The sequence below is a fragment of the Zoogloea sp. genome (assembly GCF_023150065.1).
Lineage (GTDB): Bacteria > Pseudomonadota > Gammaproteobacteria > Burkholderiales > Rhodocyclaceae > Zoogloea.
The window spans coordinates 55686-113356 of sequence record NZ_JAKLLN010000012.1 but is presented as its reverse complement, the minus strand read 5'-3'; the positions used below and the strand labels follow the sequence as shown (position 1 = coordinate 113356).

Sequence of the window (57671 nt, the reverse complement as noted above, 5' to 3'; positions counted from 1 at the left end):
CTTTCGGCGGACAGTTGCGCCGCATCGTGGGCAGTCTGTGTTGCGGAGCCCGATGCCCTCTCCGTCAAGACGCAGGCATCGCATATTTCGCTCAAAATTCTGCACGTAAAGTCTTCATCCGGCAATATTTATGGCTCTTCTACCGATTCTCCGCTACCCCGACCCGCGCCTTCACACCCGTGCCACCCCCGTGCATGAAGTGAACGACGAAATCCGTCAGCTGGTCGCCGACATGGCAGAAACCATGTACGAGGCCCCCGGCATCGGCCTGGCCGCCACCCAGGTCAACGTGCACCAGCGCGTGGTGGTCATCGATGTGTCCGAGGACAAATCGGCCCTGCTGGCCCTGATCAACCCCGAGATCATCGCCCGATTCGGCGAACAGGTCTGTGAGGAAGGGTGTCTGTCGGTGCCCGGCATCTATGACAAGGTCAGCCGCGCCGAAACCGTGCGGGTGCGCGCCCTCGACCAGCAGGGCAAACCCTTCGAGCTCGACGCCGAGGGCCTGCTGGCCGTGTGCATCCAGCACGAACTCGACCACCTGGAAGGCAAGGTCTTCGTCGAATACCTGTCCCAGCTCAAACAGACCCGTATCAAGGGAAAACTGGCCAAGAAGGCCCGGATCACCGCCTGATGAAAGTCGCCTTCGCCGGAACCCCCGAGTTCGCCGCGGTGGCCCTCGAAGCCATCCTTGCCGCCGGCTTTGACGTCCCTCTGGTGCTGACCCAGCCCGACCGCCCGGCCGGCCGCGGCATGCAGCTGCAGCCCAGCCCGGTCAAGCAGGTGGCCCTGGCCGCCAACATCCCGGTGCACCAGCCCGAAAAGCTGCGCAGCGCGGAACAGCAGGCGCCCCTGGCCGAGGCCGGCGTCGACGTGCTGGTGGTGGCCGCCTACGGCATCATCCTGCCCCAGGCCGTGCTCGACCTGCCCCGCCACGGCTGTCTCAACATCCACGGCTCGCTGCTGCCCCGCTGGCGCGGCGCCGCGCCCATCCACCGGGCGATTCAGGCCGGTGACGCCGAAACCGGCATCACCATCATGCAGATGGACGCCGGCCTCGACACCGGGCCGATGCTGCTCAAGCGTGCCGAACCCATCAATACCGACGACACCACCGGCAGCCTCCACGACCGCCTGGCCTGGCTGGGCGCCGAGATGATCGTCGAGGCCCTAAAGGCCCTGCCCGGTGGCCTCAGCGCCACACCCCAGCCGGCCGAGGGCGTCACCTACGCCGCCAAGATCGGCAAGGCCGAGGCCGCCATCGACTGGGCCCGCCCGGCCGTCGAGCTCGAACGCATGATCCGCGCCTTCAACCCCTTTCCCGGCGCCATCGCCACCCACGGCGAGACCCCGATCAAGCTGTGGCGGGCCCGGGCCATCGACGCCAGCGGCACGCCAGGCGAGGTGCTGCTGGCCGAAGGCGCCGGCGTGATCGTGGCCTGCGGCGAGGGCGCCCTGTGCATCACCGAGCTGCAGAAACCCGGTGCCAAACGCCTCTCCGCCGCCGACTTCCTGCGTGGCCTGCCGATTGCCGTGGGCAGCCGCTTCGCCTGAAGCCGCCTCCAGCCCATTGAATCTTTTGCGATTCGCCCCATCTAAGCCTTCGCTTTCCGCTTAACTTCGAAAGGACGGATAAACGCAATGCTCGGCAACTGGCTCAAGACTTCCATCCTCATGGCCGGGATCATCGCCCTCTTCGGGGCGATCGGCGCCATGATCGGCGGGCAGTCCGGGATGCTTCTCGCCCTGGTTTTTGGCGGCGCGATGAACGTCTTCTCCTACTGGTTCTCGGACAAGATGGTCCTGCGCATGTACAACGCGCAGGAGGTCGACGAGACCAGCTCGCCCTACCTCTACAACATGGTGCGTGAGCTCGCCGGCCGGGCCCAGCTGCCCATGCCCAAGGTCTACATCATCCACGAAGACCAGCCCAACGCCTTCGCCACCGGCCGCAACCCCGACAACGCCGCCGTGGCCGCCACCAGCGGCATCCTGCAGATGCTCAGCGAGCGCGAGCTGCGCGGCGTGATGGCCCACGAGCTGGCCCACGTGAAGCACCGGGACATCCTGATCTCCACCATCTCGGCCACCATGGCCGGCGCCATCTCGGCCCTGGCCAACTTCGCCATGTTCTTTGGCGGGCGTGACGAGAACGGCCGGCCGGGCAACCCCATCGCCTCCATCGCCGTGGCCTTGCTGGCCCCTCTGGCGGCCAGCCTGATCCAGATGGCCATCTCCCGCGCCCGGGAGTTCGAGGCCGACCGTGGCGGCGCAGAGATCGCCGGCGACCCGAACGCCCTGGCCGATGCCCTGCTGAAGATCGATGCCTTTGCCCGGGGCATCCCGATGCATACGGCCGAGGCCCACCCGGAAACCGGCCAGATGATGATCATGAACCCCTTGTCCGGTGGCGGCCTGCGCGGCCTGTTCAGCACCCACCCGGCCACCGAGGAGCGCGTGGCGCGCCTGCGTGCCCTGGTGCAGCGGCGCTGATCCGGCCGCTTCCCACGCTGACGAACCCGGCTACGGCCGGGTTCTTTCTTTCAGGGCGACGGTGAAAGGGGCAGCACCACCCGGAAGCAGCTCCCCTTGCCCGGTGTACTGCTCACGTCGAGGCGCCCACCGTGCCGGTGCACGATGCGGTAGGCCGACGACAGCCCCAGGCCGCGCCCCTGCCCCACCGGGCGGGTGGTGAAGAAGGGCTCGAAGATGCGCCCCCGGGTGGCTTCGTCCATGCCGCATCCGTCGTCCTCCACCTCCACCACCAGGCTCTCGTCCTGACGCCAGGCGCGCACCACGATCGTGCCCTGATCGCTCCCCAGGGCCTTTGCGGCGTTGTCGAGCAGGGCCTTCAAGGCCTCCCCCAGCAGGGTCGGATTCACCGCCATCTCGGGCAGGGTCGCGTAGCTCCGCACTACCTCCTGGCCGGGCTGGCGTGTACCGGCTGTCGCCTGGATCGCCTCATTGAGCATCTGTGCCGGGGCGATCTGGCGGGTCTCGGTGGGGCCGGCGCTGGCAAAGTCCTGCAGGGCATGGACGATATCGGACACCTGCCCCAGCCCCCGGTTGGATTCGGCCACCAGGGTCGGCAGATCCTCGCGGATGAAGTCCAGATCGGTGCCATCCCGTGCCGCGGTCCAGGCGTCGGCATTCCGCCCGCCCGCCGCCAGGCGGTCGGCCGTATCCACCAGGGCCAGCAGGCGCTCCGCATACTCGCGCAAGGTCCCCAGATTGGAGGCCACGTAGCCCAGGGGCGTGTTGATTTCGTGGGCGACGCCGGCCGCCAGCTGGCCCACGGCGGCCAGCTTGTCGGCCTCCAGCAGGCGGTCCCGGGTCTCCTGCAGGGAGTCCAGGGTGTGGCGCAGGGTCTGGTTGGCGGTGGTCAGTTCGGCGGTCCGCTCCGCCACCCGCTGCTCCAGGCTGACATTGATCCGGGCCAGCTCGCTGTTGCGCTCGGCCACCAGACCGAGCAGGTTGCGCACCGCCGCGATCAGCGCCGTGTTGCCCGGATCGCTGCTGTAGCCGGCGGCCGCCTCGAAGGCCTCGGCCGGCGTGCTCCCGGCCGCCACTGCGCGCAGCTGGCGGGCCATGTTCTGGTCGGTATCGAGGATGTGAAAGGTCAGCCAGCTGGAGACGAAGCGATACAGGACGGGCACCGCCCGGGTCGGGTCTGCGGTGTGGCGCATTTCCTCCACCTGGGCCACAAAGTCGGCGTGGCTCTGGCGGTGGCTGCGGAGATGGCGCTCATCGAGACCGACACGGACCATCAACGCTTCTTCAGCGGTGAAGTGATGGAGCGCATAGCTGCCAAGGCCGTCGAGCACATGGGACAGCTCGGCCGGCTGGATCTCGCTGCCGGTAGCCGCCCGCTGGGCCAGGGCATTCACCAGGTCCACCAGCTTGTGGTGCTGGGCATCGACCTCGCCAAAGCCGGTTTCGAAATAGTCGGCCCACTGGAAGGGGGCGATCCGCGCGCCGCCGCTCATGGGTTCTCGTCCCCACCGCGGGCAAGCTGCTTGCCGATGGCCTTGAACAGATCGTGGAGGGCCTGCCCCAGCCCGGCCAGCAGATCGGCCAGTTTTTCCGGGGCGCGCTCCGTCCGGGCGGCCTGACACACTGCGTCGGCCAGACTGCTCACCCGGATCGCCCCCACGTTGCCGGCCGATCCCTTGAGTGCATGGGCCAAGCGGGCGATCTCTGCAATGTCACCGGCAGCCAGGCAGGCCATCAAGCGCTCGGCCACGTCCCCGTGGGTATCGACAAAGATCCCCAGCAGGCGCAGGTAGGTGGGCCACTTGCCCCGGACGATGCGCAGGCCGCGCTCCACGTCGAGATCGTCGGACGTGCCGCCGTCAGCGCCCTCGGCGGCCACCGCCGGCCCGGACTGAGGCCTCGCCGGCCCGGGCCTTGCCCCGGGCCGCCACTTCAGGAGCATCTGACACAGGGCCTCGGGCTCCACCGGCTTGGCGAGGAAGTCATTCATGCCGGCCGCCATGCAGGCGTCCTGGTTCTCGTCAAAGGCATTGGCGGTCATGGCAACGATGGGGATGTGCGCATAGCCGTCGAGGTGGCGGATGCGGCGGGTGGCCTCAAGGCCATCCATGACCGGCATCTGCATGTCCATCAGGATCACCGCATAGACATTGAGGCGGGCCAGTTCGACGGCCTCCGCGCCATTGGCGGCGCGGTCGATGATCAGGCCGAGGTCGCCGAGCATTTCCACCGCGACTTCCTGGTTGAGGAGGTTGTCCTCGACCAGCAGGACCCGCGCGCCCTGCAGGCTGAGGGTCGCATCCATCAGGGTCTCCGCCGGCACCTCCGAGGCGCTCAGGGGCAGGGTCATCCCCGGGCGCTTGGTCAGGCGGGCGGTGAACCAGAAGGTGCTGCCCCGGCCGGGTGCGCTGTCCACGCCCGCCTCGCCGCCCATCAGGCCGGCCAGATGGCGGGTCAGCGCCAGCCCCAGGCCGGTACCGCCGTAGCGGCGGGTGGTGGAGGCATCGGCCTGCTCGAAGGACTGGAACAGGCGGGGCTGATGCTCGGGGGCAATGCCGATGCCGGTATCGATCACCTCGAAACGCGCCAGCAGATCAAGCTCGCCCTCCTCCAGCACCCGGGCCTGCAGGCTCACGCAGCCCTGCTCGGTGAACTTCACCGCGTTGCTCAGGTAGTTCAGCAGGGCCTGGCGCAGGCGGGTCACATCGCCCCGCAGCACCGGCGGCAGGCCATCGGTGTCGGAGTGGAACTCCAGGTGCTTGGCGGCCAGCCGCTCGTGGATCAGGGAGTGGGCCTGGTTGAAGAGCACGCCCGGGGCGAAATCGATGGACTCCAGGGTCAGCTTGCCCGCCTCGATCTTGGAGATGTCGAGGATGTCGTTGATGATCGACAGCAGGTGGCTGCCGGCATTGCGGATCTTGTTGAGACGGTCCTGCTGGGCGGGCTGCAAGGGGCTGCGCTCAAGCAGGCGGGCCAGCCCGAGGATGGCATTCATCGGCGTCCGGATCTCGTGGCTCATGTTGGCCAGGAAGGCGGTCTTGGCCTGGCTGGCCGACTCGGCCTTCTTCCGCGCCTCGGCCAGCTGGGCCGTACGCTCGGCCACCAGATCCTCCAGATGCTGGTGGTAGAGATCAAGCTGGGCATCGAGCTTGCGGGTCTCGGTGACATCGAAGAAGGTTGCCAGCAGGCTGTCATCCACCAGGGCGCCTGACACCATCAGGGTGCGCACCTCGTCCGTGCGGCAGGTGATGCGGTACTCGAAGGGCTCCACCGAACGCTGGTTGGCACTGGCCTCGCGCAGGGCCGCCCCCCAGGTGGCCTGGGCCCAGCGCCGGTAATCCGGGTCGGGGTAGGCCAAGCGCCACCAGGTTTCCATGTCGGGCACATCGGCCAGGGTGTAGCCGAGGGTCTCGGTGAAACTGCGGTTGATGTCCAGCACCACGCCATTCGCCCCAACCAGCGCCAGGGGCATCGGCGCCACCTCGAAAAGCTGGCGGAAGCGGGCTTCGCTCTGGCGCAGGGCCGACTCTTCCCGATGGCGGGTGATGGCGATGGCCGCCACGTCGGTGGCCAGGGCAATCTGCTCCAGGTGGTCCTCCCCCGGCCGCGAGATCACCGCCGGATACAGGGCAAAGGTGCCCAGCACGCTTCCGTCGCGGCTGAAGATGGGGGTGGACCAGCAGGCCTTCAGCCCGAAATCCGCGGCGACCCCGGCATACGCTGCCCACAGGGGGTCGCGGGAGATGTCCTCGACGATCACCGGCGCACGCCGCCAGGCAGCCGTTCCGCAGGAGCCTGCCGCCTCGCCGATGCTCACCCCGTCCACCCACTGGTTGTAGGCTTCGGGCAGGCTGGGCGCCGACCCGTGGCGCAGGTGCTCGCCATCCGGGTCGAGGAGCAGGACGGAGGCCCGCACCCCGCTGAGCTGGGCTTCCACCCCGCACACCAGGGTATCCAGGGTATCCGCCAGGCTGGCCCCGGAAGCCACCATTTCCAGCACCTGGCGCTGGGTGGTGAGGGCCACCTCGACACGCCGACGTGCCGTGACATCGGTCCAGGCCCCGACGATTTCCAGGTCGCCCGTACTGCCGGGCACGCCATCCCGTTCGAGCCGCAGCTCGTCGCGCACCCACACGTAGTCGCCATCCTTGCGGGCAAAGCGGTACTCGTGGGAGATCTGCCGGAGCCGGGGCAGACGCCGCGACATGGCCACAACCCGGTCCCGGTCGTCCGGATGGATGTGGGCCTCCCACCAGCCCGGGGCCAGAACCTCGGCGGTGGTGTAGCCGAAAATGCGCAGGATGTTGTCCCCGACCATCACCGACACCGTCTGGCCGTCGACGATCCGCAGGGAATACAGGATGGTCGGGCTGGCCTCGACCAGATGGCGCAGCTTCAGCTCCGCGGAGCGCTGCATGCGCTGGGCCTCGTCCCGGGCAATGCGGTCACGCAGGGCACGGATGCCGAAGGACAGATCACCGCTGAGATCGGTGAGCAGGCGGATCTCCTCCTCATCGAAGGCCTCGACCTCCTCTGCGTACACCGACAGGGCTCCCAGGCAACCGCCCCCGGCGGTCAGCAACGGCAGGGCGCAGGACGAACGATAGCCACGCTGCACGGCCTGCTCCCGCCAGGGATGGAAGCCGGGATCGGCGAGCAGGTTGCGGCACATCACCGGGCGTCGCTCGCGAATCGCCGTGCCGGTCGGGCCCCGCCCCGCCTCGTTGTCGCCCCAGGACAGCGTCAGGGTCTCGAAGTAGCCGGCATTGATCCCCGCGTCGGCCATCGGCGTCACCGTCTTGTCCGCGTCGTCCCGGGCGTAGCCGATCCAGGCCATGCGGTAGCCCCCGTACTCCACCATCAGGCGGCAGATGTCCTGCAGCAGCGCCTGCTCGTCCGTGGCCCGGGCCAGGGCCTGGTTGCATTCGGAGACCGTGCGCAGGGCCCGGTTGGCCCGCCGCAGGCTGAGCTCGGCGCGCTTGCTGTCGGTGATGTCGCTCCAGATCGCGGCCAGGTACTGGCGCCCCTCCCGCAGGGTGATGCCCCGGGCGCGCACCCGCACGTCGCGCACTACGCCGCTGGCATGGCGATGACGGGTCTCGATGGTCAGCCCTTCCGGGCTCAACATCTGCCCCACATACCGGGCCATCAGCTCCGGGCTCAGCTCACAGTCGATGGCTGCGACCGTCAGCTCGGCAAACTCAGCCCGGCTGTAACCCAGGTTGCGGTGGGCCGCATCATTGAACTCGACAAAGCGGCCGCTCTGGGCGTCCACCAGGGCAATCGAGTCCGGCGCCTGCCCCACGATGCTCGCAAAGATCTCCTCCCGCTCGCGCAGCGCCTCCTGGGCACGCCGGGTGTCGGTGATGTCCCGGGCCACCCCGAGCACCCCCACCAGCTTCCCGTCGGCGTCGTACATCGGCGTCTTGAGGGTCTCCACCCACTCCCGGTGGCCATCCTCGGCAAACACCAGCTCCTCCTCGTTTCGCACCGGGTGCCCGGCGTGAATGGCAGCCAGATCGTTGCGACGGAAGAAATCCGCCAGGTCCCAGGGCACGAAGTCGTAATCGCTGCGACCGACGATATCCGCCTCCCGGGCACCGAAGAAGCGCTCGAACCGGGGGTTGCAGGCCAGGTAGATGCCGTCCGGGTCCTTCAGCCACACCAGGTCGGGCAGCGCCCGCACCAGCGCCTTCAGGAAAGCGCGCTCCTGCTCCAGGCTGCGGACAGCCCCCTCGCCCTCGCCGACGGGTGGGCTGACAGCCGGAGCCGGCGCGGCGTGCAAGGTCGGATCCTCAGCAGGGGAAGCGGGCGGGAGGGTCATTCAAGAAGCCTTTCAGGTCCCATGGGAGGGTTGCATACCATGTACCGGAAGCACAAGGCGGAAGGTGCTGCCCTCCCCAACCCGGCTCTCCAGCTCGATACGCCCGCCATGTTTGCGCATGATGCCGTAGCTGATCGACAGACCCAGCCCCGTGCCCTTGCCCACCGGCTTGGTGGTGAAGAAGGCATCAAAGATACGCTGGTGGTTTTCCGGTGGAATGCCGCAGCCGGTATCGCTGAGCTCGACCACCACCGTGTCGCCGTCCAGGCGCGTGCGCACGGTGATGCGCCCTCCCCCGGTGATCGCGTGGGCGGCGTTGGCCAGCAGGTTGAGGAAGACCTGGTTGAGCTGGGAGGGCTGGCACCACACCTCGGGCAGCTCACCATACTCCCGCAGCACCTCGGCCCGGTGCTTGATCTCGTTGCGCAGGATGTTGATGGTGGAATCGAGCCCACGATGCAGGTCGGCGTAGGCCCACTGCTCGCTGCCCAGGTGGGAGAAGTCCTTCAGATCGGCGACGATGCGCTGGACCCGCAGGATGCCGTCCTGGGTTTCGGCAAGCAGCGCCGGAATGTCCTCGCGCAGGTAGTCGAACTCCACCTCGGCCAGCCTTTCGCGCACAGCCGCCAGGGCCGGCCCCCCGTCCATCCCGGTGGTCGCCGTGCGAAAGGCATCCACCAGCTCCACCAGCGTGGCGGCGTAGCCCTGCAGGCTGCCCACATTGGATTTGACGAAGCCCAGCGGAGTGTTGATCTCGTGGGCCACGCCCGCGGCAAGCTGGCCGATGGAGGCCATCTTCTCGCTCTGTACGAGCTGCACCTGGGTCTCCTCGAGTTCGGCATTGAGGCGCTGGGTCTCGGCCAGTTGTGCCTGCAGCGCCGCCTCGGCCTCATGCCGGGCATGCACGTTGCGGTGGGTGCCCACCATGCGCAGCGGCTTGCCGTCCGGCGTCCATTCGATCACCTTCCCCCGGGAGGCGATCCAGTGGTATTCGTCATCGGCGGCACGCATGCGGAACTCACAGCGGTACAGGGGGATTTCACCGCTGAACACCGGCTCGAGGGCGCGGATCAGGCGCGGCCAGTCGTCGGGATGCACCAGCCCGCGAAAACTCTCGAAGCGGCGCGGGAAGGCGTCTTCCTCGTATCCGAGCATGCTGTAGAAACGGGGCCCCTGGAACACCTCGTTGCTGACCACATCCCAATCCCATACGGCATCGCCGCCGCCCTCAAGGGCAAACTGCCAGCGTGCCTCCGCCAGCTTCAGGCGGGCTTCGGCCCGGGCCCGCTCGGTCACGTCGCGGACGATGCCCAGCGCCTCCCAACGGCCAGCCATGCGATAGGCGGTCACCGACACCTCGACCTCGATCACCCCGCCATCCTTGCGCACCGCCGGCAAGCGGATGATCGAACCGAAGGTACGCCCCTGTCCGGTCTGCGGCCAGCTGCCCGGCGCCGCCGCAAAACGCGCCTGCTCCGATGGCCCCGCCAGGAGGGTGTGCAGATTGCGCCCCAGCACTTCACTGGCGGTCCAGCCGAAGATGCGCTCGGCGGTGGGGTTCCATTGCTGGATGCGCCCCCGGTGGTCCATCGTGATGATGGCCTCCATGGCCGCGCCGGTAATGGCCCGCAGCCGGTTCTCGTTTTCCTTCAGGGCATGGTGCAGGCGGACCCGCTCGGTGTCGTCATGCAGCAGCAGGATCAGGCCGCCCTCCTCGTCCCGGTGCAGGTCGGCGGCGTAGGTGCGCTCACCATCGGGTGCCTCGAGGGTCAGACAGAAGGGCCCGTCGGCCTCCCGGAGCAGCTCGGCCAGGCCTTGCAGGCGCGGGCTGGTGCCCAGCGCAGCAGCACTCGCCGGAAGGCGCTCGTCCATGTCGAGGGCCCGTGCCGCCGCCCGGTTCCAGTCCAGGATGCGGCGGTCCGACCCGAGCAGGAAGAGCGGATCACGGATCAATGAGGCCGCCTCCCGGGCCTGGAGGCGGCCACGAATCCGCGTGGGAGAGCTGGACTTGGTCATGGGGTGGGCGGGACGGACCGGTGAACGGGCAGACGTTGCCGCGAGGCTCGATATCGGAAGGGACTACGGCCCTCCATCGACGAACTTTAGCTGCGGGCCACACTGCCGTTATGCCTGAAGTACTGCCGAGGAGTCCGCCGTGCCCCCCTTCACCCGTCGCCACGAAGTGGTGACAGCAATCGACCCTTCCCAGCTGCAGCCCGGGCTGTTCATCCGCCTGCCGTCGGGCTGGATGGCCCATCCCTTCCTGTTCAACCAGTTCCGCATCCACGACCAGGCCCAGGTGGACATCCTGCGCGGGCTCGGCCTGAAGAGCATCCTGTATCTGCCGGAGCGCAGTTCGGCCCAACCCCTCCCACGCAGCGCATCTCCCACGGCCTCCTCACCGGCCACACCTGCCCGGCCGAGTACCGAACAGCTGGCCGCGCTGGCGGAAAAGCGCCTGCAGGCCGAGCGGGTGGCACACCAGCGCAAGCTCATCGCCCGGTGTGAAAAGCACTACCAGAGCGCCGCTCAGCAGATCCGCGACGTGATGCGCAACCTCTTCGCCGCTTCGGAACGTTCGGTGGTGGGTGCCCGCGAACTGGTGGACGAGGTGGTCGGCGCCTTTGCCGACGATGCCGGCATGATCCTCCACCTGATGGGTGAAAAGGTCGCGGACGACAACGCCTACTTCCACGCCCTCAACGTGATGATCCTGTCGCTGATGCTGGGGCGCTCGGCGGGGCTGTCACCGGATGAACTGCGCCTGCTGGGCGAGGGCGCCCTGTTCCACGACATCGGCAAGGCCCGGGTGCCCGACGCGGTGCTGCGCAACCCCCAGCGCAACCGCCACGAAGAGGAGTTCTTCCGCCTGCATACCGTATACGGCGCCGAGATGGCCCGGGACCTGGGAGTTCTGCCCCCGGCGGTGATCGACATCATCCTGAGCCACCACGAGACCGTGGACGGCAAGGGCTATCCGAACCACCTGGGCGAGGCCCGCCTGTCCAGGGCGGCACGCATCGTCGCCATCACCAACCGCTACGACAACCTGTGCAACCCGCTGCAGCACGACAAGGCGGTGACTCCGGCGGAAGCCATGACCCTGATGTTCAAGAGCGAACACATGCACTGGGACGCCGACCTGCTGCAACGCTTCGTGCGCCTGCTCGGCATCTATCCGCCGGGGTCCATGGTGCAGCTGTCCAACGGCAACCTGGGGCTGGTGGTGGCGGTGGATCACACGCGCCTGCTGCGCCCCACGGTGATGATCTTCGACCCGGCCGTGCCACGCAGCGAGGCGCTGATCGTCGATCTCGCCAGCGAGCCCGACGTGAAGGTGGACGCCGTGGTGCGCCCCGCCGAGGCCGACCCCGCGGCCCTCGAATACCTGGCACCGCGACGGCGCCTGAGCTACTTCCACGGTCAGCCGGAATAGGCACCGGCGCGCCGCTCACTCGCTGCGCGGGGCCCCGCGGCTCCATGCCACCAACCCGGCGGCAATGTCGTGGAGCGGCAGCACGCTGTCCACCGCCCCCCGCTGGATGGCCTCCTTGGGCATGCCGAAGACCACGCAGGTCTCCTCGGCCTCGGCAATGGTGGTGGCGCCGGCATCGTGCATCTCCCTGAGGCCCAGGGCTCCGTCGTCGCCCATGCCGGTCATGATGATGCCCAGGGCGCGTGCCCCGGCCGTTCGGGCCACCGAGCGGAACAGCACATCCACCGAGGGCTTGTGGCGATTGATGAGGGGCCCGTCCACCACCCCCACATGGTAGCCGCCCCCATCCCGGGCCAGCTGCAGGTGGCGCCCCCCGGGGGCGATCAGCGCCAGGCCAGGCTCGACCCGATCCCCCGGGCGCGCCTCGCGCACCCGGATGCGCGCCAGGCCGTCGAGGCGCCGGGCAAACATGTCGGTGAAGCCCGCCGGCATGTGCTGCACCACGACGATGCCCGGCACCGCCTCGGGCAGGCTGGTCAGCACCGCCTCCAGGGCCTGGGTGCCGCCGGTGGAGGTGCCGATGGCCACCACCCGGGTCCGGTCGCTCGTGGCGGCCAGCCGCGGCCCGGCGGGCAGATCATCGAGGGTCAGCTTGGGACGCGGCGGCGGGGGCACCCCCTGGCGCAGGCGTGCCCCCGCGGCAGCACGCACGGCGGCCACCAGGCTCTCGCTCTCGTCCTGCAAAAACTGCCGGACCCCCACCTTGGGCTTGGCCACCAGACTCACCGCACCGGCCGCCAGGGCATCGAAGCTGGCCTTGGCGCCCCGGTCCACCAGGGACGAGCAGATCACTACCGGGGTCGGACGCTTGGCCATCAGCTTGCGCAGGAAGGTCAGCCCATCCATGCGCGGCATCTCGATGTCGAGGACGATCACGTCCGGCCATTCCTTGCGCATCTTGTCGATGGCAAAGAGCGGGTCCGAGGCAGTGGCCAGCACCTGCATGTCGGTCTGCGCGGCGATGGCCTCGCTGGCCACCTGGCGCACGATGGCCGAGTCGTCCACGATCATCACGCGGATGGGCTTGCGGGCGATCAAAGTCTGCCCTCCAGGGGGCGGTGGGCCATCCAGACATGGCCGGTCCACAGATCGAAGATCAGCTTGCGGTGGCCCTGGCCGCCGCAGTGGGTCACCGTGGGGTGATAGCCGTGGCGGGCCAGCAGTTCATGGGCGCGGTCCACGTTGCGGCTGGCGATGTCCATCACCCGGGGCGCCGCGCCATCGCGGGCGAGCATGTTGCCGCCCCCGAAGACCTTCACCTGGTACTCCGCCGGCCGGCTCGCCGCACGGGCCACGGCCTGGTCGAACAGGGTCAGGGCCTCGTCGGCGTAGCGCCCGTCCAGGGGGGCATCCATGACGCGGCCGCGCCCCGGCAGCATGTAGTGGCACATGCCGCCGATCAGGCGCCTCGGGTGCCACAGGGTGATGGAGATGCACGACCCGAGCAGAGTGGACAGGCGCGTGCGTCCCCCCCCGAAATGAAAGTCGCCCGGTTGCAGGAACACCTCGTGGATGTCGTCGGCCAGCTCGATCATGGCTTGCGGTAGATGGTCGCCCGCACCGGTTCCAGGCCCTGCTGGATGCCGTTGAGGGTCTCCGAGTGACCGATGATCAGGTGCCCGCCCGACTTGAGGCGGGGCAGCAGGTTGGCCACGACCTTGCGCTTGGTGTCCATGTCGAAATAGATCATCACGTTACGCAGGAAGATTACCTCGAAGTCGCCGATCCCGGCATCCACCGGCAGGGTCAGGTTCACCTGCTGGAAATGTGTGCGACGCTTGAGCTCCGGCGTGATGAGGAAACTGCCGCTTTGGGCGCGCACCCCCTTCAAACAATACTTGACCAGGTAGGCCGGGGGAATGCCCTCGTTGCGGTCGAGGGGGTAATGCCCTGCCTCGGCCTTGGCCAGCACCTGGGTGCTGATGTCCGAACCGACCACCTCCCAGGGGGCGTTGGGCAGGGTCTCGGCGAGCAGCATGGCCAGGGTATACACCTCCTCGCCGGTGGAACAGGCGGCGCTCCACACCCGGAAGGGCGCCGGACTGCGCCGCGGGCGGATGATCTCGTCGCGGAGAAACTCGAAGTGGCGCGGCTCGCGGAAGAAGTAGGTCTCGTTGGTGGTGAGCAGATCCACCATCACCTGCAGCTCCTCCGGGTGCTGGCCGGTGGCGAGCATGCGGTAATACTGGGAAAAGGTGGGAAGCCCGTAGTGCTTGAGGCGCTTGGCGAGGCGGCCGACCAGCAGCACCTTCTTGGCATCCGACAGGCTGATGCCGGCGATCTTGTAGATCAGGCGCTGGAACAGGGCGAATTCCTGGTCGGTGATGGCGGCACCCGACGGGTGCCCGGCGGCGGGGCCGTTCATGGGCAGGCTCAAAACAGTTCTACGTTGTCGTCCGCCGCCTGGGGCTTGACGAGGGTCGCCGCATAGGCGCGCTCCTCGCGGGCAATGACCTCTGCGGTGGCGTGGGAGGTGACGATGCGCTTGCACCAGGCATCGCCATTGGAGGGCAGGAACAGCAGCTTGCGCGACCACGGGCCGAGAAAGTCGGAGGCCACCACGGGGATGCCCTCCCGCTGCAGCCAGTCGCGGGCGAAGCGAGCGTTGCGCTGGCCGATGGCCAGGGATTGCCCGGCGGTCTCGATGATGGTGCCACCGCCGAAGGCCTTGGCCTGGATGCGCGGCTTCTTCGCCCCCTGGGCGAGCAGGGCGTTGAGCAGGGCCTCCATGGCGTAATCGCCGGCCAGCAAGGCATCCACCTCGCTGTGGGCGCTGCGCTGCAGATTGGGCAGCATGAAATGGTTGAGGCCGCCCACCCGGGCCTGGGCATCGTACAGGCACACCGCGACGCAGGAGCCGAGCAGGGTGGACAGGGGCCGCTCCCGCTCCACGGCCCAGGCGCCCGGGGCCACGTTGCGGGACAAGCGCTCGATCTCCCGGGCCGGCAGGCTGGCGTAGTCCATGATGGCCTGCGGCTGCCCGCGCTCAGTCCTGAGCCACGGCGCCGGCCTGGCTGTCGGCGACGGACTCGGTCGCCAGCTGCGACAGGGAGGCGATCTCATCCACCGACAGCACCTTGGCCACCTCGAGGATGATCACGAACCTGCCATTCACCTTGCCCATGCCGCGGATGAAGTCGGCCCGGATGCGGGCCCCGAAAGACGGCGGCGGCTCGATCTCGGAGGCCGGGATCTCCAGCACCTCCGACACGGCATCGACCACCACGCCCACGTCCTGGCGCTCGTCGTTCTCGGACAGCTCGATGATGACGATGCAGGTGCGCCGGGAGATCTCCGAGCGTTTGCCGCCGAAGCGGCTGGCCAGGTCGATCACCGGCACTACCGCCCCGCGCAGGTTGATCACCCCGCGGATGAAGGGCGGCACCATGGGGATCTCGGTGACGGTGCCGTACTCGATGATCTCCTTGATGTTGAGGATGCCGACGGCAAACATCTCGCCGCCGAGCTGGAAGGTGAGGTACTGGGCGGGGCTGGCCTCCACCACCTGCGCCTTGGCGCCAGGGGTGGCTGGAGTGCCCGCCGCGGTGGGCAGCGTGGACATGGTCGGGCTCCTTCTCGCCGCTCAGAACTTCTCGAAGTCGTTCTCGTTGAACGCAAAGCCGGCCACCCGGGCCCCGCCGCGGGGCTTGGCGGGAGCATTGCGCGGCGCACTGGCGGCCGCCGGTCGGGCAGCACCACGGCCCATGTTGCGCTCGTCGATGGTGAAGAACAGCATCAGCTGCTGCAACTGCTCGGCCTGGCCGCCCAGCTCTTCAGCCGTGGCCGCCAGCTCCTCGGAAGCCGAGGCGTTCTGCTGGGTGGCCTGGTTGAGCTGGTTCATGGCGTTGTTGATCTGGGCCACGCCGGACGACTGCTCCTGGGACGCAGAGGCGATCTCCTGCACCAGGTCGGAGGTCTTGCGGATGGACGGCACGATCTCGTCCAGCAGATGCCCGGCACGCTCGGCCAGGCCGACGGAATCACCGGCCAGCCCACCGATCTCCTGGGCTGCCACCTGGCTGCGCTCGGCCAGCTTGCGCACTTCCGCCGCCACCACCGCAAAGCCCTTGCCGTGCTCGCCGGCCCGGGCGGCCTCGATGGCCGCGTTGAGGGCCAGCAGGTTGGTCTGATAGGCGATGTCGTCGATGATGCCGATCTTCTGGGCGATCTTCTTCATGGCGTCGACGGTGTTCTTCACCGCGTCGCCGCCCTCGGTGGCTTCCACTGCGGCCTTGGAGGCCATGCTGTCGGTAACCTTGGCGTTCTCGGCGTTCTGGTTGATGGAGGCCGACATCTGCTCCACCGAGGCGGACGACTCTTCCACGCTGGCAGCCTGCTCCGACGAGGACTGGGACAGGCTCTGGGCGGTGGCCGAGACCTGGCCGGAAGCGTTGGTCAGGGCATCGGCGGCGGTGCGCACCTGGGTGATGGTGTCGGAGAGCTTGGCCACGGTGTTGTTCACCGCTTCCTTCAGGGCCTTGAAGTCGCCCTGGTAGTCGTTGGCGATGTTCTGGGTCAGGTCACCCTGCTCGATGGCGCTCATGATGCGGCGCACCTCGTTGATCGGCCCGACGATGGCATCCAGGGTGCCATTCACCCCATCCACGATCTTCCGGAAATCACCCTGGTGCTGGCTGGCGTCGGCGCGGGTTTCAAGGCGCCCGGCGATGGCCGCTGCGGACAACAGGTTGGCATCGGCCACCAGCTTGCCCACTGCGTCGATGCAGGTGTTGAGGTTGTTCTTGATGGTGTTGAAGTCGCCGTTGTAGCTGTCGCTGATCTTCGCCGGGATGTCGCCCTTGGAGATGCGGTCCACATAGTTGGCCGCCACGTTGAGGGGGCCGATGACCGAGTCGAGGGTCTGGTTGACGCCTTCGACGATCTTGCGGAAGTCACCCTGATGCTGGGTGGCATCGGCCCGGGTGGCGAGACGGCCTTCCACCGCGGCCCTGGACAGCACGCCCGCATCGGCCACCAGCTTGTCCACTGCGTCGATGCAGGTGTTGAGGTTGTTCTTGATGGTGTTGAAATCGCCGTTGTAGCTGTCGCTGATCTTCGCCGGGATGTCGCCCTTGGAGATGCGGTCCACGTAGTTGGCCGCCACGTTGAGGGGATTGATCACGGCATCGAGGGTGTTGTTGACGCCTTCGACGATCTTGCGGAAATCACCCTGGTGCTTGCTCGCATCAGCGCGGGTGGCGAGGCGGCCTTCCACCGCCGCCGCGACCAGCACGGAAGCATCGGCAGACATGGACTGGACGGCGTGCTGGACGGCCTCGACCGCCTGGACCACCTGCCCGACCTCGTCCTTCGCATCGCTCTTGAGGGTGAAGTTGAAATCGCCAACCGCCATCTTCTTGGCCGCATCCACCACCTGTCCAACCGGCTGGGTGATGCTGCGGGTGAGCAGGAAGGCCATGAGGACGGCCAGCAGGATGGAGGTCACCGCAAGGACAATCAGGGTGGTCTGCGCTGACGCCGCCAGCGCCACCGCCTCCTCACCGGTCCGCTTGCCGCTGTCGATCTGGAACTTGGAAAAGGCTTCCAGCGCGCCGTTATACGCACCAGCCACCTCGGCGTACTCCCCAAACAGCAGCTGAACGGCCTTGTCCTGGTTGTACTGGGGCGAGGAGGTATCGGCGAGAGGCAGCAGCCGCTCGATCACGGTATTGAAGCGGCCCCGGGCCTCGGTGGCCGCGGTCAGCAACGCCTTGCCCTTTTCGGTTCGGGTCAGCGGCGCCAGCTGCTGCAGGATCTCACCGTTGCGGCTGCGGTACTTCGCAATGTCCTCGAGCTGCTTCTTCTCCAGGGCCTTGTCGGTGGTCATGATCATGTTGCGCACGGCGCGGCCGACAAGCTGCACGTTCATCCGGATCTCCTCCGTCTGCACGATCTTCGGCAATCGTTCTTCGGCCAGCTGGCCGATCTGGCCGTTGAGCGTATTGATGCGCGAGATCGACAGGGTCGAGATCACCACCAGCAACAGCAGCAGGAAGGCAAACCCCATCCCCAGCCGTACTCCGATCTTCAGGTTTTTGAACATGATGACTCTCCAGTTGCTGAATATTCAGGCGTTACGTTGTTCAGGGCGGGCCAGGAGGCGCTGCTCAGCCTGGCCGGAAATCTTGATGAGGGCGGAAATGTCGAGGATCAGGGCCACCTCGCCACTGCCCAGGATGGTCGATCCGCCGATGCCCTGGAGGTGGCGGAAGATCGCCCCCAGGGGCTTGATCACCGCCTGCAGCTCGCCGGCCAGGCGGTCCACCACGATGCCGGCGCGCTGGCCGGCGTACTGCACCACCACCACGCTCTCCCGGGCCGGGCGCTCGCCGGGCAGCTTGAAGCTTTCCCGCAGACACACCGCCGGCAGCACCTGGCCGCGCAGGTTGAAGTAGTTGCGGTCGTGCTCGGTGACGGGGCGCTCGATGCACTCCACCACGGCGTCGAGGGGAATCACATAGGAGCGGTTGGCCGACACCACCAGGAAGCCGTCGATGATGGCCAGCGTGAGGGGCAGGCGCAGGGTCAGGCGCGTGCCCTGCCCCGGGTGGCTGTCCACGTTGATGGTGCCCCGCAGGGCCTGCAGGTTGCGCCGCACCACGTCCATGCCCACCCCGCGGCCGGACAGGTTGGTCACCTGCTCGGCGGTGGACAGGCCGGGGGCGAAGATGAGGTCATAGACCTCCCGGTCGGACAGGTGCACGTCCGGCTCCACCAGGCCACGCTCGACGGCCTTGGCGAGGATGCGCTCGCGGTTGAGGCCGGCGCCGTCGTCGGCCACCTCGATGACGATGTTGCCGGCATCGTGATAGGCGTTGAGGGACAGGGTGCCCCGCGGGCTCTTGCCGGCAGCCTCGCGTACGGCGGGGGCTTCGATGCCGTGATCGAGGCTGTTGCGCACCAGGTGCATCAGGGGGTCGCCGATCTTCTCGACGATGGACTTGTCGAGTTCGGTCTCGCCGCCGGAGATCACCAGCTCCACGTCCTTGCCCAGGTCCTTGCAGGCATCGCGTACCAGGCGCTGGAAGCGGTTGAAGGTCTCGCCGATCTGCACCGTGCGCAGCTGCAGGGAGGCGTCGCGGATCTCCTCCACCAGGCGGGTCAGCAGGGACGAGGATTCGATCAGCTCGCCGTCGCGCCGGGTGTGGGCCAGCAGGCTGGTGGCGGCACCGGCAATCACCAGCTCGCCCACCAGGTTGATCAGGTGGTCGAGCTTGTCCGCCGGTACGCGGATGAGTTTGGCGTCATGGGCCTTCTTTTCACTGACCTGGGTCTGCTTGGCTACCGCGGCGGCAACAATCTCGGGCTGCACCACCTGGCGGGCCACCAGGATCTCGCCAATGGGCGTGCCCTCGGGGGCGCTGTCGGCGGAGGCCGGGGTGGCCTGGGCGCGCAGCCCCTCGGCCAGCTCGTCGGCGGTGAGGGCACCGACCCGCACCAGGATCTCGCCCAGGCGCAGGCTGTCCTCGGGCAGGCTGTCGATGAGCTTCAGGTAGTCGCCCACCTTGCTGTCCGGCGGCAGGATGGCCAGCCGGCATTCGTCCCGCACGAAGGCGAAGACGTCCTCGATGGCCTGCTTGTCGGCAGCCGACTCGAGGGCGATCTCGAAGCCCAGGTAGCACAGCTCCGGGTCCATCGCCTCGGCGGCGGGCATGCCGTCGGCCAGGGTCTCGATGTGGCGGATGTTGCCCACCGTCTCGAGGAAGCGCAGGAAGTTCTCCGGGTCCATGCCCTGGCGCAGCACATCGGGGCCGAAGCGCACCGAGATGTGCCAGCAGGTGTGGCCCGCATGCCGCGCGGGGATACGCTGCACTCCGGGCTCGCTGGCCTTGGGGCTGGCAGACACCTGCCCGCCGACCGCAGCCGGACCGTACTCGCCCAACCGGGCCAGCAGGGCAGCCGTACGGGCCTGGATCTCCTCCGCCGCCACGTCGGCGACGCCGGCTTCGTCGGCCACCAGCACGCGCAACTGGTCGGTACAGGCCAGCATCAGGGCAGCGAGCTCGGTGCTCACCGCGATCTCGTGGTTGCGCAGGCGGTCGAGCACGTTCTCGACCACGTGGGCGAAGGACTCCACCGCCGCACACTCGACCATCCCGGCCGCACCCTTGATGGTGTGGGCAGCCCGGAAGATGCCGTTGAGGGTGGTCTCGTCGTCGGGGCGGGCTTCCAGCTCGAGCAGCAGCGCCTCGAGGGCATCGAGCTGCTCGTTGCTTTCCTGCAGAAAGACTTGCTTGAGTTCGTCCATGGTGGGGTGCCGCTATTGGGCTGCTACGACCAGGGGATCGCCGAACCAGGCGGCCAGGTTGTAGAACTCGATCAGGGATTGCACGGCCGGGCTGTGGGCGACGATGGCCAGGGTCTTGCCGGCGGCGCTGGCCTCGCGCTTGGCCAGCATCAGCAGCTGGCAGCCGGCGGAGTCCATGCGTTCCACCTGGGCCAGGTCGAGCTCGATGCGTTCGCCGGCCGCAATCGCCTCCAGCAGTTCAGGTTTGATCTCGGCCACCCGGTAGATCGTGAAATCTTCGGTAAAGGCACGTCGGATCACGCTCATCATTTTCTCCAGACTGCGCGTCAGAACAGCTCGACCGGGGGGCCGCTCGCCGCACCGGTCGCCGCCGAGGACGTGGCCCGGCCGCTGCGGCGCGCATGCTCATCGCGCTCCCGGTCCATCACATAACTCTCGAACAGGCGGTCGATCTGTTCCGTCATGGCCGGAATGTCGTCCGCCGCCACGGAGCCGGCGAGGCACGCCGACAGCTTGAGCACATGGGCATCAAGGCGCTCCAGGGCTTCGATCACATGCCCGATCTGCTGCCGGGTGACGTCCTGGAACTGCACGCTGGCCATGGTTTCCATGAACATCTCGGCCAGCCGGCCGCTGGACTGGCGGAACACGCCGAGGATCCGGCCCTCGTGTTCGAGCAGCTGGGCATAGCTCTGGCTCACCTCGTCGAACTGGTCGGCCACCGTGCGCAGGGCGCTCTCCTCGGCATTCGAGATCGACTGGTCGAGCTGGGCCCGGAACTTGGACTCGATGGTGTTCACCACCCGACCGATGCCTTCGTTGATCTTCAGCACCGCCTGGTCGGTCTGGCCGGCGAGCTTGCGCACCTCGTCGGCCACCACGGCAAAGCCGCGCCCGGCTTCGCCGGCCCGGGCCGCCTCGATGGCCGCATTGAGGGCCAGGAGGTTGGTCTGTCCGGAGATGTCGCGCACCAGGTTGACGAACTGGGCCAGGGACTTGGCCTCGGCCAGGGCCGACATCACGTGCTCCTGCTCCTCGCCCACGTTCGCGAGGCGGCTGTGGATGTAGCGCTGCAGGGATTCCAGGGTCTTCTGGTTGCGGGCCGCGCGGGAATTGGCCTCCTCGACGATCTGGCTGGACTCCTGGGTGAAGGCCTGCACCACCCCGTCCAGGTCACGCACCACCTCATCCACCGCCTGCAGGCGCTGCACCATGCCCAGCGCAGCGGCCTCGGTCTGTTCGGTCACTGCATTGAGCTGGCCGGCCAGGATGCTGTTGAGATGGGGCACCTGCTCCAGGGACTGCCCCACCTGAACCGCCACCCCGTGCTGCCGAGCCGCGTCATCCCGGGCATGCTGCAGGGCATTCTCGGCGCCGTAACTCGGATCACGGTAGCGGGCGATGGACAGCAGGTGGTGGGCCACAAAACTGATGATGACCGCGAAGGCTGCACCCAGCGCGTCGCCCATCGAGTGACTGAGTCCGAAGCCGTCGAGGAGGATCTCGTGATACAGGGGGTTGGCAAAATACACCACACCGAACACCCCGGCCGCCGTCACGCCGGAGAGCAGCACCCTCCGCCGCAGGGACTTGTTCTGGATGGTCATGGAAGCGCTCAGCGCAGAACCAGCTTGATCGTGTTGAGCAGGGTGTCGGCGGTGGCCGGCTTGACGATCCAGCCGGAAGCCCCCGCCGCCTTGGCCTCGGCCCGCTTGCTCTGCTGGGATTCGGTGGTGAGGAAGAGGATGGGCATGAAGCGCAGCTCGGCCCGCTGGCGCACCACCTTGATGAACTCGATGCCGTTCATGCCGGGCATGTTGAGGTCGGTGATGAGCAGATCGGGCTTGGTCCCGGCCGCCAGCTTCTTCTGGCCGTCCTCGGCGCTGCTGGCGGTGACGACCTGAAAACCCGCCTTGGCGAGAATCCCGGAGATGGAAAGCAATACGGTGGCGGAATCGTCCACCAGCATGATGGTCTTCACGTGCTGACTCCCTGACCCGGGCGGCCGCATGCCGGCACGGGCCCTGCATTTTTAATTGATTGACGACGGCTGCCCGGGTGGCGATCCTTTGCGCCCCCAGCGGGGGCAGCCTTTGTACTGCATGGCTCAACGGACGCCCGGCGGCAAACTTGAGGCCAAAGTGGATGGCCCGGACAGGAAGTTTGTTCAATGCAGCAACAGGCCTCCCCGATCCGGACGCCGGGCTTCCACCCCGCCCACCCGGCCCGTGGCAAGCGCGGCCGGCGGGTCTGCGGCAACGCACCCGAAAGCAGCCCCTCAAGCCTGCCCGAGGGCAGCCCCAAAACTGGGATAAGCCGTTGTAAATCCGCCGTTTTTCCGGTGCCGGCAAGGCCGCGGCGCTGTATTTTTGCAGCGCAAGGTCGTATCATTCGGCTCCCCCGATTCACCTTCCCCGGTTTTCCCATGCTCCATCCCACCCGATTCGACGTGATCGTTGTCGGCGGCGGCCATGCCGGCACCGAAGCCGCACTGGCAGCGGCGCGGGCCGGGTGCGCCACCCTGCTGCTCACCCACAACATCGAAACCCTCGGCCAGATGAGCTGCAACCCGTCCATCGGCGGCATCGGCAAGGGGCATCTGGTGAAGGAAGTGGACGCCCTGGGGGGAGCCATGGCCGCCGCCACCGACGAAGGCGGCATCCAGTTCCGCATCCTCAACGCCCGCAAGGGGCCGGCCGTGCGCGCCACCCGCGCCCAGGCCGACCGGGTGCTGTACAAAGCCGCCATCCGCAAGCGCCTCGAAAACCAGCCCAACCTGTGGCTATTCCAGCAGGCCGTGGACGACCTCACCGTGGCGGGCGACCGGGTCACCGGCGTCGTCACCCAGATCGGCCTGCGCTTCGAGGCCCCCGCCGTGGTGCTCACCGCCGGCACCTTTCTCAATGGCCTGATCCACGTGGGCCTGCAGAACTACTCCGCCGGCCGCGCCGGCGACCCACCGGCCGTCAGCCTGGGCCAGCGCCTCAAGGAACTCGCCCTGCCCCAGGGCCGCCTTAAAACGGGCACCCCGCCGCGCCTGGACGCCCGCAGCATCGACTTCTCGGTGATGCAGGAGCAGCCCGGCGACGACCCCGTGCCGGTGTTCAGCTTTCTCGGCAAGGCCAGCCAGCACCCGCGCCAGCTGCCCTGCTGGATCACCCACACCAACAGCCGCACCCACGACATCATCCGCGCCAACCTCGACCGTTCGCCCATGTATTCCGGCGTGATCGAGGGCGTGGGTCCGCGCTACTGCCCGAGCATCGAAGACAAGATCCACCGCTTTGCCGACAAGGACAGCCACCACGTCTTCCTCGAGCCCGAAGGCCTCGACACCCACGAGATCTACCCCAACGGCATCTCCACCAGCCTGCCCTTCGACGTGCAGCTGGACATCGTGCGCTCCATCCGGGGCCTCGAGAACTGCCACATCCTGCGCCCCGGCTACGCCATCGAGTACGACTACTTCGACCCGCGCAACCTCAAGTCCAGCCTCGAGACCAAATCCATCGGCGGGCTGTTCTTCGCCGGCCAGATCAACGGCACCACCGGCTACGAAGAAGCCGCCGCCCAGGGCCTGCTGGCCGGCATCAACGCCGCCCTGCAGGTGAAGGGGCAAGACCCCTGGTGCCCGCGCCGCGACGAAGCCTACCTGGGCGTGCTGGTGGACGACCTGATCACCCGCGGCGTCTCCGAGCCCTACCGCATGTTCACCTCCCGCGCCGAATACCGCCTCAGCCTGCGCGAGGACAACGCCGACCTGCGCCTCACCGAAACCGGCCGCCGGCTCGGCCTGGTGGACGACGAACGCTGGGCCGCCTTCTGCGCCAAGCGCGAGGCCATCGAGCGCGAAACCGCCCGCCTGCGCGCCACCTGGGCGACGCCTGCCAAGGTGCCGGCCGAAGCGGCCGAGCCCGTGCTCGGCAAGGCCATCGAACGGGAATACCCCTTCTTCGAGCTGCTGCGCCGCCCCGATGTGCGCTACGCCGACCTGATGACCCTGCCCGGCGCCCCCGAAGGCCCCGAGACCGACCCCCAGGTAGTAGAACAGCTCGAGATCGCTGCCAAGTACCAGGGCTACATCGACCGCCAGCAGGACGAAGTGGCCCGCCAGGCCGACGCCGAAGCCACCCGCCTGCCGGCCGACCTCGACTATTCCACCGTGCGCGGCCTGTCCAAGGAAGTCCAGGGCCGCCTCAACCAGCACAAGCCCGAAACCATCGGCCAGGCCAGCCGCATCCAGGGAATCACCCCGGCGGCCATCAGCCTGCTGCTGGTGTGGCTCAAGCGCAGCGAGCTGGCCCGCGGCCGGGAGAAATCCGCATGAGCACCGCCGCCACCCTCGAAAAGGGCATCGCCGCCCTCGGCCTCAGCCTGCCCGCCGATGCCGCCGAGCGCCTGCTCGCCTTCGGCCGCCTGCTGATCAAGTGGAACAAGGTCTACAACCTCACCGCCATCCGCGACGAAGGCCAGCTGATCACCCACCACCTGCTCGACTCCCTGTCGGTGCTGCCCCAGCTCGACGGCATCAACCGGCTGGTGGACGTAGGCTCCGGCGGCGGCCTGCCGGGCATCGTGCTGGCTATCTGCCGGCCCGAGCTGCAGGTGGATTCCGTCGAGACGGTGCAAAAAAAAGCCACCTTCCAGAACCAGGCGAAGATCGAACTCAAGCTCGCCAACTTCCGCGCCCACCACGCGCGCATCGAAGCCTGGCAGCCGGACTACGCCCCGCAGGCCCCCGACGGCATCATCTCCCGGGCCTTTGCCGACCTGGCCGACTTCGTCAATCTCACCGCCCACCTGGCCGGCCCGGAAACCCGCATCCTGGCCATGAAGGGCATTTACCCCGCTGACGAAATCGCCCGCATCCCGGCCGGTTTCCAGCTCGCCCACAGCACCCCGCTCGCCGTGCCCGGCCTGGACGCCGAGCGCCACCTCCTCATCGTGAAACGGACCTGAGCATGGCCCGCATTTTCTGCATCGCCAACCAGAAGGGCGGCGTCGGCAAGACGACCACCTGCGTCAACCTGGCCGCCGGCCTCGCCACCGCCGGCCAGCGCGTGCTGCTCATCGACCTCGACCCCCAGGGCAACGCCACCATGGGCAGCGGCATCGACAAGCGCACCCTGACCAAATCGGTCTATCACCTGCTGGTGGGCCTGGGCACCGTGGCCGACGCCCGGGTGCGCTCCGAGAGCGGCGGCTACGACCTGATCCCCGCCAACCGCGACCTGGCCGGCGCCGAAGTCGAGCTGGTCGGCCTCGACCGCCGCGAGAACCGCATGCGCGACGCCCTCGCCCTGCACCAGACCGAATACGACTTCGTGCTGGTGGACTGCCCGCCGTCCCTCTCGCTGCTGACCCTCAACGGCCTGTGTGCCGCCCACGGGGTGATCATCCCCATGCAATGCGAGTACTACGCCCTGGAAGGCCTCTCCGACCTGGTGAATTCCATCAAGAAGGTCCACGCCAACCTCAACCGCGACCTGTCCATCATCGGCCTGCTGCGGGTCATGTTCGACCCCCGCGTCACCCTGCAGCAGCAGGTCTCCGCCCAGCTCGAGGCCCACTTCGGCGACAAGGTCTTCAAGGCCATCGTGCCGCGCAACGTGCGCCTGGCCGAAGCCCCCAGCCACGGCATCCCCGGCGTGGTCTTCGACCGCAGCGCCAAGGGCGCCCAGGCCTACCTGGCCTTCGCCAAAGAAATGATCGAACGGGTCAAGACCCTCTGAACCCCACCATGGCACCTCCCAAACTCAAAGGCCTCGGCCGCGGCCTCGACGCCCTCCTCGCCGCCAACAACGACAGCGACCAGGCCCAGGGCGAACTCCAGACCCTGCCCGCCGCCGAACTGCAGCCGGGCAAATACCAGCCTCGCACCCGCATGGACCCGGGCTCCCTGGAAGAGCTGGCCGCCTCGATCAAGTCCCAAGGGGTGATGCAGCCCATCCTGGTGCGCCCCATCGGCGGCAGCTTCGACAGCAGGCGCTACGAGATCATCGCCGGCGAACGCCGCTGGCGCGCCGCCCAGCTGGCCGGCCTGAATGACGTGCCCTGCCTGGTGCGCGAGATCCCGGACGAAGCCGCCCTGGCCATGTCCCTGATCGAGAACATCCAGCGGGAAGACCTCAACCCCCTCGAAGAAGCCGGCGGCATCCAGCGCCTCATCGACGAATTCGGCATGACCCACCAGCAGGCCGCCGACGCCGTCGGGCGCTCCCGCCCCGCCGCCTCCAACCTGCTGCGCCTGCTCCAGCTCGCCCCCCCGGTGCAGGAGCTGCTGATGGCCGGCGACATCGACATGGGCCACGCCCGCGCCCTGCTGCCCCTTGACGGCGCCAACCAGATCGGCCTCGCCAACCTCATCGCCGCCCGCGGCCTGTCGGTGCGCGAAGCCGAACGCCTGGTACACCAGGCCCTCAACCCGAAATCGAAGCTGCCCACCCCGGCACCCGACCGGGACATCCTGCGCCTCGAAGAAGAAATCGCCGACCGCCTCGGCGCCACGGTGAAGATCAAGGCCAACAACAAGGGCGTCGGCGCCGTCACCATCCAGTTCGGCAGCCTCGATCAACTCGACGGCCTGCTCGACCGGCTGAATCTCAAATCCTGACCCGCGGGGTCGAATTCGTTCGACCTCGGCGCGTTCAGCAAACGGCCAAGTCGGGCGTCGCTTAACCCGAAAAACGAAAACCGCCCTACAGCTCCTCGTCCGTCCGGCTGCGCAGGATGCGTTGCGCTTCCTGGCGTTTGGCGCCCTGGGACTTTTCGTGGGGGCCGGCCTTGCGCTGCAGGGCGGGCACGACGAGCGGGTTGCGTGGCCCCTTGGGCGCACCCTTCCCGGGCCCCTGGCCGGGGCCGCGGAAGATCATTTTCTGACGGGTTCCGAGGGTGCGATTGGCCATGGATCAGGGTGTGGGATGGGCTGCCGCAGCCTGGGCCACGGCGCTCCGGGTGGTCTCTTCGGTGATGCCCGAAACCTCGGCGAAGCACCCGTCCAGGGGGCACTGACGCCCCGGCGGGCAGTCATGTTCGTGGGCGCACTGGCGCTGGGTCTGGTCGGTCAGGACCATTTCGCGCACGGCTTCGCAACGGCTGATGGGTGTATCGATGAAGCTCATGATGTGTCTCCCTTGGTTTATTTCAGTGTAGTCAAGGGATCGAAAATTACCTTACTGATAGCAAGGTTTTTACATCAGACTACCAGTGCTCGGGGAGCTTCTTGCGCAGGATGATGCGCTGGGGCTCGATCTCCACGTAACCGCCGGAGACCATGTCGCGCAGGATGCGATTCACCATCTCCCGGGAGGCACCGACCATGTTGGCCAGATCCTGCTGGGTGAGGCGGCGGTCGATGACGGCCACCCCGTCCTCCTCCACGGCCAGGGAATCGAACAGCCGCGAGATCCGCCCGAAGACATCCACCAGGGCCAGGGCGCGCACGCTTTCGGTCAAGGTGCGGATGCGCCCCACCAGGTTGCGCAGCACGATCTGCATGCACGCGGGGTAGGCCTCGATGAGGGCCAGAAAGGCCGTCCGGGGGATCTGCAGCACTTCACTGCGGGTCAGGGCGATGACCGAGGCGGAGCGGGGCGCGTCGTCGAGCAGGGCCAGCTCGCCGAAATAGTCACCCGGATCGAGGAGCGACAGGGTCACCTCGCGACCGATGTTGTCGGTCAGGAAGACCTTCAGCGAGCCGCTCTGCACCACGAACAGGCTGCTGCCATCGTCACCCTCATTGACGACAATGGTGTTGGGCGCAAAACTGCGGATGCGCGAACGCCCCCTCAGCACTTCGGCCTGCTCATCACTGAGGCCGTCGAACAGATCCACCCGATCCAGATACTTCACAGCCCGCTTCCCCCTCCGATGACAGCGTGCCCCCGAGCCCAGCCCTGAGACCGCCATTGCAACGCCTCGACAAAACCCTCTTCGGACTGGTACTGGCCTCGCTGCTGACGATGGCCGCCGCCCTGTTTTCCCCCGCCCGGGACATGGAACAAGGTGCCGGGCTGGAGCTTCTGTATGCCCTGCGGGGAACACGTCAACCACCGCAGGAGGTAGTGATTATAACCCTCGATTCCCGCTCGGCCCGGGCCCTGGGCCAGTCCGAACGCCCCGAACGCTGGCCGCGCCACCTGCATGCCCGGCTGGTCAATGGGCTGGTGGACCGGGGTGCCCGGGTGATCGGCTTTGACGTGCTCTTCGAGCGGGCCCGGGAGCCGGAGGGCGACCAGGCCCTGGCCGACGCCATCCACCGGGCCGGCAACGTGGTGCTCATGGAGGGCCTGTCCCGGGAAGCCGTCACCCGCCCCGACGGGCAGATCATCGCCCACGTGGACCACCTCACCCGCCCCCTGCCCCTGCTGCAGGACGCGGCCTGGGCCAGCGGCCCCTTCATCATGCCCAAGACGCCCGAGGGGGTCTTCGAGTTCTGGGGCTTCATCCCCAGCATCGGCGACCATCCCTCCCTGCCCATGCTGATGGCCCAGCTGATGACTGCCGGCACCCCCGCCGCCATCTCCCCCTCGCCCGACACCCGCCTGCACGCCCTCAACCTCTACGGCCCCCTCGGCAGCATCCGCACCCTGTCCTACACCGAAGCCCTCGAACGGGTGGCCGACCCGGCCAGCGGCGACGCCGCCTTCCGCGGCAAGGCCGTGCTGATCGGCTTCTCCGAATTCAACCAGTCGCGCCAGGGCGACATCTTCCGCACCCCCTACAGCACCCCGGACGGGCTCGACATCAGCGGGGTGGAGCTGTGCGCCACGGCCCTCTCCAACCTCCTCGACGGCTCCACCCTGCTGCGCCCCCAGGGTGCCCCCCTGCTCGCCGCCCTGCTGGCCTGGAGCGCAGCCCTCGCCGCCCTGTGGCGCTTTGCCACCACCCCCCGGGCCCTGGCCCTCAGCGCCGGCCTTGGCCTGGCCTGGATCGGTCTCGCTGCGTGGAGCTTCGTCTGGCACCAGGTATGGCTGCCGGTGATCCTGCCGGGGCTGCTCGCCCCCCTCGTCGCCACCGCCTTCGGGCTGTTCAGCCACGGTCGGGCCGCCCGCCAGCGCGAGCGCGACCTGGAAAAGGCCCTCGCCCTGGGCCTCAGCCGCAAGGGCAGCGAAAAGCTCGTGGCCCTGCTGCGCGGCCACGAAGGCGGGCGCAGCGTGCATGGGGTATGCCTGTGCAGCGACATCGAGGCCTACACCCGCCTCTCCGAGACCCTCAGCCCGGCCGCCACCACCGAGGCCCTGAACCGCTACTTCGCCCGTTTCCTGCCCGTGGTCGAAGCCCACGGCGGGCACGTGATGGACATCGTCGGCGACTCCGCCATGTGCCTGTGGCTGGCCGACGACAGCAGCGCCGACGCCTGCCGCCAGGCCTGCGCCGCCGCCCTCGAACTGCACCGCCTGATGAACGAGGCCCCGGCCGGGGACGACACCGCGCTGCCGACCCGCTTCGGCCTCCACTACGGCCCGGTATTTCTCGGCGAGGTGGGTGCCGACGCCCGCCGGGAGCTGCGCGTGGTGGGCGACATCGTCAACACCAGCAGCCGCATCCAGAGCATCAACAAAGCCCTCGGCACGCGCATCCTGGCCTCCTCGGCGGTGCTCGCCCACCACACCGACGCCCCCGGCGCAGGGTACGCAAGACCGCTCGGGCGCTTCGTGCTGGCCGGCAAGCGCAGCCCCATCGACCTCCACGAACTCAGCCCCGCGCCCCAGCCCGCCGACGCCCGCCAGGCCTTCGACACCGCCCGCCAGGCCTATGCCGATGGCGCCCTCGATCTGGCCCGCCTGCACTTGCGCATCGCCCTCGCCGCCAGCCCCGGCGACGGCCCCGCCCATTTCTACGTGGAACGCTGCGAAAGCCGCCTGGCCGGCCAGCCCCTCCCCGACGCCGACGGCTGCATCGTGCTCACGCAAAAATGAGCATTCAAGGACAAATGCAAACTGCACCTGCAATGCTGCAAGTCACATCCTTTTGCAGTTAATATCCCCGGCAAGCCCGGCAATTTGCCACACACCGCCCTTCGCTCCGGTACGCCCGCAATGCAGCCCCTCGCCCGACTGCCGCAGACCTTTGCCCTACGGCCCCTCAGCCTCGGCCTGAGCCTCGCCTTCTCGGCCCTCGCCACCCTATCCCTTGATGCCCTCGCCTGCGAACCGCCCAGCGGGCGCCTCGCCGCCACCGAAGGCCGCATCGAAGTGCGCGCCGCCGGCAGCGCCCAATGGCACACAGCCACCCCGCGCCAGGCCCTGTGCCCCGGCGACCAGGTGGCCGTGCGCGGCCCCGGCCGGGCCGCCGTGGTGCTGGCCCAGGACGTGCTGGTGCGCCTCGACCAGAACACCACCCTGACCCTGCCCGAGGCCAACGCCACCGGCGAGCTGCGCCTGCCCAAAGGCGTGGTGCACGTGATCAGCCGCTTCAACAAGCGCTTCGGCGTCATCACCCCCTTCGTCAACGCCTTCGTGGACGGCACCGAATTCACCGTGGCCGCCGACGACAGCCAGGCCCGCGTGGTGGTGGCCGAAGGCCGCGTGCGCACCGGCAACAGCGCCGGCGAGCAACGCATCGGCGCCGGCCAGGCCATCGAAGCCCGTGCCGGCGGCGCGCCGGCCAGCATCACCGTGCGCCCCCTCGACGCCGTGGCCTGGGCCATCCATTACCCCCAGGTGCAGCACCTCCGCCCGGCCGAGCTGGCCACCTACCCCGACGCCACCCGCCAGGCCATAGCCGCCGCCCAGGCCGATCTGGCCGCCGGCCATGCCCGCGACGCCCTCGACCGCCTCGCCCCCCTGCCCGACGTGGACAGCACCCCCGCCCTGGCCGCCTTCAAGGCCGGCGTGCTGCTGGGCCTGGGCCGCGCCGACGACGCCGGCGCCGTGCTGGCCCGCTTTGCCCCGGGCACCCACCCCGCCCTCGACGCCACCGCCGCCGTGATCCAGGTGGCCCGCAACAACCCCGCCGCCCTCGACAGCGCCCGCCAGAACGTCGAACGCAGCCCCGATTCACCGGCCGCCCAGCTCGCCTACAGCTACGCCCTGCAGGCCGCCCGCCAGCTCCCCGCCGCCCTCGAAGCCGCCCGCCGGGCCACCGCCCTGAGCCCCGACGACCCCCTCGCCCACGCTCGCCAGGCCGAACTCGAGCTGGGCCTGGGCCGCGCCCAGGCCGGTGGCGACAGCGCCCGGCGCGCCCTGGCCCTGGCCCCCGACACCCCCCGCGCCGCCGCCCTGGCCGCCTTTGCCCGCCTCCTGGGGGGCGAGACCGCCGCCGCGGCCAGCGGCTTCGAAGCCACCCTGGCCCGCAACGACGCCGACCCCCTGGCCCACTTCGGCCTCGGCCTGGCCCTGATGCGCCAGGGCCACACCGAAGCCGGCCGCCGTGAAATCGAGATCGCCGCCCTCCTCGACCCCGCCAACGCCGAGCTGCGCAGCTACCTGGGCCGCGCCTACATGGAAGAAGCCCGCAGCAAGGTGGCCGGCGACCAGTTCGACCTGGCCCGCCGCCTCGACCCGGCCTCGCCCACCCCCTGGTATTTCGATGCCTTCCGCCAGCTGCGCGAGGGCGAGCCCCTGGCCGCCCTCTACAGCGGCGAAGAAGCCCTGGCCCGCAACGCCAACCGCTCGGTGCTGCGCTCCGGCACCCTGCTCGACCAGGACCGGGCCGCCCGCAGCGCGAGCCTGGGCGCCGCCTACCAGCAGGTGGGCCTCACCGCCCCGGCCCAGGGCGCCGCCATGAACGCCATCGAGGACGACCTGGCCAGCCCCGCCGCCCATCGCCTGCTGGCTGACGCCTACGCCGACCTGCCGCGCTTCGAGGGCGCCCGCCTGTCAGAGCTGCTCCAGGCCAACCTGCGCCAACCCATCGGCCAGTGGCCCCAGGCCCCCCAGTTCGTGATGCCGCCCCTGCCCCTGTTCGACGGCCCCCGGGCCGTGTCGCCCGACGAAGCCACCGCCTTCTTCGAGCGCAAGCCCACCCGCTTTGCCGCCACCCTGGGCGGCGGCAGCCACAGCACCCTGGCCGCCAGCGCCCTCCTGTCCCACTCCTGGGAGCAGGGCCAGCTTTCTTTCGGCAGCTTCGACTACCGCTACGCCGGCCTCACCCCCGCCGGTGCCGACACCCACCTGGCCGGCAGCCGCCTGGACGCCCGCTTCCAGCTCGCCCCGGGCACCACCCTGCTGGCCGAAGCCCGCCACACCGAACGCACGGGCAGCACCGCCTACCGCCCCCTGTTCGACAGCCAGGCCAGCAACCTGCTGCAGCGCAACCTCAACGACTTGGGCCGCATCGCCCTGCGTCACGAGCTGGGCGAGGGCGACGAGATCCTCGTCGAAACCAACACCCAGCGCTTCCGCATCCTGCAGCAGGACTTCTTCCGCTACAGCGACCCCCTGTATGGGCTGGAGCTGGACATCAACAGCGAGGCCAATTCAGGCATCCGCACCCGCGGCCTGTCGGCCCTATACACCCGCCAGCGTGACAGCTACGCCCTGAGCGCCGGCACCGCCATCGCCCGCCAGTCCGGCAACCAGAACCTCTCCGTGGCCACCGCCCTGAGCATGGACCCGAGCCTGGTGCTGGACGTGACCCGGCTGCCCACCGTGCCCCTCAAGACCGACCGGGACACCGCCTTCGGCTATGCCCAGTGGCGCGTGCTGCCCAGCCTGACCCTGCACGGCGGTGCCGACTACGTGCGCTTCAAGGACCTGGACCTGCCCCAATCGGAGCGGATCAACGGCAAGCTCGGCGCGGTGCTGCGCGCCGCCAGCGGCACCACCCTGCGGGCGGCCGTCTTCCAGGGGGTGTCGGGCTCCCGCTACGACGCCGAGAGCCTGGCCCCCACCCAGTTTGCCGGCTTCAACCAGGTCTTTGACGAATTCGCCGGCACCCGCTGGCGCCGCGCTGCAGTCGCCATGGAGCAGCGCCTGGATGGCGCCCTGAGCGGCGGGTTGGAGGCCTCCTGGCGCTGGCTCGATGCCCCCATGGCCGACCCACTCACAGGCCGGTACCACCTGGCCGACTGGAAGGAGACCCTGCACCGGGCCCACCTGGCCCTGCCCCTGGGCCGCCATGCCCTGCTCAGCGCCGAATGGCGCCACGAGACCATCCGCTACGACGCCAGCGACGGCCTGCAACGGAACCTCCCCTGGAAGGTGGCCACCGACCAGCTGCCCCTGCGCCTGTGGCTCAAGACCGGCCCCGTGGACACCCTGCTGGAGCACTGGGTAGTGCGCCAGCGGGCCAGCCAGATCGCCGGCGACGGCAGCGCCGCCGACGCCCGCTCCACCTTCACAGTGAGCAACCTGCGCCTGTCCCTGCCCGTGCTGCCCCAGCGCCTCAGCGCCAGCCTGGGCATCTACAACCTCTTCGACCGGGACTTCCGCTTCCACAACACCGACCTCAACGGCGACCCCCGGGTGGCCCTGTTCTACCCCCGGCGCACCCTGATGCTGCAGGCCCAGCTGCGCTTCTGAAACCCGCCTTCAAACCCGTTCCCCCTCACGCTCCGGAGCACGCTCACCCATGAAATTCCGCCTGACCACCCTGCTGGCCCTCGGCATCCTGGCCGGCAGCGCCCTGCCCGCCCAGGCTGCCGAGGGCCTCGCCCCCCTGGGGCGCGGCCTCATCGCCCCCGCCGACATCACCGGGGGCATCCTGTTCGGCAAGAACGGCGAAGTGATCCCCCTCGACGCCAAAGGCAAGCCCCAGTCCCCTTGCGTCATGTCCAAGGCCGTCGAGGGCAAGGCCAAAGCCGGCAAACTGCCCGAATGCCCCAGCGGCCCCGAAGCCGGGCAAGGCGAGCAGAGCGCCCCGAAGTCCAAGGGTGGCGTGCCCTGCCAGGGCTACTACATCATTGTGATAAACAACCGGCCCGTGGTGGTCTGGTACCCCTCCGGCTGCACCCCGCCATAAGCTTGGGGCGGAGCACCCAGGTCAACGACACAGGGCGCCCGGAGGCGCCCTGTGTCGTTGTAGAGGCAGGATCAGGCCGGCAGGCGTTCGCCGCACCCACCCCGGACCCGCGCCCACATCACCAGCAGCAGGTCGATCTCGTCGGGGATGGCCTCGGGGTCCATGTCGGCCAGGGCCGCACTGCGACAGGCCGACTCGGAACACAAGGGGCAGGGTTGGGTACAGCGGGGGGCAGAGGCGGTGGCCATGGCGAGGACTCCCGTTCAGCCGGGCCGCGGAAAAACGCCCCGGTGAGCGCTCCGTTTGACCCGTAAGGCCGCTAGTCTAGGCAAAGCCACACCGGGCCGAAGCCCCGGAAGACACTACGGAAGTGTGACAAAGGTCACGTCGGCGCAAGGCACCATCGGAACAGGCGGGTCCTGTGGGGGCGACTTCAGTCGCCCGCGGACTTCGATCAGAGGCATGCCGGTGATTGAGGCGTGGATGGGCGACTGAAGTCGCCCCTACCAGTCGCCCATCCAAGCCGCCCCCACACGTCGCTCCCACAGAAGCGCCGGGCTTGCGCCCCCGCTCAGTCGCGGCCCTTGAGTTCGGGCCGCAGCTTGAGGGTGGTGGCGATACGCTCGGCGATGGCCCGGGCCTCGGGGGCCGACGGGAAGGGGCCGAGTTGCAGGCGGTATTTGCCCTCGGCAGCCAGCACCGACACCGACGCCTTGAGCCACTTGAGCTCGTGCTCGACGAAGCCCTTGAAGTGCTCGGCATTGACGGCGTTGGCAAAGGCACCCAGCTGCAGGAAGACCGGCTCGCCGCTGCGGGCAGGCGCCGCCGCAAGGGGCGCCGGAGCGGCAGCGGCCGGGGTGGCCTGGGCGAGGGCCGGAGCCTCGACAGGCCGGGGTGCCTCGGCGACCACCGCCGGCGTTGCCGGCTGGGGGGCGGCCACGGCCCCGCTGGCGGCCGGGCGGGCCGGCGCGGCGGCCAGTTGCACCGGCGGAGTGGGCGCCCGCTTGCGGATGGGCGGCACGCTGCGGCCGGGCTGCACCATGGCGACGCCCTCGGGCAGCATCAGCGCCACCTCGACGTTGGCGTGGCCGCTGTCGGCGTAGCCCAGCTTGTAGGCGGCAGCATACGAGAGGTCGATGATGCGCCCCGGGTGGAAGGGGCCGCGGTCGTTGATGCGCACCACCGCCGAGCGTCCGTTGGCCAGGTTGGTGACACGCACGTAGCTGGGGATGGGCAGGCTGGGGTGGGCGGCGGTCATGGCGTACATGTCGAAGCTGTCGCCGCTGGAAGTCTTTTTGCCGTGGAAGGGCTTGCCGTACCAGCTGGCGACGCCCTTCTGGCGGAAGGAGCTGCCGCTGTTGCCGAGGGCCACACCCTGACCGAGGGCGTAGTCGCCTTTCTCGAAACGGGGTGCCTCCAGCACGGCAGGGGCGTCGTCGGCGCTGTCGTCGGGGCCGTCATAGCGGAAGGCACCGCCAAAGACCTGCCGCGGCGATCCGGGCTTGAGGCTGGCCTGGAAGACCAGCTCGGCCGGGCTCTGGGCGTCGGCGGCCACGGCAAGGGTGGCCGCAGCGCAACCCGCCACCACAAGGGCGCGGGGCAGAGCCGCAGTCAGGGCACGACAAAGGATGGCCAGCCGGAAACCGGCTCGCGGGTGTTTCGCTACAGGGTGCATGACGCTCTTTCCTGTTCGGGCGCGCGCGTCAGGCGCGCGCAGGTTCAGGTGCCTACCCGGCGCCGGTGTCGTTGAATGCTCATGAGCATGCCGACACCCAGACACAGGGTAACGAGTGCAGTGCCACCGTAACTGACGAAGGGTAACGGGACCCCGACAACGGGGAGAATTCCGCTCACCATGCCCATGTTTACCAACGCGTAAGTGAAGAAGATCAGCGTCAGGGCGCCGGCTAGCAGGCGCGAGAACAGGGTCGGGGCACCAGCGGCAATAAAAAGGCCGCGGAAAATCAATAGGATATAAATTACCACAACTATGAGGGCGCCGACCAGCCCGAATTCCTCGGTGAGCACGGCGAAGATGAAGTCGGTGTGGCGCTCGGGCAGGAAGTCCAGGTGAGTCTGGGTGCCGTTGCCCCAGCCCTTGCCGACGACCCCGCCGGAGCCGATGGCGATGGTGGACTGGATGATGTGGAAGCCCTTGCCGAGGGGGTCGGAGGTGGGGTCGAGCAGGGTACACACCCGGTGTTTCTGGTATTCGCGCAGACCCGGCCAGTCCACCCCGGGCTGGCAGATGGTGTCGCCCATGGCCACGATGGAGGCGACGGCGACGATGCCCACCACCGCCACCGGCAGGATCAGGCGCCAGGTGAGGCCGGCGAAGAAGAGCACGAAGAAGCCCGAGGCCGTGACCAGGATGGCGGTGCCCAGGTCGGGCTGCTTGGCGATGAGCCCCACCGGCAGCAGCAGCAGGCTGATGGCGATGAGGAAATCACGGCCGCGGATCATGCCCTCGCGGCTCTGGAAGTACCAGGCCAGGGTGAGGGGCATGGCGATCTTCATCAGCTCGGAGGGCTGGATGCGGGTGATGCCGATGTTGAGCCAGCGCCGGGCGCCCTTGGAGACGTCGCCGAACAGGGCCACCGCGATGAGCAGCAGGATGCCCACGACGTACAGGGGCAGGGCAATGCTCATCAGCCGTGGCGGGGGCGTGCGGGCCGCCAGCCACATGGCCAGAAAGGCCACCCCCGCATTGACGGCCAGGGTGCCGAGGCGCTCCGGCGAGGCGCTGACCATGATCACCGCCGAGTAGGTGGTGAGGGCCAGGATCAGCACCATCAGCGGGCCATCCAGGGGCGAGAGCAGGAAGTGCAGCCACTTGCGCGGGTCGAGACGCGGGTTCACTCGGCGCCCTCCGAGGACTCTTCGGCCGCCGGGTCTTCGGGGGCGATGCCCGCCGGCACCTTGCCCAGCAGGTAGTAGTCGAGGGCCTGGCGGGCGATCGGGGCGGCCGACTGGGCGCCGAAGCCGCCGTTTTCGACCAGCACGGCCAGGGCGATCTTGGGCTTGTCGGCCGGGGCGAAGGCGATGAACCAGGAGTGGTCGCGCAGGCGCTCGGCGATGCGCCCTTCCACGTACTTGCCGCCGCGCAGGGAATACACCTGGGCCGTGCCCGTCTTGCCGCCCACTTCATAGGGCGCCCCGGCAAAGGCCCGGGCGCCGGTGCCGGCCTTGTTCACGCCGACCATGGCGCGCTTGATGAGGTCGATATGGGCCTGCTTGAGGGGGATGGTGCGCAGGGGTTCGGGCTCGACGGTGCGCCGCTCGCCGGTCTTGGCATCGACCACATGGCGGGCGATGTGGGGCCGGAAGAGCACGCCATTATTGACCAGCGCCGCCAAGCCCTGGGCCATCTGCAGGGGGGTGTAGGCGTTGTAGCCCTGACCGATGCCCACCGAGATGGTCTCGCCGCCGAACCACTTCTGCTGCTCGGGCCGCTTGAAGCGCTTCTTCTTCCACTCGGGCGAGGGCAGCACGCCCTCGGACTCGCCGGGCAGGTCGATGCCGGAACGCTGGCCGAAGCCGAAGGGGCGCATGAAGCCGGCAATGGCGTCGATGCCCATGTCGTTGGCCAGCATGTAATAGTAGGTGTTGCAGGAGACGACGATGGACTTGTAGAGGTCGACGCCGCCATGGCCGCCGACCTTGTCGTCCATGAAGCGGTGGCCGCCGAAGTTGAAGTAGCCCGGGTCGGCGAGGGTCTGGTTGGGGGTGCGCTTGCCGGTGGTGAGGGCGCCTAGGGCCATGAAGGGCTTGAAGGTGGAGCCCGGCGGGTAGGCGCTGTAGATGGCCCGGTTGAGCAGGGGCTTGTCCTGGTCGGTGTTGAGCTGGTCCCAGTCCTGGGGGGCGATGCCGTCTACGAACAGGTTGGGGTCGAAGGTGGGGGTGGACACCATGGCCAGCACGCCGCCGGTGGAGGGCTCGATGGCCACCAGGGCGCCACGCCGGTTGCCGAAGGCCTTTTCGACGATCTCCTGGAGCTTGAGGTCGAGGGTCAGGATCACGTTGTTGCCGGGGATGGCCGGGGTGCGGCGCAGCAGGCGCACGGCACGGCCGCCGGAGTCCACCTCGACCTCCTCGAAGCCGGTGATGCCGTGGAGCTCGCGCTCGTAGCTCTTCTCGAGGCCGGACTTGCCGATGTGGTCGGTGCCCCGGTAGTTGGCCGAGTCGTCGCTCTCCTCGATGCGTTCGAGGTCGCGGTCGTTGATGCGGCCGATGTAGCCGATGACGTGGGACGCAAAGCTGCCCATGGGATAGTCGCGGAACAGCCGGGCCTTCAGCTCCACCCCGGGGAAGCGGTAGCGCTGGGCGATGAAGCGGGCGACTTCTTCATCCGACAGACGGTTGCGCAGGGGCAGGGATTCGAAGCTCTTGGATTCATCCATGAGCTTCTTGAGGCGCTTGCGGTCCTTGGGCTGGATGTCCACCAGCTTGGACAGCGCCTCGATGGTGGCTTCCAGGTCGGCCACCTTGGAAGGGGTGATCTCGAGGGTGTAGGCCGAGTAGTTGCGCGCCAGCACCGTGCCGTTGCGGTCGGTGATCAGGCCCCGGTTGGGGACAATGGGCACCAGGGAGATGCGGTTGTCTTCGGCGCGGGTGGAGTAGTAGTCGTAGCGCACCACCTGCAGATAGACAAAGCGCGCCACCAGCAGGCCGAAGCCGATCAGGGCGACGATGCCGGCCACGGCCAGTCGGCCGCGGAAACGGGCGAGTTCCTGCTCAGGGGTGCGGATGCCGGCCATGGGGGCTCAGATGGGGCGGTTGTCGTCCCGCTCCACGGGCTGGTACTGGGGCAGCAGCAGCACATAGTGCAGGGGAATCCACAACACCGCGGCAACGAAGCTGCCGAAGAACATCCACCAGCCGGGAAACTCGGCGCCGGCCATGAGGCGCACGATGACCATCACCAGCTGGGACAGGAACAGCAGGGGCAGCACGTGCAGGGCCTGCTCCACCGGGGTGAACCACAGCACCCGGCGCGACAGCTCGTTGGCGGCGTAGGCCACCAGCACGTAGGCGAAGGCATGCTGGCCGAGGGCCGCGCCCACCCCGATGTCGGTGAGCAGCCCGAACACGAAGCCCGCGCCGATGCCGATCTTGAGGGGCTCACGCACGCACCAGAAGGCCAGCACCAGGGCCACGAAATCGGGCACCGCGGGCAGGTGGCCGGTGGGAATGTAGTTGAGGAACAGGGCGATGAAGAGGGTGGTGTAGACAAACCACATCTTCACCGGCAGAAGGATGCGACGGGAGCGATTGGTGGGCTGCACGGCTTAGTCCTTGGCAGGCCGGGCCTTGCGGCCCTTGATCTTGCCCGCCACCGGCTCCACCTCCGGCGGCCGCGCCGGCAGGCTCTCCCGGTGGCCGAGGACGAGCACATGGGTGAAGCGCTCGACGCCGGCGGCCGGCAGGCAGGGAATGCGGGCGAAGGTCTGGGCCTGGTCGCGCTCGACCCGGGCCACAGTGGCCACCGGCAGGCCGGCCAGGAAGACGCCGTCGAGGCCCGAGGTGACGATCTTGTCGCCCGGCTGGACGTCGGCATTGGCGGCGAGGTAGCGCAGCTCCATCAGGCCATCACCGGAGCCGAAGAGCACGGCCCGGAGCCCGCTGCGCACCACCATCACCGGAATGGCCTGGTCTTTGTCGGTAAGCAGGGTCAGCTCGGACTGCATGGGGAAGACGCGGGTGATCTGGCCGACCACGCCGACATCGTCCACCACCGCCTGACCGGCCTCGATACCGGCCTGGGCGCCCTTGTCGAGGATGACCTTGCGCGAGAACGGGTCCTTGGCGGTGTACATGATCTCAGCGACCGTGGATTTCACCGGCTGGCGCTCGCGGGCCTCGAGGAGGGTGCGCAGGTGGCGATTCTCCTGTTCGAGCTGCTCCAGGCGCAGCAGGCGCTCGCCGCCCTGCAGCTGGCGGCTCTTGAGCTCCTTGTTCTCGATCTGCAGGCGCACCAGGGAGGCGAAGTAGTCGGAGGCGTTGCGCACGAAATCCGCCGGGGTGGCCGCCGCCATCTGCAGCGGATAGGCCAGCACCGACAGGCCCTGGCGGAAGGCGTCGAGATAGCGCAGCTTGAGATCACTCACCAGCAGCGCCAGGGACAGCACCAGGAAGAACACGAGCTTGGCCAGCGGCGCCGGCCCGCGTTTGAAGAAGGGAGGAGGAGAATGGCCGACCAAGGGGCGGATCGCTCAGGTCGCTCGGCAAACGGCGGCACCCGGGACATGCCCGGGTGGGTGGCAGCGGCTGGAGAACACGGGGTTCAGCGCCGACGCCCTGGCCGTCAGGCCGATTTTATTCGCTGGTGAAGATGGAGCCGAGCTGGTCCATCTTCTCGAGGGCCATGCCGGAACCACGCACCACGCAGGTCAGCGGGTCGTCGGCGACGATGACGGGCAGGCCGGTCTCTTCCATCAGCAGACGGTCGAGGTCGCGCAGCAGGGCGCCACCACCGGTCAGCACCATGCCGCGTTCGGCGATGTCGGCGCCGAGTTCGGGCGGGGTCTGCTCCAGGCCGATCTTGACCGCGGAGACGATCTGGTTGAGGGGCTCGGTGAGGGCTTCGAGGATCTCGTTGGAGGAAATGGTGAAGGCGCGGGGGATGCCCTCGGCCAGATTGCGGCCCTTGACTTCCATCTCCTTGACTTCGGAGCCGGGGAAGGCGGAGCCGATTTCCTTCTTGATGGACTCGGCGGTGGTTTCGCCGATGAGCATGCCGTAGTTGCGGCGGATGTAATTGACGATGGCCTCGTCGAACTTGTCACCGCCGACGCGGATGGAGCCGGCATAGACCATGCCGCCCAGGGAGATCACGCCCACCTCGGTGGTGCCGCCGCCGATGTCGACGACCATCGAGCCCGTCGCGTCGGCCACCGGCATGCCGGCGCCGATGGCCGCGGCCATGGGTTCTTCGATGAGATAGACATTGCTGGCACCGGCGCCCAGGGCGGATTCACGGATGGCGCGACGCTCGACCTGGGTGGAGCCACAGGGCACGCAGATGATGATGCGCGGGCTGGGCGAAAACAGGCGGGTGTCGTGGACCTTCTTGATGAACTGCTTGAGCATCTGCTCGGTGACCGTGAAGTCGGCGATCACGCCGTCTTTCATCGGCCGGATGGCAGTGATGTTGCCCGGCGTCTTGCCCAACATCTGCTTGGCCGACATGCCCACCGACAGGATGGTTTTCTTGGCGTTCGGCCCGCCTTCGGTGCGGATCGCCACCACGGACGGTTCGTCGAGGACGATCCCCTTGCCGCGAACGTAGATCAGGGTGTTGGCGGTGCCGAGGTCGATGGCGAGATCGTTCGAAAAATAGGAGCGCAGAGAACCAAACATCGGAGAAAAATCCCGGAAAAACCGTTAGGAGGGGTTGGGAATTGGGGCAACAGAATCGCTTATGATAACCTACAAACCTTTGTCGTTTAAGCAACTTTGTAAATTACCATGTCCCTGTCCCTCGACGAAGTCCGGCATATTGCCAAGCTCGCCCGCCTCGAACTCGCCGAGGGCGATCTGGATGCCACCCAGGCCAAACTGAACGGTATTTTCGGTCTCATCGAGGAGATGCAGGCGGTGAATACCGACGGGGTCGAGCCCATGAGCCACCCCCAGGATCTGGCCCAGCGCCTGCGCGAAGACCAGGTTGCCGAAAGCGACCGCCGCGCCGCCTACCAGTCCGTCGCCCCCCAGACCGAAGCCGGGCTGTACCTGGTGCCCAAGGTCATCGAATAAGCCCTCCGCCGCTCCGGCGCCCCTACACAGCCCCACGCCCAGCCCCACGCACCATGATCGATTCCAGCCTCAAGGACATCGCCGCGGCCCTCCGCGACAGGAAAGTCTCCGCCGTCGAACTCGCCACCGAGAGCCTGGCCCGCATCGACGCCGGCAATGCCAGGATCAACGCCTTCGTCACGGTTGACCACGACGGCGCCCTGACTGCCGCCCGCGCCGCCGACGCCCGCCTGGCGGCCGGCAACGGCGGCCCGCTCACCGGCATCCCCCTGGCCCACAAGGACGTCTTCTGCACCGAAGGCGTGCTGACCACCTGTGGCTCGAAGATGCTGTCCAACTTCGTCAGCCCCTACGACGCCCACGTGGTGAGCCTGCTCAAGGCCGCCGGCACGGTGATGGTGGGCAAGGCCAACATGGACGAATTCGCCATGGGCTCCTCCAACGAGAACTCCCACTTCGGCCCCACCCGCAACCCCTGGAACACCGACAAGGTGCCCGGCGGCTCCTCCGGCGGCTCGGCCGCGGCGGTGGCGGCACGCATGGTGCCCATCGCCACCGGCACCGACACCGGCGGCTCGATCCGCCAGCCGGCGGCCCTGTGCGGCATCACCGGCATCAAGCCCACCTATGGCCGGGTGTCCCGCTACGGCATGATCGCCTACGCCTCGTCCCTGGATCAGGGCGGCGCCTTCGGCTGCAGCGCCGAAGACTGTGCCGTGCTGCTGTCGGCCATGGCCGGCCACGACCCCCGCGACTCCACCAGCCTGGAGCAGGGCCCCGAAGACTTCGCCCGTGAGTGCACCCAGGTGGGTGCCCAGCCCCTCGCCGGCCTGCGCATCGGCCTGCCCAAGGAGTTCTTCGCCGAGGGCATGTCCGACGACGTGCGCGCCGCGGTGGAGGCCGCCATCGCCGAATACCGCAAGCTCGGCGCCACCACCGTCGAGGTGAGCCTGCCCAACGCCCGCCTGGCCATCCCCGCCTACTACGTGATCGCCCCGGCCGAGGCCAGCTCCAACCTGTCGCGCTTCGACGGCGTGCGCTACGGCCACCGGGCCGCCGAGTACGGCGACCTCAACGACATGTACTGCAAGAGCCGCGCCCAGGGTTTTGGCGGCGAAGTGAAGCGGCGCATTCTGGTAGGCACCTACGTGCTCTCCCATGGCTACTACGACGCCTACTACATCAAGGCCCAGAAGCTGCGCCGCCTGATCGCCAACGACTTCGCCACCGCCTTCGAACAGTGCGACGTGATCGCCGGCCCGGTGAGCCCCACCGTGGCTTTCGGCATCGGCGAGAAGAGTGACGACCCGGTGCAGATGTACCTGTCGGACATCTACACCATCGCCGTCAACCTGGCCGGCCTGCCCGCCCTGTCCCACCCGGCCGGCTTCGGCGCCGGCAATCTGCCGGTGGGCCTGCAGCTGATCGGCAACTACTTTGGCGAGGCGCGCCTGCTGGGCACCGCCCACCAGTTCCAGCTGGCCACCGACTGGCACCGGCAGGCGCCGGCCGGCTTCTGAGGCCGCCGCCGATGATGTCCCTGCGCGTGCCCTGCCGCATCGCGGCCGGCCTGGCCCTCGCCGTGCTGGCCGGCTGTGCTGCCGTGGATCAGGTCACCCACCGCCCCGAGACGGCCCCCGCCGCCCGTGACCAGCCCCCCTCGGCGCCGGTGGAGCGCCCCGGCGGCAAGCTCAAGCCCATGCCCCTGCGCACTTTCACGGTCAAGACCGAGTGCCGCTTCAAGGACGAAGCCGGCAACTTCGGCAAGGCCACCGTGGACGTGAGCGACTCCAAGGTGCGCGCCTTCAACGTGGAAATGACCATGCCGAAGCGTGGCAGCTGCCGCTACGATCTGGCCCAGTTCCGCCAGACCCAGGCCCTGCCGTCCATCGAACTCACCGGTGCCCGCGAATGCCGGGTGCGCATGTGGGAGCAGGGCGAGCAGATCACCGTGGCCTTCGCCGGTTGCCACCACCTGTGTTCCCCTTCCAGCGCCCACGACTACGTGTGGCCGCTGCTGATCGACAAGCCTACGGGCCAGTGCGACTAAGCGACTAATTTAGAGAGCCTCCTCATGAGCAGAACCGACTGGGAAGTCGTCATCGGGCTGGAAGTGCATACCCAGCTCAACACGCAGTCCAAGATATTTTCCGGCGCCAGCATCGCCTTCGGCGCCGAACCCAACGCCCAGGCCTGCGCCGTGGACATCGCCCTGCCCGGCGTGCTGCCGGTGCTCAACAAGGGTGCCGTGGAGCGGGCCATCCGCTTCGGCCTGGCGGTGGGTGCCACCATCGCCCCGAAGAGCATCTTCGCCCGCAAGAACTACTTCTACCCCGACCTCCCCAAGGGCTACCAGATCAGCCAGTACGAGCTGCCCGTGGTGGTCGGCGGGCAGATCCCCCTGTTGGTGCCGGACGGCAAGGGCGGCGCCTACGAAAAGGTGGTCAACCTGACCCGCGCCCACCTGGAGGAAGATGCTGGCAAGAGTCTGCACGAAGACTTCCACGGCATGACCGGCATCGACCTCAATCGTGCCGGCACGCCGCTCCTCGAGATCGTCTCCGAACCCGAGATGCGCTCGTCCGCCGAGGCCGTGGCCTACGCCAAGGCCCTGCACGCCCTGGTGCGCTGGATCGACATCTGCGACGGCAACATGCAGGAAGGCTCCTTCCGCTGCGACGCCAACGTGTCGGTGCGCCCCCGCGGCCAGGCCGAGTTCGGCACCCGCCGCGAGATCAAGAACCTCAACAGCTTCCGCTTCCTGCAACAGGCCATCGACTTTGAAGTGCAGTGGCAGATCGACCTGATCGAGGACGGCGGCAAGGTGCAGCAGGCCACCGTGCTGTTCGACCCGGACAGTGGCGAAACCCGCGCCATGCGTTCCAAGGAAGACGCCCACGACTACCGCTACTTCCCCGACCCCGACCTGCTGCCGCTGGTCATCGGCGCCGACTGGATCGAACGGGTGAAGGGCGAGCTGCCCGAGCTGCCCGCTGCCCTGTCGGCCCGCTTCCAGGGGGAATACGGCCTGTCGGCCTATGACGCCACCACCCTCACTGCCAGCCGCGAAACCGCCCAGTTCTACCTGGACACCGTTGCCGCGGCCGGTGCCGCCAACGCCAAGACCTGCGCCAACTGGGTGATGGGCGATCTGGCCGCGCGCCTCAACAAGGCGGAGCTGGACATCACCGCCAGCCCGGTGAGCGCGACGCAACTGGCCGGCCTGGTGGCACGCATCGCCGACAACACCATCTCCAACGCGATTGCCAAGAAAGTCTTCGAGGCGCTGTGGAACAAGGAAGGTGAGTCCGCCGACGCCATCATCGACGCCCATGGCCTCAAGCAGGTCACCGACACGGGCGCCATCGAGGCGATCATCGACGAGGTGCTGGCCGCCAATCAGAAGTCGGTGGAAGAGTTCCGAGCCGGCAAGGAGAAAGCCTTCAACGCCCTGGTCGGCCAGTGCATGAAGGCCAGCAAGGGCAAGGCCAACCCTGCCCAGGTGAATGAGCTGCTGAAGAAGAAGCTCGGCTGAATCCGCCAACACTGGTAATCAGAGGTCCGGGGGCGACTTAAGTCGCCCCTGCACGCCCCTGAAAGTCGCCCGTGCTTACCGGGCCTCTACCCAGCTTTCACGGAAAGTACGGCAGCAGGGCCTTTGCCGCATCGATGCGCTGCTCGGCACTGGCGCTCGGGTCGTTCATCACGGCCAGCAGGAAGCTCTTCGGATCCACAAAACCGCTGCCCACGGCCAGCCCGGCGCGGGGCGCTGCGCCGGGGAATGCCGGCGCCTCCATCACCAGCCCGGTCACCGGCCCACCCGAAGCCGGCACCATCGCCCCGGCCGGCGCGAGCACGCTCAGCACGCGCTGAAAATCCACCAGCGCGATGGACTTGAAGCCCGCCAGCAGCTCGGCCTGACGCTCCGGGCTCGGCGCCATGTCGAGCCAGGTTTCGTCGGCGAACATGCCTCCCATGGCGGGGTCGATGAAGGCCGTCCAGCAGCCATCGCCCGCTTCATGGGCGGGCGCGATGGGCACCGAACGCAGCGCAACCGACGGCAGCAGCGTCAACTGGGCGGCCGGCACCTCGGCCAGGAAGCGCGCCTGCAACCCCGCGAGGAAGGCCTCTGCCCGGGACAACGGCACCGGATCAGCGAGCGAGAACCACACCCTAAAGCCCGCCCTGCCGGCCACCGACACCGCCGGCGCCGGCAGCTCCAGCACATTCACCACGCCTTCGCACAGGGCCGCCACCGGCGCCCAGCCGGCCGCCGGCGCCACGCCGATCACCATTGTCCACACCCGCTCGTCGGAGCTCAGCAGGTCGAGCGGAAAACCCGCCTCGGGCAGCGGATCGGGCAGATCCTGGCCCGGCCGGCCGAAGAGGCGCTGCAGTTCAGCACTCAGGGAATGCATGGCCACCCTCCATCAAAGTCACATCAAAGCCGCATCAATGTACAAGCCCCTCACCCGCTTGCAAAGCCCGCCTGCGGGCGCTGCCGGGCACCCTCGCTACGGCAGCCCGCCCGCGCCGAAGGCCCCGTCCAGATACACCAGCAAAGCCTTGATCCGGGCCGGCTGGTAACGCCGGCTCGGATAGGCCACGTAGAGCGGGCTGGCGTCATAGATGGCATCGGGGAAGAGATCCACCAGGCGTCCGGCCGTCAGATCTTCCGCCACGTCCAGCCGCGACTTGTAGGCGATGCCCTGCCCCTCCAGGGCCCATTTGCGGACCAGGGCGCCGTCGTCGGCGGCCCGATCGCCGCTGACCGTGATCTCCTGCTGCTGCCCGCGATGGAAGAGACGCCAGCGGTTGAACAGCTCGCCGTTGCGATAGAAGCAGATGCAGTTGCGCCCCACCAGGGCAGCAAAGGACTCCGGCTGGCCATGGGCCTGCAGGTACGCGGGCGCGGCGACGAGGACACGCCGGTTGTCACAGAGCTTGCGCCCGACCAGGTTGGCGTCTTCCGACAGTCCGTAGCGCAGCACCAGGTCGATGGGGTTGCGGTACAGGTCGATGAGACCGTCGGACAGATGCATCACCAGGCGCAGCTGGGGATGGCGCTGGCGGAAGGGTTCGAGCAGGGTGTCGAGGCGGTCACGGCCGAGGTCGGACGGCGCACCGAGGTGGATGTCGCCGCTGAGCTGCTCCCGCCCCTGCTTCAGGGCGGCCAGACCTTCATCGATGGCCTGCCCGGCCTGGATGCAGTAACCCAGAAAATCCTCGCCCGCCTGGGTTAGGCGCAGGGAGCGGGTGGAGCGCTCCAGCAGCTGGCTCTCCACCCGCTGCTCCAGGCGCTTGAGCGCCGCGCTGGCCGCCGCGGCACTGAGCCCCAGGGCACGGCCGGCCGCGCTGATGTTGCCCAGCTCGGCCACGCGGATGAAGAGCTGCACATCGGGAAAATGAAGCATTTTCAAAATCTGTTTGATAGTCCGTTAAATACTAGACCAATTATCAAACCGGATGCGCTTGCCTAGACTGGGCCACCTCCTCATCCAAGCGCTCACCACCATGCACGACCTCCTCTTCCGCCCCTTCCCCCTCGGCACCCTGGAACTGCCCAACCGCATCGTGATGCCGCCCCTGACCCGGGCCCGGGCGGCCCAGCCGGGCAATGTGCCAACGGAGATGAACGCCACCTATTACGCCCAGCGCGCCAGCGCCGGCCTGATCATCGCCGAAGCCACCGACATCTCCGCCGACGCCAAGGGCTACTCCCTGACCCCGGGCGTACACAGCCCGCAACAGATTGCCGGCTGGCGGCAGGTGACGGATGCCGTGCACCAGGCCGGCGGGCGGATCTTTCTGCAGATCTGGCACTGCGGACGCATGTCCCACCCGGCGCTGCGGGGTGGCGAACAGACCGTGGCCCCGTCGGCCATCGCCTTTCCCGGCCAGATCTGGCTGGCCGGCCCGGATGGCCAGGGCAGCATGACCGACTGCCCGACGCCCCGCGCCCTCGCCCTTGACGAAATCCCCCCCATCGTCGCCGCCTTCCGGCAGGCAGCCCTGAACGCCATGGAAGCGGGTTTCGACGGGGTGGAGATCCATGCGGCCAACAGCTACCTGATCGACCAGTTCCTGCGCACCACCTCGAACCAGCGCAGCGACCCGTACGGTGGCAGTCGCGAAAACCGCCTGCGCTTTCTGCTCGAAGTCACCGATGCGGTAATCGGTGCCATCGGCGCCGACCGGACCGGCGTACGCCTGTCGCCGCGCAACCAGGCCCGCGGCATGGACTGCCCGGACAGCATCCCCACGGCCCTGGCCGCCGCTGCCCTGCTGCACCAGCGTGGCGTGGCCTACCTGCACTTCAACGAGCCGGAGGAGAACCCGCCCAGCGCCGCCGCCGAAGACTTCCGCCGGCAGCTCAGGGCGGTGTTTCCGGGCCCGGTGATCGTGGCCGGCGCCTACACGGCGGCGCGGGCCCGTGCGGTGCTGGCCAGCGGCCAGGCCGACCTGGTGGCCTTTGGCCGGCCCTTCATCGCCAACCCGGACCTGCCGGCCCGCCTGCAGCATGGCTGGCCGCTCAACCCCGCGGACGCCTCGCGCTTCTTCGGTGGCGACGCCCGGGGGTATCTCGATTACCCCAGCCATCCCGCCCTCACCGAGGAGATCCCCGCATGAAAGCCGTTGGCTACCTGCAGGCCGGCGCCATCGACCGGCCCGATGCCCTGCTCGACATCGAACTCCCCCGCCCCTCGCCCACCGGCCGCGACCTGCTGGTGGAGGTGCAGGCCATCGCCGTGAATCCGGTGGACACCAAGGTGCGCCGCAGCGCCACGCCACCACCGGGTGAGTACAAGGTGCTGGGCTACGACGCGGTCGGCATCGTCCGCGAGGTGGGGCCCGGAGTGCGCCTGTTTCGGCCGGGGGATGCGGTGTGGTACGCCGGCGCCATCGACCGCAGCGGCAGCAACGCAGAGTTTCAGCTGGTGGATGAACGCATCGTCGGGCACAAGCCGGCCAGCCTGCCCGCGGCCGAGGCGGCTGCCCTTCCGCTGACCGGCATCACCGCCTGGGAGCTGCTCTTCGACCGCCTGCAGGTACCCCTGGCCGGTCAGGGACGCCCCGCCAGCCTGCTCATCGTCGGCGCGGCCGGCGGAGTTGGATCGGTGCTGATCCAGCTGGCCCGCCAGCGCACCGGGCTGACGGTGATAGGTACCGCCTCCCGGCCGGAGAGCCAGGCCTGGGTGACCGAGCTGGGCGCCCATCACGTCATCGACCACCGCCAGCCCTTCGCCCCCCAGATCGCCGCCCTGGACGCCCCGCCGGTGGACTACGTGATCAGCCTGACCCACACCGACACCTATTTCACCCAGCTGGTGGAGGTGCTCGCCCCCCAGGGCAAGCTGGCCCTGATCGACGACCCGGAGCCCATCGACGTGCGCCTGCTCAAGCGCAAGAGCCTGAGCCTGCACTGGGAGCTGATGTTCACCCGCTCCCTCTTCCAGACCGCCGACATGGAAGCCCAGCACCAGCTGCTCGATGCCCTGGCCGGGCTGGTGGATGCCGGGGTGGTGCGCAGCACGGTGCAGGCCCGGCTGGGGCCGATCTGCGCCGACAACCTCAAAAAGGCCCACGCGCTGCTGGAAAGCGGCGCCGCCGTCGGCAAGATCGTGCTGGAGGGCTTCCGCTGAGCACGCCGGCGCCCTCCCCCCGGAGGGCGCCTCAGCCGTCCTGCCGCCCGCGGCGCAGCCAGCGCAGGAGGGTGGCGTAGAGCCGGTCCGGCTCCACCGGCTTGGACAGGAAGTCGTCCATGCCGGCCGCCATGCACTGGGCCCGGTCTTCGGCAAAGGCGTTGGCGGTCATGGCGACGATGGGCAGGCGCAGCCCGCCGGCCATGCGGCGGATCTGCCGGGTGGCCTCGAGCCCGTCCATCTCGGGCATCTGCATGTCCATCAGCACAAGGTCGAAGGACGAGTTGCGCACCATGTCCACCGCCACCGCGCCATTGCCGGCCACCGCCACGTCGAGCCCGGCGTCCTGGAGGAAGAGCCGCGCCACCTCCTGATTCACCGGCTCATCTTCCACCAGCAGGATGTGGGCACCGGCATGATCGCGGCGCAGGACGGCCTCCGCCCCCACGGCCGGGCCGGGGGCCGACAGGACATGGGGAATGCTGCTGCCTATCCCCAGCCAGGCGGTGAACCAGAAGGTGCTGCCCTCGCCCGGGGTGCTGTCGGCGCCGGCCTCGCCGCCCATCAGCTCGGCGAGGCGCCGGGTGATGACCAGCCCGAGGCCGGTGCCACCGTACTTGCGGGTATTCGAGGCGTCTGCCTGCTCGAAGGCCCGGAACAGCTTGGGCAGGGCCTCGGGGACAATGCCGATGCCGGTATCGCTGACCTCCACCCGCAGCAGCAGGCGCTCGCCCTCCCGCGCGGCCACGCGGACGGAGAGGGTCACGCTGCCGGCCTCGGTGAATTTGACCGCGTTGCTGGCCAGGTTGAGCAGGGCCTGGGTGAGCCGGGTGGCATCCCCCCGCAGCAGGCACAGCAAGGGCTCGCATTGCACCGACAGGTGCAGGCCCTTGGCGCTGGCCTTCTCGTGGACCATGGAAGCCACATTGGCCACCAGGCTGTCGAGGGCGAACAGGCCTTCTTCGAGGAGGAACTTCTCGGCCTCGATCTTGGAGAGATCCAGGATGTCGTTGATCACCGCCAGCAGGTGGCGGGCCGCGTTGTCGATCTTGCCAAGCTGCTCCGCCTGGCTGGGGCTGGCGCCTTCGCGCTGCATGATGCGGGCCATGCCGAGCACCGCGTTGAGCGGGGTACGGATCTCGTGGCTCATGTTGGCCAGGAAGGCGCTCTTGGCGCGGCTGGCGCTCTCGGCGGCTTCCTTGGCCAGGGCCAGTTCGCGGGTCCGGGCCTCCACCAGGCTCTCGAGCTGCAGGCGATGGCGGGCCAGTTCGGCCTCGTTGCGCTTCTGCTCGGTGATGTCCTGCTTTATGCCCAGGTAATGGGAGATGCTGCCATCGGCCCGGCGCACCGGGGAGATGACCGCCGCCTCCACGTAGACTTCCCCGGTCTTGCGCCGATTGACCAGCTCGCCCTGCCACACCCGGCCCTGGCTGAGGCAGTTCCACAGCTCGCGGAAGACCTCGGGCGAAGTCTCTCCGGAGTGCATGATCCGCGGGTTCTCACCACGCACTTCGTCGAGGGTGTAGCCGGAAGCCTGCTCGAAGGCCTTGTTGACGTACAGGATGCGCGCGTCCAGGTCGGTCAGCACGATGCTGCCCGGGCTCTGTTCCACCGCGGTGGACAGCATGCGCAGCTGCTCCTCGGCCCGCTTGCGTTCGGTGATGTCGGAGAACAGGCAGGCAAACTGCCCGACGCGAGGGGAGTAGTAGTGGTTCTCGTAGTAACGCCCGGTGGCCGCCACGTAGCCCTCCAGGCTGGCATGCTGCCCCGACAAGGCCGCCCTGACATGGGCATCGAACCAGAAGTCCTCGAGGCCCGGGAAGAGGGTGCGCACCGTCTGGCCGATGACCTGCTCGCGGCTCAGCCCCATGATGCGCGAGTAGGCCGGATTGACGTCGAGGAAGCGCCAGTCCACCGGGCTGCCCGCCGCATCGTTGATGAGCTCGGCGAGGAAGAAGCCCTCCTGCATGGATTCGAAGAGGTAGCGGAAGCGGGCATCGGCCGTCAGACGCTCATCCAGGGCGCGCTTGCGTTCGGTGATGTCGGTGGAGATGCCGCACAGGGCGTAGATGCCGCCGTCCTCCCGGCGCAGGGGCAGCTTGATCGAGAGGTAGCTGCGGGATTCGCCGGTACGGCGATCCACGTTGGTCTCCTCGACCTCGATGCGCTCACCCTCTTCGATGATGCGGCGGTCATTGGCCCGCAGCGCGACGGCCGTCTTCTCGTCGAAGTACGCCGCGTCGGACGTGCCCACGAGCTGCTCGCGGCGGACACCGAACAGCTCGGCCACCGCCCGGTTGGCGTAGGTGTAGTGGTATTCGTGATCCTTGATGTAGATGTAGGCGCCGACGTTGTCGAGGATGGTCTCGAGCATCTCGTCGCTCTGCCGGCGCAGCATCTCGGCCTGGCGGCGGGCGGTCACGTCGAGGACGATCCCGATGTAGCTGCCGATCCGGCCATCGTCGCCCACCACCGGCTGGCCCCGGCACATCAGCCAGCGCGGGGCCTCGCCGGGCTGCTGGCAGAGTGGGTATTCGGCCTCGAAACCCTCGCCCCGCTCCCGCGCGGCGAGGATGATGGCCTCCACCCGGTCCCGGTCGTCGGGGTGGATCGTGTTGCGCCAGGCCTCGTAGGACGGGGTGCAGGAATGGGCAGGCAGGCCGTAAAGCGCCCACAGTTCGTCGGACCAGTAATTGTTGTTGCTCTCCAGGAACCACTCCCAGGAGCCCGCCCGGGCCGCATCCAGGGCCAGGCGCAGACGCCGCTCGCTGGCCCGCAGCAGGGCCTCGGAGAGGCTGCGCTCGGTGACGTCGGAGACCGTCGCCAGCACATGCTCGACGCCATCCAGCTCGAGGCTGCCCAGGCTGATCTCGATGGCGATCTCGTCCCCCGACTTGCAGCGCCCGCGCAGGTTGCGCCGGGCCATCAGGGCATGGGCCTGTTCGGGTGCCCTGCGGTACAGGGCGCGCTGGCCCGCATGGGCCGGGCGCAGGGGTTCGGGCACCAGGATATCGACCGACTGCCCGGACAGCTCGCCCGGGGCGTAGCCGAACATGCGCTCCAGGGCCGGATTCACCAGCACCATCTGCCCGTCCGGATCGACCACCAGCAGCCCTTCCACACTGGAGTTCCAGACCTGCCGGAAGCGCGCCTCGCTGTCGGCCTGGGCGGCCTCGGCCCGGTGCAGGTCGGAGATGTCGGTGAAGGTGAGCACCGCACCCGCATGTTCCCCCACCTCATTGCGGTAGGTGTCGATCTGCATCAGATAGTGGAAGCCCCGCTGGTGCACGTGCTCCACCCGGGACACGCCGCCACTCACCACCGCACCGACCCACTCCCGCAAGCGGGGCAGATCCAGGTGGCAGGGCACGCCGTAGAGAAACTGTCCGATGTCGTTGGGCAGCAGCCCGAAGATCCGGCTGGCGAGGGTGTTGAAGCGGGTCACCCGCCCGTCCCGGTCCACCACCACCAGGCTGGTGCGGATGGAGTTCTGGATGTTGCCGAGCGTGGCATTGAGCTGGACATACTCGAGGGATTTGACCCGTAGCTCGTCGTTGAGGGTGGTGAGCTCCTCGTTGGAGGCCTGCAGCTCCTCGTTGGAAGACTGCAGCTCTTCACTGGACGACTGGATCTCCTCGTTGAGGGACTGCAGCTCCTCGTTGGACACCTCCAGCTCTTCGATCACCGTCTGCAGGTGGGCCCGGGTATCGGCGAGCTCCTCACGCAGCCGGGCGATCTCGTCCATGGCATCGACAGGCAGCAGGGCCGGCCCCGCCTCGCCCCCGGCCTGAGCCGGGTGCACCGGGCTTTCCTCGAAGCTGATCAGCACCGCCGCTTCACCAAGCTCGTCCAACCCGACCAGGCGACGCAGCACCGGGCGCACGCGCAGGGTCTGCTCACCGAACTGGACCTGTACACCACCCCCGTACAGCACCTCGGCCTTGTCCTGGCGCAGGCGATAGCACAAGGCCTTCAGTTCGCCACGCAACTCGGGCAGACACAGGGAAAACACCGAAAAATCGGCGCTGGCCACGGGCAGGGAGAAATAGCGCCGGCTCGCGCCGAAGAAATGCAGGGGTGCAAACGCCGCATCCACCAGCACCCCCGGGGGGCCATAGGCTTCGAGCATCAGCTGGCGGCTGTGTTCGACCAGATCGTGCACCGGATTGCCCTGGGCCGGCACCGCCAGCACCGGCCGCACCGGCCGCTCGACGATCCCGAGGCGGGGTGCCCGGACCATGCGCGCGCCCGTGGCAGCCCTGCGCCGGTAGAGCTTGACGGCAGGGTCGACGGCCTCGAAGAGCCCGGCCGCACTGCCCACCGACTCGGACTGCCCCAGCAGCAGCAGCCCCCCCGGGTTGATGGCGAAGTGGAAGGTGCGGATGAGCTCGGCCTGCTGAGCCGGCTTGAAGTAGATCAGGATGTTGCGGCAACTCACCAGGTCCATCCGGATGAACGGGGGATGCCCAGTGAGATCATGGGCCGAGAACACGCACAGCTCGCGCAGGCGCTTGACCACCCGCCAGCCGCCACCATCCGGCCGGAACCAGCGGTTGCGGCGCTCGGCGTCGAGCCCGGCGAGATCCGCCGCGGCATACACGCCGGCCCGGGCAAACTCCAGGGCCTCCTGGTCGATGTCGGAGGCGAAGACCCGCAGCTCCCACTGGTCCAGCCGGTCACCAAGGATCTCGGCGAGCAGGATGGCGATGGAATAGGCCTCCTCGCCGGTGGCACAGGCCGGCACCCACACCCGCAGGGCATCCCCCGGGCGCTTGGCCGCGACCAGGGTGCGCAGGCTGCGCCCCAGGGCCTCGAAGACGGCCCCGTCACGGAAGAAGGACGACACGGAGATCAGAAAGCAGTTCTGCAGCAGGCTCAACTCGGCCGGGTCGGCCTGCACGCGTGCAAGGTAATCCTCGAGGCAGGCAAAACCCATGGCCTGGCTGCGCCGCAGGGTCTGGCGCCGCAGGGTGCTTTCCTTGTAGACGCTCAGGTCAACCCCGGTTTCACGGGAGGTCAGGGCAAGCAGGGTGCGGAAGGCACTGTCTTCCGCCTCGGCGCGCTGCTCGGCCAGATTGTCGAGACGGCCCCTGGCATCGTTGAGCCAGTCGACCACCGCCTCCAGGGTGTCCAGCCCCTCGTCCGTCAGGTAGAGCACAGCCCCTCCCGCCGCCCGGATGGCACGGGCGCCCGCAATCTCGTCGCAGCCCGATGGCACCGGCAGGACTCCGACCGCGGCCTCCCCGCCGATCTCGGCCACCGAGCCGAGCAAGCGGTCAAGCACGGCCACCGCCGTGTCCCCCGGGCCCGCCGACAAGACCTTCAGCCCGTTCCCGTGGAAGACCAGCACCTGCCCTTCCGGACAGACATGGACACAGTCGACCTCGGGGAAGACCCCATCCTGCGCATGACACACCCGCAGGCGGCACTCCGCAGCGAGTTCATCCACCCCCAGGGGATCGGCCAGCACAAAGGCGGCATGGCCCCGCGGGTCAAGGCGCCGCAACAGTTCCCTGAGACGCTCTGGTTTGTCCGCAAAGCCGCCCAGGACCACCAGGCAGGGCCGCTCGCCGGCATCCGGAGTCGCGGTGCCGACCATACTTGTTGCCGTCATAGCGTGTTGCAAATCGCCGATCTGAGAATGACTGTTTCGCGATGGTATTCCGAAGCAAGGGGGTTTTCCATGACGTGGGACAGGCCGCCGTTTCAACGCCTCCTCACACCCCTTGCGAAACCTGTCCGGACGTTCCATGATGAAGCATCAGCCCCACCTGGAGATGCCACCATGATTCGTTCCCTTGCCCTGATGCTCGCCCTGGCCCTGGGTTTCACCGCTGCGGCCCAGGCCTGTGGCGACAACGCCAAGCACACCAAGCCCGACATGAGCAAACCGGCGGCCCCCAAGACGGGTACCTGACCGGCCAGAAGAGCAAGGGCGCCCATGGGCGCCCTTTTTTGCCACAAAAACACCCCGGGGCCCGCAGCACACCCACGGGGAGCCCCCATGCAGAGGAGCGTGGGAGGCTCTTGTTTCTGATCGCCTTTTTTCCTGTTTCAACGCATCGGCCATTAAACCCATAAACGGAGACACCTATGCCCAACAGAACCCTGCGTCAGGTCGTGGAAGGCCAGACCCTTATTTCCTCCATTGCCGATACCTCCGTCCGCGCCGCGGCCATCGCCATGGCCAACAGCAAGGTTGGCGCCATCATGGTGGTGGACGACAAGGGCCAGCTTGCCGGCCTGTTCACCGAGCGTGATGTGCTCAACCGAGTCGTGGCCAAGGGTCTCGATCCGGACAAGACGCCCCTGTCGGCGGTCATGACCAGTTCGCTGCAGACTGCTTCGCCCGACAAGCCCCTGGCCCACGCCCTGCACATGATGTTTGAAGGCGGTTTCCGCCACGTGCCGGTTGTCGAGAACGGCCGGCCGGTGGGCATGGTGTCGGCCCGCAACGCCCTCGGCCTGGAAATCTGCCAGTTCGAGAAGGAGCTGAAGGACCGCGACCACATCGCCGAGATCCTCTGACCGCGCCACCGACTCATAACGCTGAAAGGCCCCTTGCGGGGCCTTTCAGCGTCTACCGCACCGGTCCTGACGCGCCCGGCCCCGGTCAAATCGCCTAAGATTGCGCTTTCCCCATCATCAAGAAAGCGTCAAGCCCATGTTTTCCGGAATCGTTGCCGCCACCGGCCGCATCCTGAATGTGTCCCCCCTCGAAGAAGGCGTGCGCCTCACGGTGGACGTCGGCACCCTGGATCTGGACGATGTGCAGCTGGGTGACAGCATCGCCAACAACGGCGTCTGTCTCACCGTGATCGCCCGGGAGGGCAACACCGTCCAGTTCGATGTCTCCCGCGAAAGCCTCAACTGCACCGTCGGGCTGGATGCCCCTGGCGAGGTCAACCTCGAGAAGGCCCTGCGCCTGGCCGACCGCCTGGGCGGCCACCTGGTGACCGGCCACGTGGACGGCCTGGGTGAGGTGCTGCGCTTCGCGCCCGTTGGCGAGAGCCACGAACTGGTGATTCGCGCGCCGGCCGCCCTCGCCGGCTACATTGCCCGCAAGGGCTCAATCACCGTGGATGGGGTGAGCCTGACCGTGAATCAGGTCGAGGGCTGCGACTTCTCCATCAACCTGATCCCCCACACGGTACAGGTGACCACCCTGCGCCGCCTGGTGACAGGCAGCAAGGTGAACCTGGAGATCGATCTGATCGCCCGCTACTGCGAGCGCCTGCTGAGCATGGAGCGCAGCACCGGCTGAGCCACATCAGCCGCGCCGGCGACGGGGTGACGGTTCTGTCACCGGCAATGAGGCCGGCAGCCCCTGTTCCCATCCAGGTCGTGCCCGTCGAGGGAGAGCTCCGCCGCCTGGACAGCCGGAGCCTGCATCACCGCAAGGCCCCCAAGCTATAAAGTCGCGCTTGGCCGCCCGGGTGTGGGAAAATGGCCGGCCCAGGAAACACTTTACGGCCTGACTGCCCACCGTCGATCCGACAGGACACTCAGCACCATGCTCATGAATCGCAGAAGATCACAGAAGAACCCGCCCCTGCGGCAGGGTGGGCCCGTCGCCCGTGCCCATGCGCACCTTCAGGGTCAGCGCCACACAACCGTTGCCGGAGAATCCTTGCCATGAGCGCACTCGCCCCCATCCAGGACATCATTGCCGACATCAAGGCGGGCCGGATGGTCATCCTCGTGGACGAGGAAGACCGGGAGAACGAAGGCGATATCGTCATCGCTGCCGAGTTCATCACCCCCGAAGCCATCAACTTCATGGCCAAGCACGCCCGTGGCCTGATCTGCCTGACCCTCACCGAAGAACGCTGCCGCCAGCTGGGCATCAACCACATGGCGCGGGACAACCGCAGCCAGTTCAGCACCGCCTTCACCGTCTCCATCGAGGCTGCCGAGGGCGTCACCACCGGCATCTCCGCGGCCGACCGGGCGCGCACCGTTCAGGCCGCCGTGGCCCGCCACGCCAAGGCCAGCGACATCGTGCAGCCGGGCCACATCTTTCCGATCATGGCCAAGCCGGGCGGCGTGCTCATCCGCGCCGGTCACACCGAAGCGGGCTGCGACCTGGCGGGCATCGCCGGGCTGGAGCCCGCCTCGGTGATCTGCGAGATCATGAACGATGACGGCACCATGGCCCGCCTGCCCGAACTCATCGAGTTCGCCCGGGAACACGATCTCAAGATCGGCGCCATCCGCGACCTCATCGAATATCGCGCCCGCACCGAAAAGCTGGTCGAGAAGGTCAGCGAAAAGAACGTGGACACGCCCTATGGCCCCTTCCGCCTG

47 protein-coding genes (1 of these 47 only partly in view) are annotated in these 57671 nt (G+C 68.2%); 21 read left to right on the top strand and 26 right to left on the bottom strand.

All coding sequences use genetic code 11. The features are described from left to right. The first annotated feature begins 130 nt into the window (after positions 1 to 130). The 3 genes from def to htpX all read left to right on the top strand — a co-directional run bounded on the left by def (position 131) and on the right by htpX (position 2493). A complete protein-coding gene (gene def, locus L6Q67_RS14500; RefSeq protein ID WP_296570668.1) occupies positions 131 to 634 on the top strand; it encodes a peptide deformylase in 504 nt (167 codons plus the stop codon). Next, entirely contained in the window at positions 634 to 1554 is a 921-nt protein-coding gene (gene fmt / locus L6Q67_RS14495) for a methionyl-tRNA formyltransferase (protein ID WP_296570666.1), read from the top strand. Before def ends, fmt begins: the two co-directional genes overlap by 1 nt. A gap of 87 nt (positions 1555 to 1641) precedes the next feature. Beyond that, the gene (gene htpX / locus L6Q67_RS14490) at positions 1642 to 2493 is read left to right on the top strand and encodes a zinc metalloprotease HtpX (protein WP_296570663.1); all 852 of its coding nucleotides are present in this window, start codon (positions 1642 to 1644) and stop codon (positions 2491 to 2493) included. A 50-nt stretch (positions 2494 to 2543) separates the two neighbouring features. On the opposite strand, the gene L6Q67_RS14485 is transcribed toward htpX, so the two are convergent. Genes L6Q67_RS14485 through L6Q67_RS14475 form a run of 3 tightly spaced genes read right to left on the bottom strand, consistent with a single transcriptional unit; the run spans position 2544 to position 10333 of the window. Continuing rightward, positions 2544 to 3986, bottom strand: coding sequence for a bacteriohemerythrin (locus tag L6Q67_RS14485; protein WP_296570660.1), 1443 nt, complete (start codon positions 3984 to 3986; stop codon positions 2544 to 2546). Next, positions 3983 to 8278, bottom strand: coding sequence for a PAS domain S-box protein (locus L6Q67_RS14480; protein ID WP_296570657.1), 4296 nt, complete (start codon positions 8276 to 8278; stop codon positions 3983 to 3985). The genes L6Q67_RS14485 and L6Q67_RS14480 overlap by 4 nt, the downstream gene beginning before the upstream one ends. A 51-nt stretch (positions 8279 to 8329) precedes the next feature. After that, positions 8330 to 10333: a PAS domain S-box protein gene (locus L6Q67_RS14475; RefSeq protein WP_296570654.1), complete on the bottom strand. Its 2004-nt coding sequence runs from the start codon at positions 10331 to 10333 to the stop codon at positions 8330 to 8332. Positions 10334 to 10472: 139 nt separating this feature from the next. Here L6Q67_RS14475 and L6Q67_RS14470 point away from each other — a divergent pair, with 139 nt between their 5' ends. After that, the gene (locus tag L6Q67_RS14470; RefSeq protein ID WP_296570652.1) at positions 10473 to 11753 is read left to right on the top strand and encodes a DUF3391 domain-containing protein; all 1281 of its coding nucleotides are present in this window, start codon (positions 10473 to 10475) and stop codon (positions 11751 to 11753) included. Positions 11754 to 11768: 15 nt separating this feature from the next. Here L6Q67_RS14470 and L6Q67_RS14465 read toward each other — a convergent pair whose 3' ends face one another. Genes L6Q67_RS14465 through L6Q67_RS14420 form a run of 10 tightly spaced genes read right to left on the bottom strand, consistent with a single transcriptional unit; the run spans position 11769 to position 22042 of the window. After that, the gene (locus L6Q67_RS14465; RefSeq protein ID WP_296570765.1) at positions 11769 to 12848 is read right to left on the bottom strand and encodes a chemotaxis response regulator protein-glutamate methylesterase; all 1080 of its coding nucleotides are present in this window, start codon (positions 12846 to 12848) and stop codon (positions 11769 to 11771) included. Further along, positions 12848 to 13348 carry a chemotaxis protein CheD gene (locus L6Q67_RS14460; RefSeq protein ID WP_296570649.1) on the bottom strand — a complete coding sequence of 167 codons (501 nt, stop codon included), beginning with the start codon at positions 13346 to 13348 and terminating at the stop codon, positions 12848 to 12850. Before L6Q67_RS14460 ends, L6Q67_RS14465 begins: the two co-directional genes overlap by 1 nt. Continuing rightward, on the bottom strand, positions 13345 to 14178 hold the full coding sequence (locus tag L6Q67_RS14455; RefSeq protein WP_296570646.1) for a protein-glutamate O-methyltransferase CheR: 834 nt from the start codon (positions 14176 to 14178) through the stop codon (positions 13345 to 13347). Before L6Q67_RS14455 ends, L6Q67_RS14460 begins: the two co-directional genes overlap by 4 nt. Before the next feature lie 8 nt (positions 14179 to 14186). Next, a complete protein-coding gene (locus tag L6Q67_RS14450; protein ID WP_296570643.1) occupies positions 14187 to 14777 on the bottom strand; it encodes a chemotaxis protein CheD in 591 nt (196 codons plus the stop codon). Positions 14778 to 14799: 22 nt separating this feature from the next. After that, positions 14800 to 15375, bottom strand: coding sequence for a chemotaxis protein CheW (locus tag L6Q67_RS14445; RefSeq protein WP_296570641.1), 576 nt, complete (start codon positions 15373 to 15375; stop codon positions 14800 to 14802). A gap of 21 nt (positions 15376 to 15396) precedes the next feature. Beyond that, positions 15397 to 17856 carry a methyl-accepting chemotaxis protein gene (locus tag L6Q67_RS14440; RefSeq protein ID WP_296570638.1) on the bottom strand — a complete coding sequence of 820 codons (2460 nt, stop codon included), beginning with the start codon at positions 17854 to 17856 and terminating at the stop codon, positions 15397 to 15399. A gap of 24 nt (positions 17857 to 17880) precedes the next feature. Further along, positions 17881 to 20061: a chemotaxis protein CheA gene (locus tag L6Q67_RS14435; RefSeq protein WP_296570634.1), complete on the bottom strand. Its 2181-nt coding sequence runs from the start codon at positions 20059 to 20061 to the stop codon at positions 17881 to 17883. 12 nt (positions 20062 to 20073) lie between these two features. Then, complete coding sequence (locus L6Q67_RS14430; protein WP_296570631.1) at positions 20074 to 20367, bottom strand: lipid asymmetry maintenance protein MlaB; 294 nt, start codon at positions 20365 to 20367, stop codon at positions 20074 to 20076. A gap of 20 nt (positions 20368 to 20387) precedes the next feature. Beyond that, a complete protein-coding gene (locus tag L6Q67_RS14425; RefSeq protein ID WP_296570628.1) occupies positions 20388 to 21668 on the bottom strand; it encodes a methyl-accepting chemotaxis protein in 1281 nt (426 codons plus the stop codon). Between the two features lie 8 nt (positions 21669 to 21676). After that, entirely contained in the window at positions 21677 to 22042 is a 366-nt protein-coding gene (locus L6Q67_RS14420) for a response regulator (RefSeq protein WP_296570625.1), read from the bottom strand. Positions 22043 to 22486: 444 nt separating this feature from the next. Here L6Q67_RS14420 and mnmG point away from each other — a divergent pair, with 444 nt between their 5' ends. From mnmG to L6Q67_RS14400, 4 genes are read left to right on the top strand one after another with little or no spacing between them, the layout of a single operon-like run. Continuing rightward, complete coding sequence (gene mnmG, locus L6Q67_RS14415) at positions 22487 to 24388, top strand: tRNA uridine-5-carboxymethylaminomethyl(34) synthesis enzyme MnmG (protein WP_296570622.1); 1902 nt, start codon at positions 22487 to 22489, stop codon at positions 24386 to 24388. Next, positions 24385 to 25020, top strand: coding sequence for a 16S rRNA (guanine(527)-N(7))-methyltransferase RsmG (rsmG, locus tag L6Q67_RS14410; RefSeq protein ID WP_296570620.1), 636 nt, complete (start codon positions 24385 to 24387; stop codon positions 25018 to 25020). Before mnmG ends, rsmG begins: the two co-directional genes overlap by 4 nt. Before the next feature lie 2 nt (positions 25021 to 25022). Next, a complete protein-coding gene (locus tag L6Q67_RS14405) occupies positions 25023 to 25793 on the top strand; it encodes a ParA family protein (protein WP_296570617.1) in 771 nt (256 codons plus the stop codon). Positions 25794 to 25801: 8 nt separating this feature from the next. Next, positions 25802 to 26674, top strand: a complete 873-nt coding sequence (locus L6Q67_RS14400; protein WP_296570615.1) for a ParB/RepB/Spo0J family partition protein — start codon at positions 25802 to 25804, stop codon at positions 26672 to 26674. 85 nt (positions 26675 to 26759) lie between these two features. On the opposite strand, the gene L6Q67_RS14395 is transcribed toward L6Q67_RS14400, so the two are convergent. From L6Q67_RS14395 to L6Q67_RS14385, 3 genes are all read right to left on the bottom strand, one after another. Next, entirely contained in the window at positions 26760 to 26933 is a 174-nt protein-coding gene (locus L6Q67_RS14395; protein WP_296570613.1) for a hypothetical protein, read from the bottom strand. 36 nt (positions 26934 to 26969) lie between these two features. Further along, positions 26970 to 27182: a hypothetical protein gene (locus L6Q67_RS14390; RefSeq protein WP_296570610.1), complete on the bottom strand. Its 213-nt coding sequence runs from the start codon at positions 27180 to 27182 to the stop codon at positions 26970 to 26972. 79 nt (positions 27183 to 27261) lie between these two features. Continuing rightward, on the bottom strand, positions 27262 to 27912 hold the full coding sequence (locus L6Q67_RS14385; protein WP_296570607.1) for a Crp/Fnr family transcriptional regulator: 651 nt from the start codon (positions 27910 to 27912) through the stop codon (positions 27262 to 27264). Between the two features lie 56 nt (positions 27913 to 27968). Here L6Q67_RS14385 and L6Q67_RS14380 point away from each other — a divergent pair, with 56 nt between their 5' ends. The 3 genes from L6Q67_RS14380 (at position 27969) to L6Q67_RS14370 (ending at position 33966) form a co-directional block, all read left to right on the top strand. Then, on the top strand, positions 27969 to 29981 hold the full coding sequence (locus L6Q67_RS14380) for a CHASE2 domain-containing protein (RefSeq protein WP_296570604.1): 2013 nt from the start codon (positions 27969 to 27971) through the stop codon (positions 29979 to 29981). A gap of 120 nt (positions 29982 to 30101) precedes the next feature. Beyond that, positions 30102 to 33527 (top strand): FecR domain-containing protein, encoded by a 3426-nt coding sequence (locus tag L6Q67_RS14375; RefSeq protein ID WP_296570601.1) that lies wholly within the window; start codon positions 30102 to 30104, stop codon positions 33525 to 33527. A 49-nt stretch (positions 33528 to 33576) separates the two neighbouring features. Continuing rightward, the gene (locus tag L6Q67_RS14370; protein ID WP_296570598.1) at positions 33577 to 33966 is read left to right on the top strand and encodes a hypothetical protein; all 390 of its coding nucleotides are present in this window, start codon (positions 33577 to 33579) and stop codon (positions 33964 to 33966) included. Between the two features lie 71 nt (positions 33967 to 34037). Here the strand turns inward: L6Q67_RS14370 and L6Q67_RS14365 are convergent, their stop codons facing one another. From L6Q67_RS14365 to L6Q67_RS14335, 7 genes are all read right to left on the bottom strand, one after another. Further along, positions 34038 to 34214 carry a hypothetical protein gene (locus L6Q67_RS14365; protein ID WP_296570596.1) on the bottom strand — a complete coding sequence of 59 codons (177 nt, stop codon included), beginning with the start codon at positions 34212 to 34214 and terminating at the stop codon, positions 34038 to 34040. A gap of 323 nt (positions 34215 to 34537) precedes the next feature. Beyond that, complete coding sequence (locus tag L6Q67_RS14360; RefSeq protein ID WP_296570593.1) at positions 34538 to 35641, bottom strand: septal ring lytic transglycosylase RlpA family protein; 1104 nt, start codon at positions 35639 to 35641, stop codon at positions 34538 to 34540. A gap of 44 nt (positions 35642 to 35685) precedes the next feature. Beyond that, complete coding sequence (gene rodA / locus L6Q67_RS14355) at positions 35686 to 36759, bottom strand: rod shape-determining protein RodA (protein WP_296570763.1); 1074 nt, start codon at positions 36757 to 36759, stop codon at positions 35686 to 35688. A 62-nt stretch (positions 36760 to 36821) separates the two neighbouring features. After that, a complete protein-coding gene (gene mrdA / locus L6Q67_RS14350) occupies positions 36822 to 38723 on the bottom strand; it encodes a penicillin-binding protein 2 (RefSeq protein ID WP_296570590.1) in 1902 nt (633 codons plus the stop codon). Positions 38724 to 38729: 6 nt separating this feature from the next. Next, positions 38730 to 39251 (bottom strand): rod shape-determining protein MreD, encoded by a 522-nt coding sequence (gene mreD, locus L6Q67_RS14345; protein ID WP_296570586.1) that lies wholly within the window; start codon positions 39249 to 39251, stop codon positions 38730 to 38732. Positions 39252 to 39254: 3 nt separating this feature from the next. Further along, positions 39255 to 40166, bottom strand: coding sequence for a rod shape-determining protein MreC (gene mreC, locus L6Q67_RS14340; RefSeq protein WP_296570583.1), 912 nt, complete (start codon positions 40164 to 40166; stop codon positions 39255 to 39257). Positions 40167 to 40281: 115 nt separating this feature from the next. Then, a complete protein-coding gene (locus tag L6Q67_RS14335) occupies positions 40282 to 41325 on the bottom strand; it encodes a rod shape-determining protein (RefSeq protein ID WP_296407110.1) in 1044 nt (347 codons plus the stop codon). 108 nt (positions 41326 to 41433) lie between these two features. On the opposite strand from L6Q67_RS14335, the gene gatC reads away from it, so the two are divergent. From gatC to gatB, 4 genes are read left to right on the top strand one after another with little or no spacing between them, the layout of a single operon-like run. Beyond that, positions 41434 to 41721 (top strand): Asp-tRNA(Asn)/Glu-tRNA(Gln) amidotransferase subunit GatC, encoded by a 288-nt coding sequence (gatC, locus tag L6Q67_RS14330; protein ID WP_296570578.1) that lies wholly within the window; start codon positions 41434 to 41436, stop codon positions 41719 to 41721. A gap of 53 nt (positions 41722 to 41774) precedes the next feature. Next, positions 41775 to 43241, top strand: a complete 1467-nt coding sequence (gene gatA / locus L6Q67_RS14325; RefSeq protein ID WP_296570577.1) for an Asp-tRNA(Asn)/Glu-tRNA(Gln) amidotransferase subunit GatA — start codon at positions 41775 to 41777, stop codon at positions 43239 to 43241. Positions 43242 to 43252: 11 nt separating this feature from the next. Then, positions 43253 to 43771: a hypothetical protein gene (locus L6Q67_RS14320; RefSeq protein ID WP_296570574.1), complete on the top strand. Its 519-nt coding sequence runs from the start codon at positions 43253 to 43255 to the stop codon at positions 43769 to 43771. 24 nt (positions 43772 to 43795) lie between these two features. After that, positions 43796 to 45256 (top strand): Asp-tRNA(Asn)/Glu-tRNA(Gln) amidotransferase subunit GatB, encoded by a 1461-nt coding sequence (gatB, locus tag L6Q67_RS14315; protein ID WP_296570571.1) that lies wholly within the window; start codon positions 43796 to 43798, stop codon positions 45254 to 45256. Positions 45257 to 45353: 97 nt separating this feature from the next. Here gatB and L6Q67_RS14310 read toward each other — a convergent pair whose 3' ends face one another. Together L6Q67_RS14310 and L6Q67_RS14305 are read right to left on the bottom strand one after the other, a co-directional pair. Further along, positions 45354 to 46139 (bottom strand): hypothetical protein, encoded by a 786-nt coding sequence (locus L6Q67_RS14310; RefSeq protein ID WP_296570568.1) that lies wholly within the window; start codon positions 46137 to 46139, stop codon positions 45354 to 45356. Positions 46140 to 46235: 96 nt separating this feature from the next. Further along, entirely contained in the window at positions 46236 to 47135 is a 900-nt protein-coding gene (locus L6Q67_RS14305) for a LysR substrate-binding domain-containing protein (protein ID WP_296570567.1), read from the bottom strand. A gap of 100 nt (positions 47136 to 47235) precedes the next feature. Between L6Q67_RS14305 and L6Q67_RS14300 the strand changes: the two genes are divergently transcribed. Continuing rightward, entirely contained in the window at positions 47236 to 48351 is a 1116-nt protein-coding gene (locus tag L6Q67_RS14300; RefSeq protein WP_296570564.1) for an alkene reductase, read from the top strand. Then, the gene (locus L6Q67_RS14295; protein WP_296570562.1) at positions 48348 to 49364 is read left to right on the top strand and encodes a zinc-binding alcohol dehydrogenase family protein; all 1017 of its coding nucleotides are present in this window, start codon (positions 48348 to 48350) and stop codon (positions 49362 to 49364) included. The genes L6Q67_RS14300 and L6Q67_RS14295 overlap by 4 nt, the downstream gene beginning before the upstream one ends. 31 nt (positions 49365 to 49395) lie before the next feature. On the opposite strand, the gene L6Q67_RS14290 is transcribed toward L6Q67_RS14295, so the two are convergent. Continuing rightward, positions 49396 to 54978, bottom strand: coding sequence for a PAS domain S-box protein (locus L6Q67_RS14290; protein WP_296570559.1), 5583 nt, complete (start codon positions 54976 to 54978; stop codon positions 49396 to 49398). Between the two features lie 171 nt (positions 54979 to 55149). On the opposite strand from L6Q67_RS14290, the gene L6Q67_RS14285 reads away from it, so the two are divergent. The 4 genes from L6Q67_RS14285 to ribBA form a co-directional block, all read left to right on the top strand. Then, positions 55150 to 55281 (top strand): hypothetical protein, encoded by a 132-nt coding sequence (locus L6Q67_RS14285; RefSeq protein ID WP_296570556.1) that lies wholly within the window; start codon positions 55150 to 55152, stop codon positions 55279 to 55281. A 176-nt stretch (positions 55282 to 55457) separates the two neighbouring features. Further along, on the top strand, positions 55458 to 55892 hold the full coding sequence (locus L6Q67_RS14280) for a CBS domain-containing protein (RefSeq protein WP_296570553.1): 435 nt from the start codon (positions 55458 to 55460) through the stop codon (positions 55890 to 55892). Positions 55893 to 56028: 136 nt separating this feature from the next. Next, on the top strand, positions 56029 to 56628 hold the full coding sequence (locus tag L6Q67_RS14275) for a riboflavin synthase (RefSeq protein ID WP_296570551.1): 600 nt from the start codon (positions 56029 to 56031) through the stop codon (positions 56626 to 56628). Between the two features lie 371 nt (positions 56629 to 56999). Beyond that, positions 57000 to 57671, top strand: partial view of a bifunctional 3,4-dihydroxy-2-butanone-4-phosphate synthase/GTP cyclohydrolase II gene (gene ribBA / locus L6Q67_RS14270; RefSeq protein WP_296570548.1) — the 5' portion only. The gene runs 429 nt beyond the window's last position; the window shows 672 of its 1101 coding nt (coding positions 1–672); the start codon lies at positions 57000 to 57002; its stop codon lies beyond the right edge, outside the window.

Excerpts from the sequence above, each read along its gene's own strand:
- def (WP_296570668.1), top strand. The coding sequence starts at position 131 with ATGGCTCTTCTACCGATTCTCCGCTACCCCGACCCGCGCCTTCACACC.
- fmt (WP_296570666.1), top strand. The coding sequence starts at position 634 with ATGAAAGTCGCCTTCGCCGGAACCCCCGAGTTCGCCGCGGTGGCCCTC.
- htpX (WP_296570663.1), top strand. The coding sequence starts at position 1,642 with ATGCTCGGCAACTGGCTCAAGACTTCCATCCTCATGGCCGGGATCATC.
- L6Q67_RS14485 (WP_296570660.1), bottom strand. The coding sequence starts at position 3,986 with ATGAGCGGCGGCGCGCGGATCGCCCCCTTCCAGTGGGCCGACTATTTC.
- L6Q67_RS14475 (WP_296570654.1), bottom strand. The coding sequence starts at position 10,333 with ATGACCAAGTCCAGCTCTCCCACGCGGATTCGTGGCCGCCTCCAGGCC.
- L6Q67_RS14460 (WP_296570649.1), bottom strand. The coding sequence starts at position 13,348 with ATGATCGAGCTGGCCGACGACATCCACGAGGTGTTCCTGCAACCGGGC.
- L6Q67_RS14455 (WP_296570646.1), bottom strand. The coding sequence starts at position 14,178 with ATGAACGGCCCCGCCGCCGGGCACCCGTCGGGTGCCGCCATCACCGAC.
- L6Q67_RS14450 (WP_296570643.1), bottom strand. The coding sequence starts at position 14,777 with ATGGACTACGCCAGCCTGCCGGCCCGGGAGATCGAGCGCTTGTCCCGC.
- L6Q67_RS14445 (WP_296570641.1), bottom strand. The coding sequence starts at position 15,375 with ATGTCCACGCTGCCCACCGCGGCGGGCACTCCAGCCACCCCTGGCGCC.
- L6Q67_RS14440 (WP_296570638.1), bottom strand. The coding sequence starts at position 17,856 with ATGTTCAAAAACCTGAAGATCGGAGTACGGCTGGGGATGGGGTTTGCC.
- L6Q67_RS14435 (WP_296570634.1), bottom strand. The coding sequence starts at position 20,061 with ATGGACGAACTCAAGCAAGTCTTTCTGCAGGAAAGCAACGAGCAGCTC.
- L6Q67_RS14430 (WP_296570631.1), bottom strand. The coding sequence starts at position 20,367 with ATGAGCGTGATCCGACGTGCCTTTACCGAAGATTTCACGATCTACCGG.
- L6Q67_RS14425 (WP_296570628.1), bottom strand. The coding sequence starts at position 21,668 with ATGACCATCCAGAACAAGTCCCTGCGGCGGAGGGTGCTGCTCTCCGGC.
- mnmG (WP_296570622.1), top strand. The coding sequence starts at position 22,487 with ATGCTCCATCCCACCCGATTCGACGTGATCGTTGTCGGCGGCGGCCAT.
- rsmG (WP_296570620.1), top strand. The coding sequence starts at position 24,385 with ATGAGCACCGCCGCCACCCTCGAAAAGGGCATCGCCGCCCTCGGCCTC.
- L6Q67_RS14405 (WP_296570617.1), top strand. The coding sequence starts at position 25,023 with ATGGCCCGCATTTTCTGCATCGCCAACCAGAAGGGCGGCGTCGGCAAG.
- L6Q67_RS14400 (WP_296570615.1), top strand. The coding sequence starts at position 25,802 with ATGGCACCTCCCAAACTCAAAGGCCTCGGCCGCGGCCTCGACGCCCTC.
- L6Q67_RS14395 (WP_296570613.1), bottom strand. The coding sequence starts at position 26,933 with ATGATCTTCCGCGGCCCCGGCCAGGGGCCCGGGAAGGGTGCGCCCAAG.
- L6Q67_RS14390 (WP_296570610.1), bottom strand. The coding sequence starts at position 27,182 with ATGAGCTTCATCGATACACCCATCAGCCGTTGCGAAGCCGTGCGCGAA.
- L6Q67_RS14375 (WP_296570601.1), top strand. The coding sequence starts at position 30,102 with ATGCAGCCCCTCGCCCGACTGCCGCAGACCTTTGCCCTACGGCCCCTC.
- L6Q67_RS14370 (WP_296570598.1), top strand. The coding sequence starts at position 33,577 with ATGAAATTCCGCCTGACCACCCTGCTGGCCCTCGGCATCCTGGCCGGC.
- L6Q67_RS14365 (WP_296570596.1), bottom strand. The coding sequence starts at position 34,214 with ATGGCCACCGCCTCTGCCCCCCGCTGTACCCAACCCTGCCCCTTGTGT.
- L6Q67_RS14360 (WP_296570593.1), bottom strand. The coding sequence starts at position 35,641 with ATGCACCCTGTAGCGAAACACCCGCGAGCCGGTTTCCGGCTGGCCATC.
- rodA (WP_296570763.1), bottom strand. The coding sequence starts at position 36,759 with ATGGTGCTGATCCTGGCCCTCACCACCTACTCGGCGGTGATCATGGTC.
- mrdA (WP_296570590.1), bottom strand. The coding sequence starts at position 38,723 with ATGGCCGGCATCCGCACCCCTGAGCAGGAACTCGCCCGTTTCCGCGGC.
- L6Q67_RS14335 (WP_296407110.1), bottom strand. The coding sequence starts at position 41,325 with ATGTTTGGTTCTCTGCGCTCCTATTTTTCGAACGATCTCGCCATCGAC.
- gatC (WP_296570578.1), top strand. The coding sequence starts at position 41,434 with ATGTCCCTGTCCCTCGACGAAGTCCGGCATATTGCCAAGCTCGCCCGC.
- gatA (WP_296570577.1), top strand. The coding sequence starts at position 41,775 with ATGATCGATTCCAGCCTCAAGGACATCGCCGCGGCCCTCCGCGACAGG.
- L6Q67_RS14320 (WP_296570574.1), top strand. The coding sequence starts at position 43,253 with ATGATGTCCCTGCGCGTGCCCTGCCGCATCGCGGCCGGCCTGGCCCTC.
- gatB (WP_296570571.1), top strand. The coding sequence starts at position 43,796 with ATGAGCAGAACCGACTGGGAAGTCGTCATCGGGCTGGAAGTGCATACC.
- L6Q67_RS14310 (WP_296570568.1), bottom strand. The coding sequence starts at position 46,139 with ATGCATTCCCTGAGTGCTGAACTGCAGCGCCTCTTCGGCCGGCCGGGC.
- L6Q67_RS14305 (WP_296570567.1), bottom strand. The coding sequence starts at position 47,135 with ATGCTTCATTTTCCCGATGTGCAGCTCTTCATCCGCGTGGCCGAGCTG.
- L6Q67_RS14300 (WP_296570564.1), top strand. The coding sequence starts at position 47,236 with ATGCACGACCTCCTCTTCCGCCCCTTCCCCCTCGGCACCCTGGAACTG.
- L6Q67_RS14295 (WP_296570562.1), top strand. The coding sequence starts at position 48,348 with ATGAAAGCCGTTGGCTACCTGCAGGCCGGCGCCATCGACCGGCCCGAT.
- L6Q67_RS14290 (WP_296570559.1), bottom strand. The coding sequence starts at position 54,978 with ATGACGGCAACAAGTATGGTCGGCACCGCGACTCCGGATGCCGGCGAG.
- L6Q67_RS14285 (WP_296570556.1), top strand. The coding sequence starts at position 55,150 with ATGATTCGTTCCCTTGCCCTGATGCTCGCCCTGGCCCTGGGTTTCACC.
- L6Q67_RS14280 (WP_296570553.1), top strand. The coding sequence starts at position 55,458 with ATGCCCAACAGAACCCTGCGTCAGGTCGTGGAAGGCCAGACCCTTATT.
- L6Q67_RS14275 (WP_296570551.1), top strand. The coding sequence starts at position 56,029 with ATGTTTTCCGGAATCGTTGCCGCCACCGGCCGCATCCTGAATGTGTCC.